The organism is Corynebacterium sp. HMSC05D03 (genome assembly GCF_001807205.1).
GTDB classification, from domain to species: domain Bacteria; phylum Actinomycetota; class Actinomycetes; order Mycobacteriales; family Mycobacteriaceae; genus Corynebacterium; species Corynebacterium aurimucosum.
This window is the reverse complement of sequence record NZ_KV788180.1, coordinates 1-57671: the sequence shown is the minus strand read 5'-3', so window position 1 is coordinate 57671 and position 57671 is coordinate 1. Positions and strand designations below refer to the sequence as shown.

Below are 57671 nucleotides of genomic sequence, written 5' to 3'. Positions count from 1 at the left end.
AAAGCGCCCAGCGGGATGTGGCGGCCTTCGTAGACCAGCGGGGCGTGGATCTCATCGGAGAGGATGCGGGCATCGTACTTATCTGCCAGCTCGACGAGGCCTCGCAGCCAGTCCTCATCAAAGACGATGCCCAGCGGGTTATAGGGGTGGGAGAGCAGGATGGAGCCGGCGCCGGCCTTAAAGGCGCGCTCGATATCGTCGAGCTCCAGCGAGGTCTCAATCTTCTCGCGCCCGGCGGTCTCCGGCAGCTCCAGCAGCGGCGGGTAAGAGGGGACCGGTACGGCAACGGCGCCCTCGGTGAAGTACTGCACGCCGAGCAGCAGGCCGCGTACGACATCCCCGATCCAGAAGACGTGCTCCGGGCGCCAGCCATAGCGCGATTCATAGAAATCCGCCAGCGCTGCGTTGAGCTCAGAGGCCTTCGGAGCTGGGGTATAGCCGAAGGACTCGGCGTCGACCGCCTCCTGGATGGCCTCCTTCACCGCCGGCGCGGTGAGGAAGTCTGATTCAGCGATCCACAGCGGAATAATGTCCTCATCAAAGACGGTCCACTTGCGGGTGCCGCGGGCAGTGAGTTCTTTCAGGCTAGGGAAATGCATGCGCCCCACCCTACTCGTCGGTGCTTTGGACGAATCCGTATTTTTTCAGACGCTGGCGGTCGGCGGCGGAGGCAGATTGGGTCAGGCGCAGCAGTTCGGCGTAGATACCACCGGACTGCGCCAACTCCGCCGGGGAACCGATTTCGGAGATACGGCCGCGGTCAAGGGTGATGATGGTGTCCACGTCCGCGATGGTGGACAGGCGGTGCGCGATGATGAGCGTGGTGCGGTTCTTCATGAGCTCGTCCAGACCGGCCTGCACGGCACGCTCCGCCTTGGTGTCCAGCGCTGAAGTGGCCTCGTCGAGCACGAGGATGGGGGCGTCCTTCAGCATGGCGCGCGCCACGGCCACGCGCTGCTTCTGCCCGCCGGAGAGCTTGAGGCCGCGCTCGCCGATGACGGTGTCGTAGCCATCGGGGAATTCTTCGATGAAGTCGTGTGCATTGGCGCGCTTGGCGACGTCCACGATCTCCTCCATCGTCGCCCCCGGCTTGCCATAGGCGATATTTTCCTTGATGGTGCCGGAGAAGAGGTAGGACTCCTGGAAGACCACGCCGACCGAGGCGCGCAGGCGCTCCGCGGTGAGCTCTGCGGCGTCGTGGCCCAGCACCGTTAGCTTGCCCTCCGTGGGCTGGTAAAGGCCCAATAGCAGGTTGACCAGGGTGGACTTGCCCCCGCCGGACTCGCCGACGAGCGCTACCTTGTGGCCCTCCTGGGCGGCGAAGGTGATGTCGGCGACGACCGGCTTATCCGATTCATAGGAGAAAGACACGTCCTCAAAGGCAAAGACCGGGCCTTCGGTGGGGTGCAGCGGTTTAGCCGGGGTGAGGTCGAGCTCCGGCACGTCGGAGGTTTCAGCGGCGGCGACCAGCTGCGGGTTGACGGTGGGCTCTGGGATTTCCTCCATGACCTTGAAGTAGTCCTTGGAGCCGGCGATGGCGCGCTGGCTAACATCCACGATCCAGCTCATCATGAACACCGGCTGCTTGGCCATGTTCACCAGCTGCAGGAGCATGACCATGTCACCGATGGAGAAGTGGCCCTCCAAGGTGCGCCAGAAGATTAGGCCATAGATGCCCAAGAAGATCAGCGCCATGGCCGCGCCGCGCGCGGTGTCCATGGAATGCCACCAGCGCGACTGCGGCTTCGTGGTATCCACCACCGTGCGGTAATGCGAACCGAAGGAAGCCAGCTCACGGGCCTCGGCGACAAAGGACTTGGTTACCTTCACCTGTCCGATGACCTCCGCGAAGCGCCCATTGGCCACGTCGATGTTCTCGTTCTTAATGGCCTCAAACTTTTGCCAGCGCTCCGAGGTCAGCGCGGTGAGCCACATATAGATGGGGAAGAGCGCAGCCAGCAGGATGGCCAGCGGCCAGTAGTACACCGCGGTGATGACTAGCACCGCCGCGGCCTGGATGAGCATGACGAAGAAGTTATTGGAGAAGGACTGCAGGAATTGCGTGGTATTCGCAATCGAGCGGTCCAAGCGCGCAATGATGGTGCCGGTGACCTGGTTGTCGTAATAGCCCTGTGGTACGGAGAGCAGCTTGGCAAAGTAGCGCGTCGAAAGAATCTGGCGCAGGCGCGCGACCATGACATCGCCGATATAGCCGCCGATATTCTTCACCACGTTGCCCAGCGCGTCCGCCACAAAGAGTGCCACGACCCACCACAGGATCGTGCGCAGCGGGCCGCCTGCGACGACCGTATCGGTGGCCTCGCGGAGGATGAAGGGAGTCAGCAGCGACAGAATCGCGGTGACTGACGCGGTGATTAAGACGCCGAGATAGAACGGCCACAGGGCCGAGGCGCTGCGGACGATACGGAGAATAGAGTTCATCGCCGGCCGATGTTACGCCCTTAATAGGAATATCCAACCCGTCGACTAAGGTAGGGGAGAAACCGAAGTCGTGATGGAAAAGGATCCGCGGTGAAGAAGTACCTCCCCCTAGCGTGTGCCCCGCTGTGCCTGGCTGCTCTCTCAGGCTGCAGCATCCTCCAGCCGCCGGACGTGGGCCCGCAGGACAACATCGTGGTCTCCAGTTCGGAGCCGCCGACCTTTGAGGCCAAGGACGTGGACGCTCACGAAGTCACCTCCAACTTGGCAGCCCCCGTTAAGGACGAGGGCCTCAACGTGGAATTTGAGCTGCAGGGCCTGTACTCCGGCGGTGGCGGAACGGTGCTGACGGTGAAGATTCACAACCTCAACGAGGTGCCGATGCCTGTCGACGCCCTCCCGGAGCCCACCCTCGAGCGTGCCGACGGCAACGGCGGCTGGGCCACCGTGGATTCGATTGATATTGACCCCGCTGTCCACCCAGACGTGGCCGCGCCGGGCCTGGATCACCCGCTGGGCGCCGGTGCGTCCACCAACCTTCAATATGTCTATAACGTTGCCCCAGGCAACCTCTGGAATGCGCGCTTTAGCATTGGGAACGTGCGCTATGTAGGAGATCTCAATCTATGACGGAACTCGTCGTTCTAGCCTCGCCGGAGGGCAAACCCGCAGGCGTAGCCGACAAGGCCGCCGTACACACTGCGGATACCCCGCTGCATTTCGCCTTCTCCGCATGGGTTGTGCGCGACGGCCAACTGCTGCTGACCCGCCGCGCACTGTCCAAGCTGACCTGGCCGGGGGTTTGGACCAATTCCTTCTGCGGACACCCGGGGCCGGATGAGGAGACTGCCGACGCCGTCGTCCGTCGCGGCCGCTTCGAGCTTGGGCTAAGCGGCACGCCGCGCTTGGTGCTGCCGGACTTTGCCTACCGCGCCGTGGATTCTTCCGGCGTGGTGGAGAATGAAATCTGCCCGGTCTATCTCTTCGAAACTGAAGATGATCCGGCGCCCAACCCCGACGAAGTCGATTCCTTCGCGTGGGCGCCAGTGCGCGACGTGCTCGCCGCCGTCGACGCCACGCCTTTCGCCTTTAGCCCGTGGATGGTGGAGGAGCTGACCCACGAACCGCTGCGCGCGGCCCTTTTGGCTTAACGCCCCCCGGATCAGAGCAGACTGCCATCCTGGGCGAAGGCCGCCGAAATATAATCCAAGCTGGCGTAGGCCACCCGATGCTCGTCGTTGTCTAAGTTGTATTCCCAGATAGCGTGCTCGGGGCGGTAGGCCTCGAAGCCGGGCTCGCCGGTGCGGATGAAATCGCGCAACCACTGCGCGAGCGGTGTTTCTCCGAAGAGCGGGCGCAGCTCCTCGCAGTGCAGGGCCGGGCTCGAGGAACGGATGAACTCCACCATCCAGGTCTTACCCGGTGCCTTCTCCGCTACCTCTGCAGCCCAGCGGCGGATGATGGCATCACCCACCATCCGGCCCATTGGGCGCTCCTTGTCCATGTGCTGCACCACCTGATACCAGGGTTGGAAACCATTGCGGGGAAAGCCAAAGCGCGGCGCCGCATAGCGCAGGATGAGGCCGCGGAACGGGGAGCGGTCAATCTTCCGTGTGGCCGGGATGTTGTAGAACTCGTCGCGGGTACTGCCGAGGATGAGGGGGACGTCGGCAAGCTGCCCACACTCCAGGGGCGTGGGGCCCAGCGCCATATCGAGGCTGTACTTCTTGCGGAACTTGGCGTAGCCGGCGGCAAGCTCCTCTTGGCTCATCGCCGCAAGCGAGGAACGCGTGATGGGCTTCTTCATCACCTGACGCAGGGTGGCACTGCGCTCCTCGAAGGTCTCCCTCGGGAAGCCCGGGGAGAGCGCTAGTGCTCGGCGAAAGGCCCCGCGGTAGTGGTCCCGCCGACACAGCCACAGCACGGCGTTGGCGCCGGCGGACTGGCCCAAGATGGTGACGTTGGTGGGATCCCCGCCGAAGGCCTCGATATTGCGCTGGATCCATTCCAAGCCCAGCTGCAGGTCCTCGATGGCGCGGTAGCGGTCGGGCTCATCATCACGGAAACGGGCAAGCCCCGGCAGGCCCACGCGGTAGCCCAGCTGAACGTGGACGATGCCTGCCTGTGCGGTGGGCGTGCCCGCTGCCCGGGGATCCTCGTGGGAGCCGTGCTCGTAGCGGCCGCCGTGGATATAGACCAACGTGGGCGCCAGTGACGTGGTGCGGCTGCCGGGTGCGGGGGCGGTGATGGTGAGCGCGACCTTCTCCGGGTGCGGGGTGCGTGCATCCTGGTCACGGGGTGGGGCAGGTTCGGGGTTCTCGAAATCCCCCGGGATATGGGAGTACTCGATGGAGTGAAAGTGGGCCACGTCCTCATCGAGGTAGCCGGTGATGGTGCCCGCGGGGCAGGTGACGTCGAAAGGTGCACTGCTCATGGTGAACAGGCTACCCTGAGGGCATGGAATGGCTCGTGCAGGCGCCAGTGTGGGCGCAAATGGCGGTGCTTGCCGTCACCGCAGTGCCGGCCGCAACCGTGATGGGGTGGGGGTTGATGTGGGCCATCGACCGCGTGTACACACTCGTGGAGGGGCGGACTAGGATAAATGACCATGACTCCCGATGATCACCGCGAAGGCCTGTGGGACCCCGAGCGCTCACAGCCTTCTCACCGCAAGCGCGCACTACCCAAATCCCGAGTGAGCGTGACCCTCTGGTTGATGATCACGCTCATCGTTGTGGTGGCCATCGTCGGTGTCGTCCTTTAACGGGACGACGCTTTAGCGTTCGGTCCCTGGTCTTTTGGCAGCCTGGGCGAGGCGCTGGTAGAGCTCCTGCTTCGGTAGATCCTCCAGGAGGACTGGCTCGCCGGCGGTGTTGCACAGCGGGATGCACCAGTTCGGGTACTGATCTTTCGTCGTGCCCGGCTGGTTCTGTGCGCGCACGTCACCGACCATGTCCACCACGTTGGTGACCGTCAGCGCCGAGGGAGTTCCCGCAACATAACGATGCAGGGCGACGAGCACGTCCTCTTCGCTCTCGCGGTTCTCCAACATGCCGTAGGCCTGCAGATTATCCTTGACCTTTTCTTGCCAGGCGCGGTCCTCGGCTACTTCTTCCGCCACGGGGCGGGTGAGCAGGCCCAGGCGGGCACGCAGCTCGATGTGGTCGCCGCGCAGGAAGGCGAGCGTTGGTGGCAGATCGTGCGTGCCCACCGAGGACATCGCCATGTGGCGGTACTGATCCTGCGGGCGTGGGGTAGGGCCTTCGTTGGCGTGCTCAAACCAGATGATCGTGGTGCCCAGCACGCCCATATCGCGCAAGGCGTTTTGGACCCACGGTTCCAGGGTGCCCAGGTCCTCGCCCACGAGGACCGCACCGGCGCGCTCAGCCTCGAGTGCGAGGATGCCGAGCATGGCCTCCCAGTCATAGGTCACGTAGGTACCGTTGAGCGGGGTGGACTGGCGCGGGATCCAATACAGGCGGAACAGGCCCAGCACGTGGTCGACGCGCAGGCCACCAGCATTGCCCAGCATTGTGCGCAGCAAATCACGCCATGGCTCGTAGCCGGCTTCCGCCAGGCGGACCGGGTGCCACGGTGGCTGGGACCAGTCCTGGCCCTGCTGGTTATAGTCATCCGGCGGGGCGCCCACCGAGCATTGCGGGGCGAGGTATTCCGCCAGATTCACGGCATCGGCACCAGCGGGGTGGATACCTACGGCCATATCGGTGATGAGGCCGATGCTCATGCCGGCCTCGAGCGCGCGGCGCTGGGCGGCATCCAGCTGCTCATCGCAGAGGAATTGCAGCCACGAGTAGAACTCGGCTAAGTCGTTGACGTCGAGGCTCAGCGCGTGGCGGCGTCCACTGTGGCGCGAAAGCTCAGTCTCTGCACACCACAGCGCGAAGTTGCGCAGGCCGCGGCCCTCGCGGCGCTGGTACTCACTAAAAGCGGTGCGGCGCTCCGGGGTCATCCCCTTGCTGAAGAGCTCCTGCAGGACCTGCAGCTTGGCTTCGAAGATGGAATCACGGTCGATCTCTTCGGCAGACCGGTTGCGTTCGCGGAACTCGGCGGCGAGCTCGGCCACATCATCCTGAAGTTCTGGGCTGAGCAGCTTCAGCTCTGGGACATCTTCGATGCGAATATAGATCGGGTTGATGAAGCGCCGGGTGGTGGGCAGGTAGGGCGAATCCTCCACTGGCGGAATCGGCTCGCCCGCGTGCAGCGGGTTAATAAGGAGGAAGTCATAATCCGGTGCCAAGGTCTCCGCCAATTCGGCGAGGTCACCGAAGTCACCCATGCCCCAGGACTTCTCGGAGCGCACCGAATACAGCTGCGCCATCGCGCCCGCCGCGGGGCGGTCAAGGTAGCGATCCGCAGTGCTGAGGTGCTTGGGCACCACGATGAGCGGGCACTCGTGCTCGCCGATGCCGGGCGAGGACAAGCGCAGCTTGTGGAAACCTAAGGGCAGGTCCCCGGGGACGTGGAAACTGGCTTCGCCCCACATGGTTCCGGCGACGTCGGCAGCCGGGGCGTCGTTCGGATCCTGGTAGGTCGGCCGAGTCTCGCCGTTCTCCAGCTCGATGGTCACGGTGACGGGGTCGCCGTCGTGGACGTGGACGGCAAAGGACTTTTCGGCGCCTTCGCGGGCCACCACGCAGGGCGGCAGCGGGCGGGAGGCGCGTTCGAGGTAGTCCTCGAACAAGGCCTGGGTTAGCTCTTCATCGTCCGGACGGTCGGAGATAGAGACGCCGAGTGCGCGCAGCGTATAGGTAATTGTCTCCTCGCTGACGTACACGGGCTGTCCGTTCTGGGCGGTGTACTCGCAGGCCACGCCGTGGCGTTGGGCAAGTTCTTGAAGCAGATCACGGGTAGTCACGTCCCCCAATTGTGCCACGCCCTTGCTGCGCGCGGGAGAAATCCGGTTGGTAGAGTGGGCTGGAATTTAATTTTTGTGGGAAAGGACACAACTGTGACTTTGAATGAAGCGCATACGAAGGCGGAGTTCGAGATCAAGGACGGCGAAACCTGCCTTACCGCGATGATGGCTACGGCGCACGCCCGCCCACATGGCGTGCTGTTTACCCGCCCTGCGAACTATGAGTGGGTCAACGTGACCGCCAAAGAGTTCGTGGAAGAGGTCTACGCGGTGGCCAAGGGGCTCATTGCTTTCGGCGTGGAGCAGGGCGACCGCGTAGCCCTTATCTCTACCACCCGCTATGAGTGGTCCCTGCTGGACTACGCCATCTGGGCGGCCGGTGCTATCTCCGTTCCGGTGTACCCCTCTTCGTCGATGTCCCAAGTCCAGTGGATTATCGAGGATTCCGGTGCCATCCTCGCCATCACGGAAACCCGCGAGCACTCCGAGCTGGTCAAGCACCTGAAGCTGCAAGAGGATGGCACCCCACAGTTGCACGGCTCTCCTTCCCAGCTGCGCCGCATCCTAGAGATCAACTCTTCCGCCATCGATACTCTGAAGTTTGAGGGCCGCGATGTCAGTGACGATACCGTCGACCAGCGCATCGAGGCCACGGGCACCGATGACGTCGCCTCGTTGGTCTACACCTCCGGCACTACCGGGCGCCCCAAGGGCTGCATGCTGACCCACCGCAACTGGCTCGCGGAGGCCCGCGGCCTGCTGACCAACCCCATTGGCGCCATCGCCGTGCCGGGTTCCCACGTTCTGACCTTCCTGCCCTTGGCACACGTCTTTAGCCGCGCGGTGTCGCTGGCGGTCACCATCGGCGGTGCCTCCCAGAACCACTGGTCCGACTTCAGCACCATCACCATCGAATTCGCGCGCTCCCGCCCGAACCTGATCCTGGGCGTGCCGCGCGTCTTTGAGAAGGTACGCAACGGCGCTTCCGCCAAGGCTCACGGTTCTTCTGCAGTCAAGGGCGCCATTTTCGATCGCGCGGAGAAGGTCGCTATCGAGTACTCGAAGGCGCTGGATACTCCGGAGGGGCCTAACCGTGTCCTTAAGGCCAAGCACAAGGCTTTTGACAAGCTGGTCTACTCCGCTATTAGGCAGGCCATGGGCGGCGAAGTCAAGTACTGTATCTCCGGTGGTTCGGCCATCTCGCAGGATTTGCTGCACTGGTACCGCGGCATCGGCGTGACCATCTATGAGGGCTATGGCTTGACGGAGACCGCCGCGGCCGCCGCCGTCGACTTTGTCGATCAATCCATCGGTACCGTTGGTCCGCCACTGGGCGGAACGACGATGCGCATTAACGACGACGGCGAGATCATGATCAAGGGCGATATCGTCTTTAAGGGCTACTGGCAGAACGAGGAAGCCACCGAGAACGCCCTGCAGGACGGTTGGTACAACACCGGCGACCTGGGTGAGATTGATGAGGATGGCAAGCTCGTCATCACTGGCCGCAAGAAGGATCTCATCGTCACCGCTGGCGGCAAGAACGTCTCTCCTGGCCCGATGGAAGATATCCTGCGCTCCCACCCGCTGATTTCCCAAGCCATGGTGGTCGGTGACGGCAAGCCGTTCGTCGGCGTGTTGCTCACCCTGGATGAGGATGCGCTCAAGCGCTGGAAGGCTGATCACAACATCTCCGCGGCCAAGGGTATGCGTGAGGTTGCTGCCGATCCAGCACTGCGCGCGGATATTCAGGACGCCATTAACCAGGTCAACGCCACCGTTTCCCACGCGGAGGGTATTAAGAAGTTCGTCATCCTCGACCAGGACCTCACCGAGGAAAGTAACGAGCTCACCCCCACGATGAAGGTCAAGCGCTATGTCGTGGCGCAGCGCTACGCAGCGGATATTGAGCGCCTCTACGCCGGCAAGAAATAAGGCTGGATGGAGTCTGTGAATTCCTTCGGAGTGTCGCGCAGCCGAATGGGTGGATCTCTAATAGAGTCAGCGGGGTCAGAAAAACTCTAAACCTCAACTAGAGGTTCTCACGGAAAGGGCAGCCTATGCACAAGATCGCAGCCGAGCTGCGCCACCGTGAGCTGACCCAAGAAATCTATAACATCGGCGATGAAGTCGTTGACTACATCGAGCACCTCATCGAGGCCATTGAGGACTGGGACGATGAACTCGCCCTCGACTGTCTGGCCGAGCTGGGGGATATCGTCGAAGACGCCCGCGTGGATTCTGGGCGTTGTGTCGGCGAGCTCATCGGCTTGCGCCACGCGCTGGTCTCCGGCCTGAAGTCCGGCACCATCTCCGCTGCCTCCTCCGGTGACAATGATGTGGAGGAGCCGAAGCAGCTTACCGCCCGCGCGTTGGCTGAGGGCTTGCCCATCTCCGGCCCGCCCGTTGTGGTCTCGGAGCTGGCGGAAACCCTGCGTGGCCGCACCGCCGCGGTGGCCGCCTACCTGCGCGAGTTGGTCGAGTACGTGCTGGCGCAAACCGACGCGGTGGCTCGCAACCTCGATGTTGTCTCCCTGCCGAACCTGTACAAGCGCGCGGGTGAATCTTCACTCATCGCCGTGCAGGCTTGGCGTCACACTGTCGTGGAGGCGCACCCCGCTTATGTGCGCACCATGCGCGGGCATAACCCGCCGCCTTTCTTGGAGGAGCGCGCGCGTATTGACGCCGTCGTCGCCCGTGTGCGCGCCAAGCGCCAGAAGAAGGCCGCCACGACCGCATAGTCGCCGCATCACAGACTTCCTTGTTGCCAACACACAAGGATTACCTAAGAAGAGCGCCGCCGAGATTCCCTCTCTCGGCGGCGCTCTTCGCTGCTAGTGTGGCACGAATAACTTTGCGTGCCACCGTCTAGCTTCGTGTGCCAGGGGCTTAGCGCGTACGCGCTAAGCCCCTGGGTTCTTGGTGGCCGGCGCGGCCTGGTCCAGCTGCTCCGTAATCTGCGGCCACAGCTGGCCCATGATGTCATCCCAGGTGAGGATCCACACGGTCTTGTCTTTGGTGGGTTTGCCCACCATGACGAGCTGCTCGTTGCGGGCGCGCATCTGGTCCAGAGTCTTCTGCACGGTGGAGGAGGAGCCCACCGCCAGTGCTGGGCGGGAGAAATCCAGCACCGGGGTTTCCGGGTCCGCGAGCAAGGTATCGCGCACGTGGACGATGCGCGGGATGCGCGAAGTACGCGGGTAGACCAGCACGCGCATGATGGACTTGCGCACCACGAGGTCATGGAGCTCGGCAACGGTGGCATCGGAGGATAGCGGCAGGATTTCCGAGCCGTGCTCGCGGGCCAACTGGGCCGCAGTGGCGGCTTCCAGTTCGATGACGCCGGTGATCTGGTTGGCGGAGTCGTCGTCAAGCGTGCCCGTCAGGCGCGAGTGCTCGACCAAGTGGCGAAGGGTCTCCGCGTCATAGCCAGCCGCACCAGCGCGGTCGACAGGTTCCTCGCCGGTCATCGTCACCAGCTTGTTGGCCATCTTGTTGATCCAGAGCAGCAGCGGACGGAAGAGCCAAATGAAGCCGCGGGCAGGCACCGCGATGAGCTGAAGGGCGGTCTCCGGGTGGGCAATGGCCCAGGACTTCGGCGCCATCTCACCAATGACCAGGTGCAGGAAGGTCACCACGAAAAGGGCCAGCAGGAAGGAGATGACGTCAGCAACGCCCAGCGGCAGGCCAAGGGCCTCCAGTGGGGTCATCAGCAGGTGATGGACCCAAGGTTTGGTCACCGCACCGAGGACGAAGGTCGCGGCGGTAATGCCCAGCTGGGCGCCGGCCAGCATGACGGTCAGCTCATTCAGCGAGCGTAGGCCCGCACGCGAAGCCGCCGAGGATTCCGCAGTCTCCTCCAAGCGGTTGCGGCGCGCACCCATGAGGGAAAACTCGATGACCACGAAGAACGCGGAAGCAGCGATGATGAGAATAGTGATAAGGAGGTTAAACCACCAGGTATCAGTCATTAGTCATCCTCTCCTTCCGGGAATTCCTCTACCAGCTCGAGTGCCAGGACGGAGGGCACGTGGCGGTCGATTTCCTCGACGCGCACGTTGAGCGTGCGGATGGGGGCTTCGTCACCATCGACCCAATCTTCCGGTTCGGCCTCGAGCTCGATGGAGAGCTTTTCACCCTCGTCCGGCAACGTGCCGGAATGCGCGATGAGCAGACCGGCGACGGTTTCGAAATCGCCCTCCGGCAGGTCGTGGCCAATGGCGCGCTCGACCTCGTCGATGGGGGTGTCACCGTCGACGATCCAGTGCGTCTCGTCCTGCTCGGTGATTTCCTCGGTCTCTTCGAGGTCGTGCTCGTCGGTGACATCGCCGAGGATTTCCTCGGCCAAGTCCTCCATGGTCACGATCCCGACGAAGCCGCCGTATTCGTCGATGACGCAGGCGAGTTTCTCGTCGGCGTCACGAAGCTCCGTGACGACGTCGGGAAGCGGCATGAGCTCCGGCACCACCACGGGTTCCTTCATGATTTCCCGGGCCGGGGTGGCCAGGGGCAGCTGACTGCCCAGCACGTCGTAGAGGTGCACCACGCCGATGGGATTGTGCTCATCGTCGATGATGGGGTAGCGGGTGTGGTTCTCCGACATCATCTCGCGCACCTCACCAATGGTGGTCTCCGGCTCGATGACATCCACGCGCGAGCGCGGAATCATGGCGTGTTCCACGTCGTGCTCGGGGAAGTCGAGGAGACGGTCGAGGACCAGGTAGGTGTCCTCATCCAAGTCGCCGGCCTCGTGGGAGGCATCCACGATGGACTCCAGGTCATCGGTCGTGGCAGATGAATCGACATCCTCCACCGGCTCGATACCGAAGACCTTGAGAAGGGCATTGGAGGAATACTCGAAGAAGTGGACGAGCCAGCCGAAGATCTTGAGGTACCACATCGTGGATGCGGACAACCACAGCGCTGACTTCATGGGTGCGGCGATGGTGTAGTTCTTCGGGAAGAGCTCGGCGAAGAGCATCGTGAGAACCGTCGACACCGCCAGCGCGGTCACCGTGCCGATGGCGACAGACACACCCGTGGACACGCCCACGCCGCCGAGCAGCTGGCCCAGGCCTTGGCCCACGAGGGGCTCTGCCACATAACCAATGAGCAGGCCCGTAATCGTGATACCCAGCTGCGCGCCGGAGAGCATGAAGGAAGTCTTTTGGGTGATCTTTAAGGCGCGCTCCGCGGACTTATCCCCCGTCGCGGCGCGCTGGCGCAGCTGCGTGCGGTCCACCGACATGAAGGCGAATTCCTGCGCCACGAAGTAGGCGTTGGCCACGATAATGAGAGCGATGACGGCGAAACCCGCCATAATCATCAGGATGGCAGATAACACGGCTTACCCCACCGCCTTACGTAGGCGGCGGGGACATCGACTCGGAGGTTCCACTTAAAAGAGGCCTTTCTTCATTAATCGGGGTGGCAAATCTGCACTATAGACTACCGCTTTAACGGCGCTGTCGGATACTTTGTTCCCCATGGATCCCTTTGGTCTCTATATTCACGTCCCCTTCTGTGCCTCCCGCTGCGGCTACTGTGACTTCAACACCTACACCCCCGGCGAGCTGGGAGGGGATCTGACCAGCGATTATCTAAGTGCTTTGGAGAAAGAACTAGAGATGGCGGCGGCGCAGGTGGGCTGCGAAGCCGAGACCGTTTTTATCGGTGGCGGCACGCCGAGCCTGCTGGGTGCTGAGGGTCTGGGCCGTGTCTTGTCGAAGGTCCGCGATACCTTTGGCCTCGCCCCGGGCGCGGAGGTCACCACGGAATCCAACCCGGAATCCACTTCGCCGGAGTACTTCGCCGGGCTTCTCGACGCCGGCTTCACCCGCCTCTCCCTGGGCATGCAATCCGCCTCGCCGGGGGTGCTCGCCGTGTTGGAGCGAGCCCACACGCCGGGCCGCGCCTTCGATGCCGCGCGCGAAGCCATCGCTGCGGGCTTTGAGCACGTCAATCTGGACATGATTTATGGCACGCCGACTGAAGAAGATGCCGACGTTGCCCTGACCTTGGAGCGCGCCCTGGAGACCGGGGTGGACCACATAAGTGCGTATTCGCTCATCGTGGAGGATGGCACGCGTATGGCCCGCAAGGTGTCCAAGGGCCTCCTGCCCGCACCGGATGAGGACGTGCTGGCCCGGCGCTATGAGATGATCTCCTCCACGCTCGAGGCCGAAGGTTTTGAGTGGTATGAGGTATCCAACTGGGCCAAGCCGGGCGGGGAGTGCCAGCACAACCGCATTTACTGGGTGGACGGCAACTGGTGGGGTGCGGGCCCGGGCGCGCATTCGCACTTAGGCAACGAGCGCTTCTGTAACGTGAAGAACCCGCGGACCTACATCAAGGCGGTAGGCGAGGGCGAGTTGCCCATCAAGGAGCGCGAGCAGCTCACGGAGGCTGACCGTCATACCGAGCGCATCATGCTGGGACTGCGCCTGCGCGAGGGCATTCCTGCGTCCTGGCTCGCGCCGGCGGCGGAGCCCGTGGCCGCGCGGTTCATCGAGCGCGGCCTGCTCGAGCGCGCCGGTGACCGCCTTCGCGTGACCAAGGCAGGCCGCCTGCTCGCGGATGGCATCATCACCGACCTCCTGGTCGCCGAAGACCCCGCCCGCTAGGGGCTTGCCCCGCCTGCGGGCCGGCCTCCGAGTCTGCATCAGCTGGCTCATTAGCGGCCGTACCCTGCTCGTGGCCTGTCCTCAGCCTTCCACACATGGTTCCAGTGGAAAGGCTCCAGTCATAAGGTTTGTTTGGGGGCAAACAAACCTTCCTTAGGCTGCTAGAAGGTTCGTTTGGGGGCAAGTAAACCGTATGACCTGAACCATCTGAGTAGAACCAGCTGTGTGATGCAACCGTGAAGCTGCGCAAAGGCGGCTAGGCCTTGGCCTTTCGATACCGAGGAGACATAGTGACTTAAAGTTAGCCCCGCTGGGAATTTGTTAGTTTTGCTCCTGTCGTCGGGAAGTTTGATAGCGGTGTTAGTCGGTGTTAGTTTCTCTCTCCACGTCGAGAAACCTGTTAGTCGCTTTCGATACGGTTAGTCTTTTAAGTGGTCCTTTTAGTTTGGTCCCGTTAATTTGGTCCGTTTACGGCGAAAAGGGACCATCTATCGCAGGAAATGGGCCCGCAGATGGTCTCTTTGTCCTCAAAAGAGACCAGACTAAAGGGACCATCAGTTTTCGAGCCACCTGGAAGCGCATGATGGACGCTTCTAAGAACGCACTTTGGAACCTGCGGGAAGTGGTGGCGGGCTACCAGCGCACCGAGGCAGATTGGCACCAGCTTCCACACTTGCCCGCCAGAACGGATAGCCTTAAAGACATGTCTAGCTCCACCGATGCCCGCCGCCAAGAGGTCCTGCGCGCCATCGTCGCGGATTACATCGCTTCGCAATCGCCCGTCGGCTCCAAGGCCCTGCTCGAGCGCTACCAGCTGGGCGTGTCCTCGGCGACGATTCGCAATGACATGGCCGTGCTCGAAGCCGAAGGCCTCATCGCCCAAGAGCACGCCAGCTCTGGGCGCGTGCCCACGCAGAAGGGCTACCGCCAGTTCGTCGACACGCTGCACGATGTCAAGCCGCTTTCCAAGGCCGAGCGCCGCGCCATGCTCACCTTCCTCGAGGGCGGCGTGGATTTGGAAGACGTGCTGCGCCGCTCTGTCCAGCTGTTGGCCCAGGTAACTAAGCAAGCGGCCGTCGTACAGATGCCTAACCTCAAGGTCTCCCGCGTGAAGCACTGCGAGGTCGTGGCACTCTCACCGGTGCGTCTGCTCTTGGTGTTGATTACGGATAATGGGCGCGTCGATCAGCGCAATGTGGAGCTCGATGATGTCATCGACCCCGAGCAGACCCACCGCCTGCGCGATATCCTCAACACCGCCCTGGAGGGAAAAACGCTCACGGAAGCCTCGGTGGAGCTGGCCGCGCTTGTCGACGACTCCCCGGCCGATATCCGCCCCCACCTCCTCAAGGCGGCGACGACGCTGATTGAGACCCTCGTGGAGCAGCCCTCCGATCGCCTGATCATGGCGGGCACCTCCAACCTCACCCGCGTGGCCCTGACCGAGGGTTTGCCCTCTATCATCGAGGCTCTTGAAGAGCAGGTCGTGGTGCTGAAATTGCTGGCCCGCGTGCCGGACCTGGGCAATGTTTCAGTCTCCATTGGCGAGGAAAACGAAGCCGATGAGCTGCGCCAAACCTCTGTCGTAGCTACGCGCTATGGTTTCGGCACCGGCTCGGAGGCAGCTGCACTCGGCGGGCTCGGTGTGGGGGGGCCGACGTATATGGATTACTCGGGAACAATCTCCAAGGTCTCTGCCGTTGCACGCTATGTGAGTGAAATTCTGGCGGGCGAGTAAGCTGGCCCGTCGGATTAGATTTAGTATCAACGAGAAATAGAAGGATGACAGTACGTGGCTCGTGACTACTACGGCATTCTTGGTGTAGAAAAGTCGGCGTCCGACGCCGAGATTAAGAAGGCCTACCGCAAGCTGGCGCGCAAGTACCACCCGGACGTGAACCCGGGCGATGAGGAGGCCGCGGAGAAGTTCCGCGAGGCTTCCCTTGCACAGGAGGTTCTGCTGGATCCGCAGAAGCGCCGGGTTGTGGACATGGGTGGTGACCCCATGGAGGAGCGCGCGGCCCAGGGTGGCGGCTTTGGTGGTTTCGGTGGCGGCGGCCTCGGGGATATCTTCGCCGAGTTCTTCGGTGGGGGAGCGGCCTCCCGCGGCCCGCGTTCCCGCGTGCAGCCGGGCGATGATGCGCTCCTGCGCACCACCATTACTCTCGAGGAGGCCTATAGCGGCGTTAAGCAGCAGGTCAAGGTCGATACTGCTGTGGTCTGTGACCGCTGTGAGGGCTCCGGTTCTGAATCCAAGTCCAAGCCGGTGACCTGTGATCACTGCGGCGGCATGGGCCAGGTTCAGGAGGTCCAGCGCAGCATGCTGGGCAACATGATGACCACCCGCGATTGCCCGAAGTGCTATGGCTTCGGCGAAGTGGTCACCGATCCGTGTGGCCACTGTGGCGGCGATGGCCGCGTGCGCAAGCGCCGCGATATTACCGTGAACATCCCCGCCGGCATTGGTGATGGCATGCGCATCCGCATGGCTTCCCAAGGCGAGGTCGGCCACGGCGGCGGGCCCGCTGGCGACCTCTACGTTGAGGTACACACCGAACCTCACCCGGTTTTCGAGCGCAACGCCGACGACCTGCACCTGACCGTGCGCGTGCCCATGGTGGATGCCGCGCTGGGTGCTTCGTGCAGCGTCGAGCAACTCGACGGCGAGGAGCTCACGATCGATATCGCGCCGGGCACCCAGCCGGGCGAGTCCATCACCCTCCAGGGCAAGGGCATGCCGCGCCTGCGCACCGACGGCTTTGGCAACCTGCACGCCCACGTGGATGTTGTCGTCCCGACTGACCTGGATAAGAAGACCCGCGAGGCACTGGAGAAGGTCCGCGCCGCCGGCCACGGCGGCACCGAGGTCCACCATGCCGGGGACGGCCAGGGTGAATCCCTTTTTAGCCGCTTCCGCGATAAGTTCCGCCGCTAATGTCTTTACCCGTCTTCCTCCACCCGGATCTTTCCCTCGCGAAGGTCAGCCAGCCGGTGGGCCTCGATGGTGCGGAGGGCCGCCACGCGGTCACCGTCAAGCGCATGGGCCCAGGGGAGCACCTGGTCCTGATCGATGGGTCCGGGCGTCGCGCCACCGCCACCATCACTGATACGCAGGGCAAGGACACGCTGGTCGCGCTTGTCGACGACCTCGCGATCCTCCCCGAACCCTCCCCGAGGGTGGTCGTGGTCCAGGCTATCCCCAAGTCTGAGCGCGCCGAACTCGCCGTCGACCTGGCTACCCAGGCCGGGGCGGATGAGATCATCGCCTGGCAGGCGGATCGCTGCGTGTCCAAATGGGATGCCAAGAAGGCCCCGAAGGCGCTAGCGAAGTGGGAATCTGCAGCCGTGGCGGCGGCGAAGCAATCGCGCCGAGTGCGCGTACCCGCGGTGCGCGGCCCGCTTACTACCCGCCAGCTGTGCCAGGAGATGTCCGGCACCCGCGCCTTGGTCCTCCACGAGGAAGCTCAAGCGCGGCTCAAGGATCTGGAGGACCTCGACTCCACCGGAACCATCTACCTGCTGGTGGGGCCGGAGGGCGGTATCGGCGCGGAGGAACTAGCTCGCTTGCAAGAGGCCGGTGCGACGGCGATCAAGTTGGGGCCGGAGGTGTTGCGGACGGCGTCGGCAAGCATGGTGGCCTTGGCCAGCATCGGCACCCTGACCGCGCGCTGGTAGCCTTTTGGGCGTGCCTATTATCACCACCAAGTTTGATCTCGATTCCGCCTACCTCGCCACCGTGCTGGGGCCGGCGGACGATAACCTGCGCGTTTTGGGCAACCTCGTGGGCGTGGACCTCTTTGCCCGCGGGACCACAGTTACGGCTGCCGGCCCGGATTATGAGGTGGCCCGCGCACGCAAGGTTTTAGAGGAGCTCGAGGCGATTGCACGCCGCGGCCATCCGGTGAGCACGGATACCGTGAAGCACACCCTGGACCTTGTCACAGTGGATGCTCCAGCCTCCGTGTCTGAGACGCTCGCGGCCGATATCGTCTCGCGTCGCGGCAAGGCCGTGCGCCCGAAGACGGTGGGGCAGTCGCGCTATGTGCAGGCCATTGACGAGAACACGATTGTCTTTGGCATTGGTCCGGCCGGTACCGGTAAGACCTACCTGGCGGTGGCCAAGGCCGTCCAGGCCCTGCGCGCCAAGCAGGTCAGCCGCGTCATCTTGACCCGCCCGGCCGTGGAAGCAGGGGAGAAGCTGGGATTCTTGCCTGGCACCCTCAATGACAAGATCGACCCCTACCTGCGCCCGCTCTACGACGCTTTGCGGGACATGATCGACCCGGAGATGATTCCGAAGCTCATGGAAGCCGGCATCATTGAGGTCGCCCCCTTGGCCTATATGCGTGGCCGCACGCTCAACGATGCCTTCGTCATCCTCGACGAGGCCCAAAACACCACGCCGGCGCAGATGAAAATGTTCCTGACGCGTTTGGGCTTTGGCTCCACCATCGTGGTGACCGGTGATATCTCCCAGGTGGACTTGCCGGGTGGCCAGGTCTCCGGTCTGCGCCTGGTGCGCCGCATCCTGAAGGGCGTGCCGGATATCCACTTCGCGGAGCTGGGCTCTGCTGATGTGGTGCGCCACCAGCTGGTCGGGCGCATCGTGGAGGCCTACGACAATTTTGCTGAGCAGGAGGAGAAGAAATGAGCATCGAGTTTATCAACGAGTCCGGCTATGACGGCGTCAACGAGGAGATGCTGATCGACGTCTGCTCCTACGCCCTCGGCCGCCTCGACGTGAATCCGGATGCCGAGTGCACCATTACCGCGGTGGACCTGGACACCATCGCGGAGCTGCACGTGCGCTGGATGGACCTGGAAGGCCCGACCGACGTGATGAGCTTCCCCATGGATGAGCTCACCCCGGGTGCTACAGGCGGGCGCCCCGACGCAGCGGAGGCCGGACCGGCCATGCTGGGTGATATCGTACTCTGCCCGGAGTTTGCGCAGCGCCAAGCCACCGCGGCCGGCCACTCCCTGGGGCACGAGCTGGCTCTGCTCACCGTGCATGGTTGCCTGCACCTGCTGGGCTATGACCACACGACTGCGGCGGAAGAGAAGGAAATGTTCGGCCTGCAGAATGAGCTGCTGGCGGACTGGTACGAGGACTTGGCAGCACGCGGCGTGAGCTACCAACCTAAGCCTTCTGGCCCGAAGGCCTTCCCGGATGCCGCCGAGCGCGCCGAGCTGGACAAGGAAGTACCCGGCGGCGGCATCTAAAGTGGCCCGGCGCGGGCTTGGTGCCGCGCCTGACACGGCCGCGCTAAGACAGCGTGTTTGCTAAATAAGGCCAATCGTTGAGGTGTGTGGTGGGACGTAGCACAATAGAGGATTATGAACATCCTCTCCATCCAGTCCCACGTCACCTTCGGCCACGTGGGCAACTCCGCAGCAGTCTTTCCCCTTCAGCGCGCTGGCCATGAGGTGTGGCCGATTCACACGGTGAACTTCTCCAACCACACCGGTTATGGCGATTGGGGCGGGCCGATGATCCCGGCGGAAGAGGTCACGGCGATTGTGGACGGCATCGAGAAGCGCGGTGCTTTCCCGCGCATTGATGCGATCTTGTCCGGCTACCAGGGTGGGCCGGATATTGCCGGTGCCATCGTGGACGCGGTAAACCGCATCAAGGCTGTGAACCCGAAGGCCCTCTACGCCTGCGACCCGGTGATGGGCAACGCTAAGTCCGGTTGCTTTGTCTCCGATGAAATCCCGCCGCTGCTGCGCGATAAGGTCGTTCCGGTCGCGGACATCATCACCCCGAATCAGTTCGAGTTGGGCTACCTGACTGACTCCGAGGTGGGCACCTTGGAGCAAACGCTTGCCGCGGTGAAGCGCGCGCAGGAGATTGGTCCGAAGACTGTGCTGGTGACCTCGGTGCAGCGCCCAGAGACCAGCGAGGACGAGATTGAGATGCTCGCCGTTGATGGCGAGCGCGCCTTCCTGGTGAGCACCCCCAAGCTGCCGTTCAAGCGCAACGGTTCGGGTGACGTCACGGCCTCGCTCTTTACTGGTCACTACGTGGAAACCCACGATGCGAAGGAAGCGCTCAAGCGCACGGCTTCCTCGGTCTTCGACTTGCTGCAGAACACCTACGAGGCGGATTCGCAGGAGCTTTTGCTCATCGAGTCCCAGGACGCCTTTGCTCACCCGCAGCTGCAATTCCGGGTGGAGGAGCTCTAGCCGCCAATCCGTGACCGCTGCCCGCGCGCCTTTGCAGCTTGAGGCTTGGCGGTCTCGCGCACCAGTCTGAGTCTCGGCCTTACGTGGCCCTGCCGTCAGCCTTCGCTGTGGTCCCGCAAAAGGTGCCCGGCAAACGGCATCTCCCAAAAGGCGTCTCTGGTAGTAAAAACGCCATCTGGACGCCGCAAAAGGCGTTTTTAGGCGTGAAAACGCCTTTTAACAGATGCCTCCTGGAAGATGCCATGTGGCGCAAGCTTTTTCGCAGTCGCCATGCGGCGGATACGCTCGCGCCATCAACTCTCACCCTCGCGCACCGCTGCTTTCGTGGCCCACCTTCAACGATGTGGTTTCCAGCCATAAGGTTCTACTCACATGGTTCGGGTCAGAAGGTTCTCTTGGGGGCAAACAAACCTTCTGCAGGTCGCTAGATGGTTCGTTTGGGGGCAAGGAAACCTTATGACTAGAACCGTCTGACTGGAACCATCTGCGCAGCGCGAAGGAACCACCGGTGCGTGCGTTATGATATGAGGCAATATGAGCACTGATTTCGATGCCGCCTTCGCCGACCTACCAGCCGAGGGCGAAGCCAACCCCGCCGACTACTCGCAGTACACCGACACGCCCGAGGGCTTCCGCTCCGGCTTCGTGTCTTTCGTCGGCCGCCCCAATACCGGCAAGTCCACCCTGACCAACGCGCTGGTGGGGCAGAAGATCGCCATCACGGCGGACCAGCCCGAGACCACCCGCCACCCCATCCGCGGCCTGGTGCACCGCGAGGATGCGCAGATCGTCCTCGTCGACACACCTGGCCTGCACCGCCCGCGCACTCTGCTCGGCGAGCGCCTCAACGAGGTAGTCAAAGACACGTATGCAGACGTTGACGTCATCGGCCTGACCATCCCCGCGGACGAAAAGATTGGCCCCGGTGATCGTTGGATCTTGGAGAACGTCCGCAAGGTCGCGCCGAAGACCCCCATCATCGGCATCGTCACCAAGCTAGATAAAGCGTCCAAGGACCAAGTCGGCGCCCAGCTGCTCGCCCTGCACGAGCTGCTCGCGGAAGAGAACCCCGATGCCGTGGTCATCCCCGTTTCCGCCACCGAGCGCGTGCAGCTGGATGAGCTGACCCAGGTCATCGTGGACCACCTGCCCGAAGGCCCCAAGTTTTACCCCGATGACCACGTCACCGACGAAGACCAGTCCAAGCGCATCGCCGAGCTGATCCGCGAGTCTGCGCTCTCCGGCCTGAAATACGAGCTGCCGCACTCGGTTGCCGTCGAGGTCGATGAGATTCTGCCTAGCCAGGAGCGCCCGGACGTCCTCAACGTCCACGCCATCCTCTACCTGGAGCGCCCCGGCCAGAAGCGCATCATCGAAGGCAAGGACGGCCGCCGCTTCCGCCGCATCGTGGGTACCGCCCGCAAGGAAATCATTCAGCTCCTTGGCCAAAACGTCTACCTTGACCTGCGTATTAAGGTGCTCAAGAATTGGCAGTCGGACCCGAAGGCGCTGGGCCGCCTGGGCTTCTAAAGCCGGAGAACTTCCACATGCGCGAAAACTTCCGCGACCGCGCCCTTGTCATCCGCTCCTATGATTTCGGCGAGGCGGACCGCATCATCGTGCTCTTGACCCGCCACCACGGCCTCGTGCGCGGGGTGGCCAAGGGAGTGCGCCGCGCCAAGTCGCGCTTCGGCTCGCGCCTGCAGCTCTTCGTTAACCTCGACGTTCAGCTCTACCCAGGGCGTAACCTCTACACCATTTCCCAGGCCGATACCGTGGATTACTTCGGCGCGCGCATCATCGAGGACTACGAGCGCTATACCGCTGCGTGTGCTGCCCTCGAATCCGCCGAGCTCCTCGCCGCCGCTGATGCCCCCGGCGATCCCTACCTCTATGAGGCCTGCGTCGATGTCCTCGACAAGCTTCAGCACGGCGATCCGCTCATGCTTCTCGATGCCTTCCTTCTCAAAGCCATGTCCCACGCCGGCTGGGCTCCCAGCCTTTTCGATTGCGCCCAGTGCCAAAGACCCGGCCCGCACCACGCCTTCCACCCAGCCGTGGGCGGGGCCGCCTGCCACCAATGCCGCCCACCAGGCGCCGCCGAGGTAGACCCAGAAACCCTGCACCACATGTGGCTCATCGCCCATGACCACCCCAGTCAACCAACGAACGCCCAAGCCCAAGAGGCCCATCGCCTCACCCGCGCGCACCTGCAATGGCATCTTGAGCGAAGCGTTGGCGCGTTGGGGATCATGGAACAGTAGACTGTAACCCGTGATTACGCCTGACCCGAACCGAGTTCTTCATCCGCCCGCTATCCCGCAGGAGTTCCTGCCGCGCCACATCGCGCTGGTCATGGACGGCAACGGCCGCTGGGCAGAGGAGCGCGGCATGAAGCGCACCGAAGGTCACCGTCGCGGGGAAGCAGTGCTTCTCGACGTCGTCGATGCCTGCCTCTCCCTCGGTGTTCCTTACCTTTCCGCCTATGCCTTCTCCACCGAGAATTGGCGCCGCAGCGCGGAGGAAGTCCGCTTCCTCATGGGCTTTAACCGCGACGTGCTGCGCCGCCAGCGACACTGGCTCAACGAGAGGGGAGTGCGCGTGGTGTGGGCCGGCCGCCGCCCGCGCCTATGGCGCTCTGTTATCAAGGAGCTCGAGGCCGCCGAGGAGCTGACTAAGGACAACACCAAGATGACCTTGGTGATGTGCGTGAATTACGGTGGGCGGGCTGAGCTTGTCGACGGCATCCGGAAACTCGCCGAGCAAGTCTCCCGCGGCGAGCTGGACCCGCGCTCCATCAATGAGAAGACGGTCAGCTCGGTGATGTATGACCCCGATATGCCAGACGTGGATTTGTTCTTGCGCCCCTCCGGTGAGAAGCGCACCTCCAACTTCCTGCTGTGGCAGTCGGCTTACGCAGAGATGATTTACCAGGACAAGCTCTTCCCGGATTTCACTCCGGAAGACTTGTTCGCCGCGGTGGAGGAGTACGCGCGGCGCGACCGCCGCTTCGGCGGCGTCAAGTAGCGCGCGAGCTGTGTAGTGCTGTCAGGGGGATGAAGATATCCTCGATGTGGCAGGAAAAGTGGCGTGTCTAAGACGCCGCGCGGCACTCGGCGCAGATGCCGAAGATTTCGGCATCGTGCCCGGTGAGCTCGAAGTCGTGCTCCTTGGCTACCGAGGAGGCCCACTCTTCAATCGGGCCGCCATCGATTTCTTCGGTGCGGCCGCATTTGGTGCACACCAAGTGGTGGTGGTGCGCATCGCTCTCGCAATGGCGGTAGAGGGTCTCGCCGGAGGGCATGTGGAGCGCATCAACAGCGTCAATCTCCGAGAGTGACTGGAGCGTGCGATAGACGGTGGTGAGGCCGACTTTCTGGTTACCGTCGAGAAGCGCCTGGTGAATGTCCTTGGCAGAGACGAACTTATCGAGACTGCGCAGGACCTCAACGACGGCGGTGCGCTGGCGGGTATTGCGAGCGCCGAGTTTGGGAATACTGTCGTGGATGGCCATGTGGCTTAGTTTATCAACACACTTCCATTAAGAGGTGGCCAGTGAGGCGTCGCGAAGCAAAGGCAGCACCTTAGGGGCCACCAAAGAGTAACGGACTTCGCGGCCGGTGCGCTCGCTGTCGACGATGTTCGCGCGTTTCAAAACCCGCAGGTGCTGACTAATAAGTGGCTGCGATTTGCCGGTCGCGGAGACCAGTTCGTGGACGTAGTGATCGCGCTCGGCCAGGCGCTGGATGATGTCGATGCGCAACGGTGAATCCAAAGCGCTAATGACGGAGGCAGCCGCCGCCAGATCGAGGGGAGGGGTGTCAGTCTGGGTGTTGGTCACGCCGTTCACCTTCAGTCATTTCTATCGGTGGAGAGTTAAAAAGAGAACTATCGGCACTATAGCTGAAGAATGCGGAAATGTGTATAAAATGCACCACACTTCTGGGGTGAAGGCACGCGGTGCTAAGGGGCACGCTAGACTAGGCCGCACTGTATAAAGACTGTCCCCTACCAGAGGAGTCCCATTAGCTATGGCATCCGTCATTGATACCGTCGTCAGCCTGTGTAAGCGCCGCGGCTTGGTCTACCAGGCAGGTGAAATTTATGGCGGTTCCCGCTCTGCGTGGGACTATGGCCCGCTTGGCGTCGAGCTCAAAGAGAACATCAAGCGCCAGTGGTGGCGCCACATGGTGCAGTCCCGCGATGATGTCGTGGGTGTCGATACATCTGTGATCCAGCCGCGCCAGGTGTGGGTGTCCTCCGGCCACGTTGAGGTCTTCACCGACCCGCTGGTGGAGTCCAAGCACACCGGTAAGCGCTACCGCGCCGACCACCTGATTGAGGCTTATGAGGAAAAGCACGGCCATGAGCCGGCAAATGGCCTTGCGGATATTAATGATCCGGAGACCGGCCAGCCGGGTGACTGGACCGAGCCGAAGGCTTTCTCCGGTCTGCTCAAGACCTTCCTAGGTCCGGTCGATGATGAGCAGGGTCTGCACTACCTGCGCCCGGAGACCGCGCAGGGCATCTTCGTGAACTTTAAGAACGTGATGACCTCGGCGCGCATGAAGCCGCCGTTCGGTATCGCCAACATCGGTAAGTCCTTCCGTAACGAGATCACCCCGGGTAATTTCATTTTCCGCACCCGCGAGTTCGAGCAGATGGAGATGGAGTTCTTCGTCAAACCGGGCGAGGACGAAGAGTGGCACCAGTACTGGATCGATGACCGCTTCAACTGGTACATCGACCTCGGTATCAAGAAGGAGAACCTGCGCCTCTACGAGCACCCGCAGGAGAAGCTTTCCCACTACTCCAAGCGCACCGTGGACGTGGAATACGCCTACAACTTCAAGGGCTCCAAGTGGGGCGAGCTGGAAGGCGTGGCCAACCGTACGGACTACGACCTCTCCGTGCACACTAAGGGCTCGGGCGAGGACCTGTCCTACTTCGACCAGGAGGCTGGCGAGCGCTGGACCCCGTACGTCATCGAGCCGGCTGCCGGCCTGGGCCGCGCCATGATGGCCTTCCTCATCGATGCCTACGACGAAGAGGAGGCCCCGAACGCCAAGGGCGGTACCGATAAGCGCGTGGTGCTGCGCCTGGACCGCCGTCTGGCTCCGGTCAAGGTGGCCGTGCTGCCGCTGTCCAAGAAGGAAGAGCTGTCCACCCCGGCCCGCGAGCTGGCCAACAAGCTGCGCGCCAACTGGAACGTGGAGTTCGATGTCTCTGGTGCCATCGGCCGCCGCTACCGCCGCCAGGATGAGATCGGCACGCCTTTCTGCGTGACCTATGACTTCGACACCCTCGAGGACAACGCGGTCACCGTGCGTGAGCGTGACTCCATGGAGCAGGAGCGCGTCAAGCTCGACGAGCTTGAGGCTTACCTGGCCGCCCGCCTGGTTGGCTGCTAATGCACTACACCAGCTGGGACCGCAGTGACCGCCAGAACCCGGTCCTCCTCGTGGGGGAGGGGCCGGCGTCGTTGGGCATGTTCCAGGAACGCTCGGCGGATGTGGAAGGCGAGCACTGGCGCTTAGGCCTCGATGACTTGGGCGCGTCAGTGACCTTGGAGGATGACCGCGTCTACCGCCTGGCGGGCAACCCCAAGCGCGATAAGCGTTTGGAGGCCTCGCTGGACGGGCGCACCTTTGCCTTCATCAACGAGGCTGGTGGCGACTGGATTGTTGAAGACCACGACGGCCTTAAAATCGCGCAATTTTCCTCCAAGAACTCTGGCGTGCGCAAGGCCATCCTCGAGTTCGAAGGCGAGGACAGCGATGATTCCGATGACCTCAGTCATTCGGAGATTGCTGCCCTGAGCTGGTTTACGCGCGTCATCTTGGAGGCCCGGACGCAGAAAACCGCGATTCCGATCATCGCGACGCTGCTGCTCATGACCATCGTCGCCATTGTTGCGGTGCTTCTCTGATGCAGCGCTGGGTGTGGCGCGATGAGGCGCTGGTGGATGGCGCGGGCGAAGTCATCGCCCGCGTGACTCCGACGGGCCTGCTGCTGCCTCAAACGGGCACCACCATCGCCTTCAAGCACACCCCGGGCGCGCGGCGCTTTACCGTGCGCGGGGCCGACTTTTCCGCGGAGCAGGCCAGCTTCACGGTGAACAAGCTGCGCGCGCTCTGTCAGGGCCGCGAGTACTTGCTTGAGCGCACGAACCCCTTCCGCCGGCAGCGCCGTATCCTTGCGCTTTCGGACGCTGCCTCTTCGGGCGCCACCACCGAGGTCGCCCGCACCACCCCGCGGGGCCGCGGCCTCGAAGTCGCGGTGGGCGAGCTCCCCCTCACCGACGTCGTCTTCACCAGCTACTGTTGCCTGCTTCTCGACGGCCCCACCCGACCCCTTCGCGCCTAACCCACCTTCCGCGGTATAACCAGAACCGCTATGCGGGCAGTGGACTTTGTCCTCAGCGAAGAGCTCTTCGAGCATCCTCGCTCGGCTTGGTATGCCGGTAGAGGGCTCGCGTCAGATGGTTGCAGTCATAAGGTTTGTTTGCCCCCAAACGAACCATCTAGCTCGGTGTAAAAGGTTTACTTGCCCCCAGGTAAACCGTTTGACTGCAACCTTTTGAGAGAAGCCTTTTGACGAGAACCATGTGCATGACCGGTCTACGCCTACCGTGTATGTGCACCACCCCGTGTCCGAGGAACTGATTGGCCGGCTACCGAGACGCGGTCCAATCGCCGGATGCGTGCACAGGAAAACCGGCCGAAGGCATCTCGCGGACGGCATCCGACAGAAGGCATCTGACAAATGGCGTCTGTCAAAAGGCGTCTTTGGGGCTGAAAACGCCTTATGGAGGGCGCAAAAGGCGTTTCTAGCTGTGAAAACGCCTTCTAGAAGATGCCTTTTGCAAGGCGCCTTTTGCGAGATGCCTTATGGGGCCGCCCCGGTTATGAGATGCCGGGTGTGGGCCGCGGGCTTCGAGGCCTAGGCGCGGAAAGGGGAAGTAGGGGCGGCTAGAAGGAGCCGCCGCGGAAGCCGCCTCCACCGCCGCCGCCCGAGAAGCCACCGCCGCCGAAACCACCGCCACCGGAGAAGCCTCCGCCGAAACCGCCATCGAAGCCACCACCGCGGTGGCCGCTGGAGCCTCCGCCGAGAATCTGGCCGATAACCATGCCAGTCAGAATGTTGCCCGCGGCATCAGTGGCCTGGCGGCGCTGCTCCTGGCGGCGATAAGCCTCCAGGTCTTGCTTCGCGCGGTTGAGCGACGTCTGCGCGGCAGAAGCCGCATCGCGGGAATAGTTGAGCGCCGCGCGTAGGTCCTTTGACGCGGAGTTCTGGGCTTGGGCGAAGAGACGGGTGGCATCGGCGAGCGCCACGCGCGCATCGGGGCCCACCACGCGACCACGCGAGGAAAGCAAGTCCTCAGCCGCCTGAATGGCGGACTCGGCCGCAGCAATCTGCTGGCGGTAGAGCGCAATTTGGCGCTCGCGGGTGGCATTGGTCTCGCGGACAGTATCGAGCTGCTCATCTAGCTTGCTATCGATAGCCGTCAGCGCTGTGTACTGTCCCAGCGGGTCTGCCTGGCCATGCTGGCGAGCCGTACTCAGCGCCTCCCGGGCCTCCGCAAGCAGTGATTCCAGCGCGGACCAATCAGCAGGGGAGCCCTGGGCCTTGCCGCGCTGCTCGAGGTGCTGTGCTTCAGCGATTTCTTCCTCAACCTCATCGATGAGCGCAGGCAGGTTATCGCGCGCCGCCGTAATCGAGTTCTCTGCATTCTCCACTGCATTAAGCAGCCGGTCCGAGACCTCCAAGGCGTGCTCGGCATCGCGGATATAGCCCACCAAAGGACCCTGCTGCCCGGCCGGCTGGGACTGCAATTCCCGGCCGCGCGAAAGCAGTTTCTCGGCCTCATTGAGCGAGACCTCCGCCATCTCCGGGTTATCCGCAATGGAGGACAGTACTTCCTCGGAATAAGAGCCGCTGAGAGTGGACAGCGTCGTGCGGGCCTGCGGCAGGCGCCCGCGCAAGTCCACCGTGCGCTGAGTCAATTCATCGAGCTTGGAGCCGGCGTTGATGAGCAAATCACGCATCGTGGCAAAGTCGGCAGCCTGCTCATCCAGCGCATCATCGGCCTGCCCGCAGGAGGAGATAATCTCCACCAGCATCTGGCGGCGCTCCGCCGTCGATTCCGGAAGGTTGTCCTGCAGCTTCTGCTGCAACTGGAAAGCCTTCTGCAACGTCAGCGTGGAGTGGTTCATTGCGCGCGTGAACGGGCGGGTGCGCTCGGGGCCGAACTCGGCCACCGCAATATCCAGCTCCTCCTTGCCGCGGCGGATCGATTCATCCGTGGAGACCAGCTCTTCCTGTGCCAGCTTCTCCAAGGTGTCCACATCCAAGCGGTCCAGCTGTGCGGTATTACTCGGCTCAATCTGGCGCGCCGACTCCAGCGTGGCCGCCGAGTCCTTCTTGGTCTTGCGCCGGCTCGCCACCACGGCGCCACCACCGGCAAGAGCCAGCGCACCCGCGCCGCCCGCCAACCACAGGCCACCAGAGCCATCAGAATCGGAGGAACCAGCCGAGCCGGAAGAAGAGGACCCCGAAGAACCGGTCGCGGCAGCGTCGACAAGCGCGAGCGCGGAGGGGCCGTACTGGTGACCGTCGGCAAGCTTGGCATAAGCCGCCTCATACATCACGTCTAGACGCCCGCGCGGCCACTCATTACCCGTTTGCACGCCTATGGTGGAATCATCCACGCCCACCACATAGGCTGCGGAGTTCGGCCCCTTAGACTTCACAATGCTGTCCGCATAGCTCTCCGCGCCCTCCGGCAGCGAGGAGGCAAAGACCACGAAAATGACCACGTGGTGCTCCTGCTGCAGTGTGCTAATCTTGTCTTCCAACTCGGCCTTTTCCGAATCCGAGAGCACCCCCGCCTCATCCGTTACCTTATCCGTGAGCGAGGCCGCCTCCGGCGCGGCAAGAACGAAATCCGCAGCCATAGCGGGGCTAGCAGTGGCCAACCCCAACACAAGAGCAGCAAGGGCGGCGCGACCAAAACGAGCAGCAGTAGTCATGCGCACCACGATACCTTCCCATTCATCGCTAGAGTGGTCAGACAGTGAAGTACGTTATTGTCCTCGGCGCTGCGCAATACGACGGGCGCCCCTCCCGCATCCTGTCCGGCCGTGTGCGCTTCGCCGCCGAGTACGCCGCCGCGCACGACCTGCCCATCATCACAGTCGGTGGGAAGCTGCCCGGCGATAGGTTCACCGAAGCCGGGGTAGCCAAGCGCTTGCTTGACGACGAACCCCTCACCGTCACCGCCCTGGAAGAAGGCCTGGACACCCGCAGCGAGCTGGTTGCTGCCCGCGACAAGCTGGGTGTGAGAGAGGCCGTCATCATCACCGATCCGCTCCACCGCCTGCGCACCTTCCTCATCGCCCGCCAAGAGGGGATTGCGGCCACGGTGCTGGGCACGCCCTATTATCCTTCCCCGCGCTTTTCCATCCCCTGGTGGCGCTACCTGGCCCACGAGAGCGGTGGCTTGGCCTACCTGGGCTTGCGCACCTTGCTGGGGGAGGAGCGCACCGAAGGCGTGCGCGCGGCCTTCTACCGCATCGAGCGCCTCATCCGCCCCAACCAGGCCCTGCGCCACCGCGTCATTGGCGCGAGGCAGCCCCAGGATGGCCAGGACTCCGCCTAAGCTGGAACACTGTGAGCTATTCCTATCGTGCAGAAGACGTCGCCCGCCTTGCCTCCGAGTCACCCAAAGGCTCGGCCCTGCTCAAAAGCGAGGAGCACCGCGGCGCCTTCTCCCGGGACCGCGCCCGCGTCCTGCATTCCGCGGCCCTGCGCCGCCTGGCGGATAAGACCCAAGTGGTGGGCCCGCGCGATGGCGATACCCCGCGCACTCGGCTGACACACTCCCTGGAGGTCAGCCAGATTGCCCGCAGCATCGGTGCGGGCTTAGGGCTGGACCCGGACCTGTGCGACATGGCGGGTCTGACGCATGACATTGGCCACCCGCCCTACGGCCACAACGGCGAGAATGCCCTCAACGAGGTGGCCCTCGGCGGCTTCGAGGGCAACGCCCAGACCCTGCGCATCCTGACCAAGCTGGAGCCCAAGGTAGTGCTGGATACCCCGGCGGGCCCGCGCAGCTATGGCCTCAACCTCACCCGCGCCTCACTCGACGCCGCCTGCAAATACCCCTGGACCAAGACCAACCCGGATGGCACCACCAACCGCAAATACGGAGCCTATGACGAAGACATCGACGTCTTGGAATGGCTGCGCCAGGGCCACGCCGATCAGCGCAAGTCCATGGAGGCGCAGGTCATGGACTGGTCGGATGACATCGCCTATTCCGTCCACGACGTCGAAGACGGCATCATCTCCCGCCGCATCTCTTTGAGCGTGCTCTGGGACCTGGTGGAGCTGGCCAACCTCGCGGACAAGGGCGCCAAGGCCTTCGGCGGTACCGCCGACGAGCTCCTTGAGGCCGCCGACCGCCTGCGCCAGCTGGATGTCATCAATGCCATCGGCAACTTTGATTACTCCCTGCGCTCTTATGCCAACTTGAAGAAGATGACCTCCGAGCTCGTCGGCCGCTACGTGGGTGCTACCGTCTCCGCCACGCTCGCAGCTAACGCCGGCCCGCTTGGCCGCATGCACGGCGACCTCGCCGTCCCACCGGGTGCGGTGGCGGAGGTAACCCTGCTCAAGACCATCGCCGTGCTCTACGTCATGGATGAGCCCGCCCACCTGGCCCGCCAGGACCGCCAGCGCGAGCGCATCTACCGCGTCTACGACTACCTGGTGGCCGGCGCGCCGGGCTCGCTAGACGCCACCTTCGCCCTGTGGTGGAAGCAGGCCGACACCGACCTGGAGCGGGACCGCGCCATCATCGACCAGATCGCCTCCATGACCGAATCACGCCTGGAGCGCCTAGCGCAGCGCAGCGCCGATCTCTTCGGCTTCCTCAGCTAGCCGGCAACCAGTCAGCAGCAGACCAGCACCAAGCCCAGCAGCGCCGTGCCCCACACAACGGCACAGCATCCCAAGAGACGCCTGTCACCCGATAGTTGAACACCGTTCACTTGGGTGTTACATAGCTGACAACTCTTCTTAAAACCGGCCACCTAACCTCAGGCAGGTCCGCCTGCCGCCAGGCCCCCTTTGAAGCCTGCCCGCAGCGGAAGTCTCTTCATTTGCGTTAACTGTCAAGGAATTTTTATGTCTCAGAAAAAGCTGCATAAAGCCGCGCTCATTGCCTCTATCAGCCTCGTTGGCTCCAGCCTCGTCTCTCCCGCACTCGCCTCCGCCCAGGACCTGCCCCAGGCAGACATCCTGGATCTCTCCTTTGAGAACGGTGTCATCAGCAACTCCGCCTCCGATGCCGAGCCGCTGAAGATCGGCGAGCCCACTGTAGAGCAAGACAGCGTGCTTGAGCGCCCCGTGGCTCACTTCGATGGCCGCAAGGATGCCGTCGGCTTCGACATCGGGGATAAGTTTGACCAGATCAAGGACGGCTTCACCGTCGAGTGCGTCTTCCGCTACGACGGGGACTTCGACGGCAACGAAAAGAGCCTCTGTGCCAACAAGGAAGCCGGCGGCTGGGCCATGGTCATCTACGGCGACCAGCTCACCTTCACCGTCAACGGCAGCGATGGCTACAAGAAGGCCCAGCAGCAGGTGGAGCCGGGCCAGTGGTACCACGCGGTCGGCGTCTATGACGGAAACAAGAGCGAGCTCTACGTCAACGGCGCCAAGGTGGCTGAGAACACCGAGATCAACGGCGAGGTGACCAAGCCCAAGTCCAATTCCACCGCCGTGATGATCGGCGCGGATTCCGGCCGGGATAACGCCGCTCAGTTCTACTCCGATGCCGTGGTCAGCGAGGCCCGCATCTTCTCCGATCCGCTGGGCGAATATGAGATTTCCGCCCTCTACGAGGATTCCAACCTGAGCACCGATAAGAAGGCGGAGATCACCGGCTCCACCCCGAGCGCGGGTCAGCACCTGACGGGCCCGGTGACTTTCGACGTCCAGTTCAACGACGCCGCCCTCATCTCCCGCGAGCTCACCTACACCCTGGACGGCGAGGACATCGAGCTGGGGCAAGAAATCGGAGCTGGCCTCAAGGAAGGAAACCACTCCATCCAGGCCGAGGGCCGCGATGTCTTTGGCAACCCCATCTCCCAAATCATCGATTTCACCTCCGGCAACCTCCCGGGTGCCGCCGGCACCGACTCCACGCAGAGCGGCGAGGGCATCACGATCTCCGCTCGCGCCGATAACCCGAGCGGTGGGGACGTGGAGACCACCTTCACTGAAGCCGATGTGGCTGTAGCAGAGAAGGGCTTCCAAGGCACCTTCACGGATATCCCGGAGAGCCTGGACTTTAAGTACGAAGACGGCGAGGACTTCGACAAGGCCCTCAACCCGGACAACGAGGATGCTCAGGAGACCAGCTCCACGGAGCACATGCCCTTCCAGCGCTTTAACCTGAAGCTCAAGGACGCTGAGAAGAAGACCCACGACATCGCCTGGTCCGGCACCGTGGACCCCAAGCGCTCGGTGCGCCTCATGGCCTGGAACACCACAACCAATAGCTGGGAGAAGTTGGCAGAAACCCGCGGCGCAGCCGACGCTCAAGTAAGCCTCAGCGCGGAAGTCAACCAAGATTTCGTCGACGGTGACACAATCCACACCATGCTGGTGGGCTACGACGTCTTTGCCGATGACCTCAACGAGCCCGTCAACGAGCAGTTCGCCGATACCAGCGACTATGACTTTTCCATCGCCCACCACACCGATACCCAGTACCTCTCCGAAGGCGCGGTAGAAAAGGCCACCGCCGAGGAGCGCAAGAAGTGGGAAGAAAGCTACACCGCTGCAACCCAGTGGATTGCCGATAACGCCGACGAGCGCAAGATCGCCTACTCCGCCCACACCGGTGACATCATTGAGAACTGGATTGGCAAGGACAATGACCGCCCCAATGCCAAGAAGGAATTCGAGGTAGCCTCCAACGCCCAGAAGATTCTGGAGGACGCCGGCGTAGTCAACGGCGTGCTGCCCGGCAACCACGACAACCAAAGCGGAGCGGACGTCGGCGCCGGCAACCTCTACAACGAGTACTTCGGCCCGGAGCGCTACGAGGCTCAGCAGGGCAAGGGCAAGTGGGCTGAGCAGGACGCCTCCTACCACCCCTATGCTGAGGGCGATAACGACAACCACTATGACCTGTTCTCCACCAACGGCATGGACTTCATCGCCCTGCACCTGGGCTATGACGTCACTGAGGAGGAAGCGGCCTGGGCGGATAAGGTGCTCAAGCAGTACTCCGACCGCAACGCCATCCTGCTGACGCACGCCTACCTCAAGCCTTCGGCGAGCCCGGATGGCCGCGGCTCGGACTTCTCCCACGATGGCGTGATGGTCTACGAGAACGTCATCCAGAAGAACCCCAACGTGGCCCTGGTCCTGGCCGGTCACGAGCATGGCGTGTCCATCGTCAGCCGCAAGGACGTCGGCCACACCAACAACCACGTGGTGGAGCTTCTCGCGGACTACCAGTTCTACGAGGTCGGCTCCGATGAGCTGGGTCTGACGGAGATCGGCGACTATGACGGTGACACTGGCTTGCGCTTTGGCTCCAGCTACCTGCGCCTCTTGCAATTCGATCTGCAGAATTCAGAGATGATCGTGGATACGTATTCGCCGCTTCTCGACGACCACAACGCCACCGAGTACGACGACCGCCAGCGCTACAACGGCCACGAGGACGAGTTCCGTGTGCCGATTCAGTTCCAGACCCGCAAGACCAGCTTTGCGACGAACTCCATGCTCGCCCTGACCGATACCGGCAAGGAGATTGGCAAAGACACCGCCAAGTCCGGCTGGCCCGCCAGCGTGACCTACAAGGACGTCAAGGCCGGCCAGGCCTACGGTTGGTACGCCACCTCCGCCGACGCCTCCTCCAAGGAGGACACCAAGCCCGGCATCGTGCGCCAGTTCGGCGTCTTCACCGCGCCGAAGCAGCAGGAGAAGGATAACAAAGCACCTGAGCTCACCGTCCCCAGCGACAAGCTCACCATCACCAAGGGTGAAAAGGCCAACCTTCTCGAAGGTGTCAGCGCCAAGGACGATAAGGACGGTGACCTCACCGACAAGGTGAAGGTCGTTGGAAACATCGACACCGCCAAACCGGGCGTGTACTCCGTCACCTACACCGTCACCGACTCCGCCGGCAACCAGGCCCTGGCCTCCCGCGTCGTGGAAGTCACCGCCGGCAGCCAAGGCGACAACACCGACAACGGCTCGAGCGACAGCGACAGCGACAGCTCCAGCAGCTCGAGCCGGGGTAACGGCAGCGTCCTCCCCGCCATCCTCGGCGCCCTCTTCGGCGCGGCAGGCGCCACCGCCATCATCGCCGGCCTGCTGAACTACCTCGCACCTGAGGTCCGCGACACCATCAAGCGCGCCCTCGGCCTCTAAGGCCTAAGGTCCCGGCTGGGCCACCGCCCGCCGGGGCACCACGCGCCGGGCCAGCACCCGCCGGCCCACAACCTCACTAGCGCACGAGCGCGACACCCTGGTCCTCCAGCACCATGCTGATGGGGGCCAGGTCTTCTTCAACCATGTCGAAGTCCGCGGCGATAATCGCCACGATGTGTTGCTCGCGCAGGAAGTCCGCCAGTGCGTCGAGGTTGCGCGGGGCGCCGGAGGTGCAGCCGCGCAGGCGGCCGAGCGCGCCATAGAGGTCCTCGCGCGTGCGGATGGGTTCAGTGATGAGAATGCGTTGCATGCCTTAGTCCTCCGCGTCCGGGATGCTGCAGAAGCTTTCGTAGTGGTCATCGGTGTAGTACCAGACATCCGGGTCGGTCTCACTGCCACCGCCGGTAACAATACGCTTGGCCCCGCGGTGCCCAATCCCCGGCGTTTCCACGGTGTATTCGCGGTAGTAGTTCTTCGTCTGCTGCGGCAGCACGCCCTCATAGTTTCCGAAACGAACGTTGTCATTATCCGGGTAGTCATAGGGCCCGCCGGCCAGGATGTCCTCGGCGGTCTCGTGTGCCTCCTGCGGCAGGGAGTCCATGGCGCAGGTGGGCAGGTCTGACCCGCCCTGCTTTGCGACGTCCCCCTTAGCCCCACCAGCTGCAGAGGATGCACCCGCCGCAGCGGAAGACGGCGCTGCCTTCTGGTCCGCACCATCGCTTGAGCTACCAAGGTCAATGCCGAAGTAGCCCGCGACGAGGACCAGAACCGCGCCACCGATGAGGGCCGGCAGCGATTTTTTGGAGGGGGAGGATTGGGACATGGCCCCATCATTGCAGCTATAAGGCCTGAAACAGAAATCCGGAGCAGGCCTTTTCCCAATCCCCACCGCGGGGTCATTACGGATGTGGGAACAAGCAATAAGGATCCACCCAGCAGTGGGTACCTGTGTGTCCTCTGGGCGGGGTAGTCTGTACGCATGGCACGAGGCAGAATTCCGGACAGCGACATCCAAGCTATCCGTGAACGCGCGCCTATTGATGAAATCGTGGGCGAGTACGTTCAGCTCAAACCCGCTGGTTATGACTCATTGAAGGGCTTGAGCCCTTTCAAGGATGAGAAGACCCCGTCTTTCCACGTGCGCCCGCAGCGCGGCTATTATCACTGCTTCTCCACTGGTAAGGGCGGGGATGTCTTCAGCTTCCTCATGGAGATGGAGCAGGTTTCCTTCCCGGAGGCCGTTGAGGCCGTGGCCCAGAAAATTGGCTACCACATCAATTACCAAGGCGGCTCCACCGGTGCCCGCGATGAAAAGCCCGGCACCCGCCGCCGCCTTATCGCCGCGAACAAGGCTGCGCACGAGTTCTACCGCCAGCAGCTAGAAACCCCGCAGGCCGCCGCCGGACGCGAGTTCCTCTTGGACCGCGGCTTCTCCAAGGAAATCATCTACGAGTTTGAATGCGGCTATGCCCCGGAGGGCTGGGATACCGCCACCAAGCACCTGCTGCGCATGGGCTTTTCCTTTGAGGAGCTCGAAGCCGCCGGCATTTCCAAGATGGGCAAGCGCGGCCCCATTGACCGCTTCCACCGGCGTCTGCTGTGGCCCATCAAGGACCTCTCCGGCAACGTCATCGGCTTCGGCGCGCGCAAGCTTTTCGACGATGACAAGCTGGGCAAGTACATGAACACGCCCGAAACCATGCTTTATCACAAGTCCAAGGTGCTCTTCGGCCTGGATTTGGCCAAGCGCAACATCGCGGAGCAACACCAGGCCGTGGTGGTGGAGGGCTATACGGACGTTATGGCCATGTATGCCGCGGGCGTGAAAACTGCCGTGGCTTCCTGTGGCACCGCCTTTGGTGCGGACCACCTGCAAGTCCTGCGCCGCCTCATGTTGGATGATTCCTACTTCCACGGCGAGCTCATCTACACCTTTGACGGTGACGAGGCCGGCCAGAAAGCCGCCATGCGCGCCTTTGAAGGCGAGCAGAAGTTCACAGGGCAGTCCTTCGTTTCCGTGGCTCCGGATGGCATGGATCCCTGTGATCTGCGCTTAGAGCGCGGCGACACCGCCGTGCGCGACCTCGTGGCGGACCGCATCCCCATGTTTGAGTTCGTCATTCGCTCTGTCATCTCGGACTTCAGCATTGACTCGGCCGAAGGTCGCCTCCAGGCCCTGCGCCGCGCGGTGCCTGTGGTGGCGCAGATTCGCGACGCCCCTTTGCAGCGCGAGTACGCCCGCCGCCTGGCCGGCTGGGTGGGCTGGCCGGACCCGGAAGAAGTACTCCACCAAGTACGCCAAGAGGCCCGCAAGCCGAAGAAGGAACAGCGCCCGCGCTTTGCCTCCCTGGAGGAGACCTCCTCTGCGCCCGCGCAAACCAACGCCCCCGTCATGCACATCCCCGGCCCACGTGAGCCACACCTGTGGCCGCAACGTGAGGCCCTCAAGCTGGCCCTGCAGTACCCGCAGATCGCCGGCAGCTACTTCGACGGAATCACCGACGACGCCTACTCCAACGAGGCCTATCGCACTATCCGCCGCGCTATCTCTACCCTCGGTGGCGTGACCGCCGGTGCTGAGCAACCCGGCGTGGAGTGGCTGGCCGCCGTAGCTGGCGAAATGCCGGACCTCATGGCCCGCAACTTCGTCTCTGAGCTCGCCGTGGAGCCCATCAAGCTGGGGGAGACCGGCAACCCCGATACCGATCTTGAGGCCTACGCCGATTCCGTACTCTCCCGACTCCAAGAGGCACGCGTGGGCGATCAAGTAGCACAGCTCAAAGCCCAGCTAGGCCGCATGCGCCCCTCCGACGACGAAGAGTCCTATAACTCACTCTTCGCCGACCTCGTCGCCCTCGAGCAGGCCCGCCGCGAGCTCAATGACCGCGCCTTCCGCGGCGTGCGCTAATCTTCGTCCGGCTCGTAAATCCGATCCGGCTGCACTCCATCCGCGGCGCCGCGCTTGCCGCGGCGCCCCTTGTTGTAATCCTTAAGCTCTCGCATTCGCGGTTCTGGGTCCAAGCGGTTGGCCACAGCCTTGCGCGCGGAGCGCACTGCGGCCTTGGTGGCGGGGGAGTTCACAGCCTTTTCATAAGCGCCCTTAATTTGGTGGTAGCGCTTGCGCCCAGCCTTGGTTCCAAAGACGTATCCGGCGGCAGCACCCACAACAAATTGGATCATTGGAAACTAGTCATCCCCTTCTTCAGCCGGCTTGACAGCCAGCGTTTGCGTACGACGTACGGGAAACGTGCAATTCTCATGAACAGCCTACCTGCCTCAGCAGTCTTGGGCAGGCGGCGGCCGGGCAGTGGAGCTAGCGGTGACGGGGAATAGTGATAAGGAATAGATATGACGTGAACTCTTCCCATAATGCATTCGCTTCAGTTAACTTAATACCTGTGAAGACTTCTAAGCATACGTATGCGGCATCGGCAGCCGTAGCGATGTCAGCGCTGCTCACCGCCAGTGTGGCGGCAGCTGAGCCCCGTACTGCCGGGCTTGAAGAGCCGCGCGAAGTCACCGTGAGCGAGGACTAGAGATCATCTTTTCGAAACCACCGAGCCATGTGCGCGAAGCATAAGCGCTGTAGACTCTTATGGGAATTCTCTCCCGGTAAAAACGAAGGATGTCTATGTCTAAGCCAAAGATTATGACCGTGTACGGAACTCGCCCTGAGGCCATCAAGGTGGCACCGGTCATCAAGGCGCTGGAGAAGGACGAGCGTTTTGAATCCGTAGCCGTCTCCACTGGCCAGCACAAGGAAATGCTGGAACAGGTCAACACCATGTTTGGAATTGAACCCAAACTGGACCTCCACCTCATGAAGCCCGGCCAAGGACTCAATGAGATTGTCTCTCGTGCACTCATGGGGCTCGACGAGATCATCGATGCGGAGCAGCCGGATGTCATTATTTCCCAGGGTGATACTTCGACTGCAATGACTGCAGCTCTTGCTGGTTTCCACCGCGGTGTGAAGATCGTTCACCTTGAAGCAGGTCTGCGCACCGGTGACATTCACTCTCCGTTCCCGGAGGAAGCCAACCGTAAGCTCATTGGTCAAGTAGCCGAGCTACACCTTGCTCCGACGGCAGGCTCGATGGAAAACCTGCGCCGCGAGAACGTGCGCTCCAAGGACATCGCAGTCACTGGTAATACCGTCATCGATGCTCTGCTGGAAGCCGCTAGCTGGGATACTGCGTTTGAGGATCCTGCCCTACAGGCGGTGGCTGAATCCGACAAGCGTCTGGTTGTGGTCACCACCCACCGCCGCGAGAACCTTGAAGCGATGAAGGAAATCGGCGGCGCGGTCAAGGACCTTGCAGAGAGTTATTCGGACATCAACTTTGTTCTGCCGCTGCACCTAAACCCGAAGGTCCGTGAAGCTGTGCTGCCGGAAGTCGAGTCTTTGCCCAATGTTCTCATCACGGATCCGCTTCCGTATGACCAGTTCACCAAGCTGCTTGACCGTGCAACCATCATCCTCACTGATTCCGGTGGAGTCCAGGAAGAAGCGCCGGCTCTGGGTAAGCCGGTCTTAGTCATGCGCCAGAACACTGAGCGCCCTGAAGCTGTTGTTGCCGGCACTGTGAAGCTTGTGGGCACCAACCGTAGTCTCATTGTGGCGGAAGCCAAGCTTCTGCTCGATGATGACGCCGCGTACACCTCAATGGCCAATGCTGTTAACCCATATGGCGACGGCAAGGCCGCAGAGCGTGCCGTTGCCGCTATTGCCGAGCTCCTCGGCGTAGGGGAGCGTCTGCCGGATTTCGACCCCGGCATTGAGCTATAGCGAAACGAAATGAATGGGCAGGCGTGCGGTTGTAGTCGACTGCCCATTTATGCGGTTCCACGTAAAGTAAAACCATGGAACCACGCGACATTAAATGCACTAACTCTCAGCGCACCACAACTTCTCAAGTCTTAGCTGACGCGATGTCCGTCGGCCAACTCAGCGTCGCCGAATTTGAGGAACGCTCTTCTGCATGCGCCGACGCCACGACGCGCGGCGAGTTGCTCGACCTTGTTTCAGATCTCCTTGAGGACCCCGGAAGCGTACTCTTCGGTAGCCACGAGGTCGCTTCGAAGAGCTCTCATGAGCTGAAGTCTGTTGATGGTGAACTCGTCACTACTGTTAACTGCGCATTAGCTCAAATCGAACCGTCCGTGAACGGTGCTCAGAGTCTTTCTCTGGGCATCTTTGGTGGCACTACGGTTCGAAGCACCCCCATTGCCTCTCGTCACACTTCGATGGGTATTTTTGGCGGGACAGACGTAGACCTGCGCGGTGCTGCTCTACAAGAGAAAACCACTACCATCCAAGCGGTTGGGCTCTTTGGTGGAGTCGATATCTGGATCCCCGAAGGTTTCCGCGTCCGGGTGAACGGCATCGGCCTTTTCGGCGGTCACGACATCAAGGTAGACCGTGGAGCTATCGATCCTGCTGAGCTACCTGCTAGCGCTCCAGAAATTGTCGTCAACTGCTTTAGCCTCTTTGGCGGTGCAGGCGTGCATGTTGTGAAGCGCTAACACGGCGACGTGGACTATGACGGCAAGGCATTTCCACGACAATAGTCACCGCAACATGCGGATAAGGGATGAGAAGAAGGGCCTTAAATCTCAAAGACGAGATTGACCATATGCTGGACCTCAAGCCTAGAGATGCCCTTTAACTAGCTGAAATGCTTGAAACGTAGACAGACAAGCAAAGGCCGCTTGAAACTCAAGCGGCCTTTTCGCTCCTCCAACTGGGCTCGAACCAGTGACCCTTCGATTAACAGTCGAATGCTCTGCCAACTGAGCTATGGAGGAATATGCGTATGCTGCTGAGCAAATCGCTTTGCTCTGTGCAACGAGAAGTAACTATATATGGAGGACGCTTAGAATGGCAAATCGGCAGGTAGTGCAGGATATATCGGGAGAAAACTATATGCTTGAAACTTGCCTTTCGGACTTGCCGTGAAGGGGATAGGTTCATCCCCTGATAGCGCGGTGTGTATTATTTCAAGACAGGCATTGCTCAACCTAGAGGGGCGGACGGATGAAGGTTCTAGTTCTTTCACAGTTCTGGCATCCCGAAAATGGGGTTCCCCAGCGAAGGTGGACCTGGTTAAGTGGATTATTTGTTCAAAAAGGCGTTGAAGTTGTTGTCATCGCACCGCCACCCCACTATCGCCGGAATGTTTCCTTTAAAGAAGCATTGAAATCGTTCCGTATTGCCTCTGTTCCGGAATCAGGGGTTGCAGGAGAAAAGATTTACAGAAGTCCATTTATTCCTTCATGTGAATCGTTGATTGCGAGAGCTCTATCTCAGGCTTTTATTGCTAAGGGGGCTTTACTTGCAGCTGCCATCCGATGGGCTGGAATACGCAAGGTTGACGTGGTGGTAGGGACTGTCCCGGCGCTGCCAACTGCGGTGGTTTCTTTTCTAATTGCTCGTGTCGCAGGGGTTCCCTATGTCATAGATTTACGCGATGCATGGCCAGATTTGATGCGGGAATACAGCAGCTGGAACCGTGCATTGGAGACGCAGCCAACACATCATAAGAGGCTAAAGCCAAAACTTGTGCAGGCATTGAGCTATGTAGTGCAGCAAGGTTTGAATGCCTTACTGGCTCGTGCGGATGCGATAATAGTAACTTCGGATGAGCTGGGTAAGCAGCTATCCACCGGAGTTGAGCGGAGTCATTGTCAAAAGATCGTTACACTTCGAAACGTGTTTCCTTCGAATCTGTCAATGACGGCTGCCCGAAATCCCTTAGTGGATCGTCCCCTTCGTGTCCTCTATGCCGGAACTCTCGGACGGGCCCAGAACCTAAAAAATGTTATTGACGCTGTAAGAACTGCTCAACAACGAGGAGTTCCGATTGAGCTTGCCTTTGTGGGGGGAGGCGCGGCCGTCGATGCTTTGAGGGAATACGCTGAAATGAAGGATGTCGATGCAAGCTTCTATCATGTTCGCTCTGCTTCTGAGGTTGTTAGCTTCTATGATTGGGCTGATACTGCGCTAGTGCATTTAACCGACTGGGAACCCTTAAATAGAGCAGTCCCCTCCAAAACTTACGAATTGATGTCCGCGGGCGTCCACATAACCGGGGTGGTGGCGGGTGAGACTGCCAAAATTATCCGTGAGTTGAATGCGGGCGATGTTGTTCCTCCGGAACGACCTCAAGAGCTCGCTGAATTGTTTGCCGAGTTGTATGCGTGTCCAGATCGTTTGCTGGTATCGGATGAAGGGCGGCTGTGGGTCAATCGAGAGCGAGAGGTGGTAGTCCAAAAGAGGGTGGACGAGCTAATCGATTGGATTGGAAAAGTTAATTGATGAGGGGATTGCGTTGGATTAATTATCTGTTGGTAGTTGTATCTTTTTCGGTCAAGAAGGCGCTTATCGAACCGAAGAGGTTTATCCTTTTGGCGTCCCAACGATTCGTGGGGTATCAAATGATTGGTACTGTGAAAGCCTGCCTTGAAGCTGTCAAAGGTAGGAACCGTGAAGAATTTCTCCCGAGTCGACGTGAACACCTAGACTTCTTTCTTTATATTGGTGATTATGATCGTGCTTTAGCTGAATTTAAAAGATTGCCATTAATTAAACGCTGTATAAATTTTCCGAAAAAGAATCTTGCCAAGATTAAAGAAAATCAGTTTTACTGTGCGATTTATGAAGGGCGAGAAGCAACAGGCTTGGGAGGGAGAACCAACATTTTATATTACGTTAACAACTCCCTTCCGTATACACAATCGGGATATACTATCCGCACGGCGGCCTTGACGAAAACCGTTCGGGAAAAAGTTGATTCCATTAGTACGGTAACGCGGTTGGGCTACCCATTGGTTATAGGAAAGATTCCCCGGCCAGCTAAGGAGCCGAGCGAACTAAATACCTTAATTCCACGCGTAATGCCGTTTCGTGAAGATCGCAGATACCGATTGGCAAAGAAGCTACTAATGCGTGTCTGTGCTGAAAAGAGTATCGACCTAATCCAGACTACTTCAGATTTTAAAAATGCCTCGTTAGTTTCTGATGTAGCTCATGATATGGGGATTCCTTGGATATACGAGATTCGAGGTGAACCTCACAATACATGGCTTTCTAAGTTCCCCGTAAAAATAGCGACTGAAGCAGAGAAGTCTTTCCATTATCGGCACTCTGAGCAGAAAGAATTCGAAGCTGCGGGGAAGGCAAGCGCGGTCATAGTGTTAAGTGAGCTGACTAAAAACAGGCTAGTGCGAGCTGGTATCTGTGAAAATAAGATAGTCACAATTCCGAATGCAATTGATTCTGGAATGCGGATCGATCGAAAAAATGCGCTAAACATACGAACCCAGATGGGACTGCGGGGCAAAAAAGTCGTGGGGACGATCAGTTCTCTAGTGTCATATGAGGGGTTAGATACACTAATCCGCGCCTTACCAAGCTTGGATGAGCGAATAGAAGTGGTTTTAGTAGGAGACGGAGAAGACCGCGGGAGGCTCGCTGCATTAGCAGCTTCATTAGGCGTAGGGAGCCGAGTTCACTTCGTGGGTAGACAGCCAAGCTCTGAGATTCAAAGCTGGTACTCTATCTTTGATGTTTTTGTAGTCCCGAGAATTGATTCACGAGTTACCCGATACGTTACCCCGATAAAGCCTTTAAATGCTTTGGCGGTCGGTGTCCCACTAGTGTGTTCCGATTTGCCCGCTTTGAGGGCAGTTACCGGTGGATATGCTAAATTTGTCCCGCCGCAGTCTCCCACTGATCTGGCGCGAGCAATCACTGAAGTCATTGAGTCACCCGAGAAAAGATTGGCGGAAAAGGAATGGTTGAATTCTATGACTTGGGAGGCTAACGGCAGAAAACTAGCTAGACTATATCGAAGTTTGCTGAATTGAACGTAGGTCGGAATCATGTCGAAAGTTATTGATGCTTGGAATAGCGCTGATTTTGAGGGCGTAAGTGAGCAAAAACTTACCCGGTTCAAACGTAAGGATATTCGAGCGGCAATCAGAGAATCGCGTTACGCGGTAAAGCTGTTGCAGCGTGCTGGACAGGCGCCGCGCCCTGCGGAGCGAGGTGTGGTGGGAGAAAATGAAAGAGTGAGAGCGGTTACAATTCTCCACTCCAGCTTGCCTAATCACACTGGTGGCTACACAGGTCGCGCACAGGGACTGCTCAAAGGGTTGATGCTCAATGGCATGATCGTCCGCGCGTATACTCGCCCTGGATTCTATACTGAAAGGGTTGATTCCAAAGCTAGCTTTCCTTATCCACTCGATGAGGTCGACGGAGTTGAGTATCGGCATTTGCCTGCGGAATCTCCCCGCAAGAATGGCGAGTATGAATACATGTACAAGGCTATCGATTGGTATCGGGAAGTCTTCTTGATTGAGCGCCCGAATCTGGTGCATGTCCGGTCCACCTATCTGATCGCTTTACCGGCTTTGATTGCAGCTCATGAACTGGGAATACCTGTTTTGTATGAGGTATCAGGTCTTTGGGAATTGGTTTTTGAGGGGCGCGGGGAACTCGGGAGGGCACGGCGAATTGAGAGAATGGAAGACGCTACATGCCAATTTGCAGACCGAGTCGTTACAATGAATACCTCAATGGCGAGTCTCCTTGATCATCGAAGCGAACATGGTTTGGATGTTGGATTGGTTCCTAATGCAGTAGATGTCTCTCGTTTTTCTCATCTGACGCCGCTAGAGGAGAAGGAGTTCTTTACCTATGACGTGGGCTACGTGGGCTCCTTGGTCGACTATGAGGGGCTTGAGACTCTAATTCGTGCGATTGCTTTAGGCAAGCAAAAAGGGCGAGCGATCAGGGCGAAAATTGTTGGAAAAGGCGTCGAATTAGACAAGCTGAGGGATCTCGCTGAAACATTGAGCGTTGAGGACCTTGTAGAATTACCTGGGCCGGTAGCTGCTCACGAAGCTGTCGACGTGTTCGAGGATGTCAACGTGATTGTCTTACCTCGTGTATCAACGCCAGCAACTGAGCATGTAACTCCTCTTAAACCATTTGAAGCAATGGCCGCTGGGAGACCTCTACTTGTATCTTCGGTTTCCGCGTTGTCAGAAGTGTCGCGTGGCGGTGATGCGGCTCTCGTATTTAAGCAGGGGGATTCGGAAGACTTATTGGAAAAGCTCATTGATTTGTTGGAGGATCGCGAAAAACAGCTTTCGCTTAGTCGATACGCCAAGGAAGTAGTCGCGACAGAGCATAATTGGGAATACGTTGCAGCTGAAATGGCTGAGGAATTTAAAAAGCTTGCGCTCCCATTTGGGCACTTGCCCTTTCTGACCTCCGCAGGAAAAGTCGAGCGCCAAGGCTCTATAGTGTACCCATCCCATGTATAGGACAAATTCATGAAGAGAACTACTCGTCGTCAACAACTATTGGTATTGCTGCTTCTGCTTGCAATTGTTTGCGGAGTTTTTGGAGTCTGGCTGGATACGCTGGTTCCGATGTACCTAGAACTTGTGTTGGTATTGCTGGGGTTATTAATTGTACTGCGGTCCGGGGAAAGAGGGCAGCATAAAAGTTTTAGAAAAACAGAGAAGTTGCAAAACCAGCTATCGGTTCGGCTAGACAACCTCGATGCGAGATTGGGGGGCATAGGAGCCGAACTGTCGAAAACCGAGAATGTATCGATAGTAGATCCCAATGGCAACGTGAAAGTCGATGAAGTGTTTTCCCTATTCGAGGACTTCATCGATGAAATGAATGAACGGGCCGAAGGGGATTGCCAGATAAATTTGTCGCAACAAGTTTCTGTTAGGAAAGTTATTAATTGGCTTCGACCTACGTTGCTCCTAACGACAGATGCATGGCTAAGGCCATTGGAGGAGGAGACTAAGGTTAATACTGAACATTGGGTGAGGCCCGATCCTTCTTATAAGCTTGCCGATGAGGTTAAACTGGCGGTGGTGGACTCTGAATCTTTTCTAGCAGGCCGTGGTTCGTTAATGGTGTCAAATCATTTGGGAACTTGTGCGTTGGCGATAATCGAATCCCCGAACACCGAAAGAATTGAATCTATAGCAGGATTTGTTGAAATCGCGCCGGTAGGAATGATGCACGGAGTGCGTGTTTTCTATCCTTCTTTGGCACTGGAACCTGCAAAATTTTCGAAACTTGTTAAGTATATTTAAGGAAATCAATGAACATACTTGAGCTTGCCGAACTTGAAAAAGCATCGGAGTCGGAGTTGTATGATGCGGACCGCGAGGAATTCCGTTTTATAGTGGCCGTTGGCGAGTGTCAAGTTCCGGTCTTGGTGCAGCCGACTGCTAAGTATGAAGACACTCTTTTAGTGACATACAATGGGGCTATTCAGCGGACCAAAGCCCCGGATGGTATTGTCTTTCAGCGGTCGTCGTGGCTAGACGAGTTTGAATCGCCTGTCATCCAGATCGCCGATCCCACAATGGTTAAGCATAAACGGCTGCAAATTGGCTGGGCGCAGTATTCAAAGAATGATTGGTCCATTGCCGCTATGGTTAAAGTCATTGACGCAGTCCGGGCGCGTTTTGGGCTTGCAGGTCCTGCTAGGACTCTTCACTATGGGAGTTCTGCAGGCGGATTCCAGGCGATTTGTTGTGCTACTTTCGATCGTGGCAGCAAGGCCCTTGTAAATAACCCGCAACTTGACTGGTCCTATTACAACGAACGTTTTGTAAATGCATTGCTACGGGATGTATTTGAAGGAGGCAACATCGAAGATGTTAGGCTTTCTCAACCCTGGAGGGTTAGTGTAGTTGAGTTATTTGAGGTCGAAGGGTATATCCCAGAGACCGAAGTGATGCTGAACATCGCAAGTGCAGGCGATGTTCAAGAGCAGTTAAAGCCCACCTTGGAAAAAATGACCAAGCTTGTAGCTTTAGGTAGAGTCCCTCTATTTACCTTTGGCCTGTACCATGATGAGAACATGGGGCACAATCCACTTGCACGGCCGCACACCGTTAAGAAGATAAATTCGAAATTGTGTAGTATGCGTGCAGTCATTGGAGAGTAAGTTCTCCTTTGCTTCCTTACAATCTTACTTCGCGCATAGTGAGCTTGCCGTGGCGGATAGCCAATAAAGGAGCTCATCTAGCCTGTTCGGTTACTACTCGGCGCAGTTATGTCAAAGACGAGTATGAAGAGGCTATGCTTTATGACTGCGTGCGCTCGGGGGTTGCGAAAGGAAATCAGGTAGAATCACGGCTATATAGTAAAAAGATATTCAATAGCTTTCCTAGCGTCCGGTTTATTTTTGCTGGGCCGACTGTACGGGTGCCGAAATATAATTTACCGCTGGTCTCAGCTTTGAGAGGCTGCGGAGTGGCGTACGACAGGAACAGCCTCCTAACAAAGGGGGCAGACGGCGACCAGACTAGTGCTATATCTGTCGGTGCGTGGCAGATTGTTAAACAATGCTCTAGTGCTCTCTCTTATCGGGAGCGTATTCTCGATGTCATAGTTCCCGTCTACAACAACGGCATATTTCTAATAACTAAATGTCTACCTAGTCTTGCCGCGAACGCTATCTGGGAACAGATGAGAGTGATCGTAGTGGACGATGCCTCTGATGATCCTGTAACTCAGGAGATTCTGGATGAACTTAAAAGGAGTGTCGAAAACGTTGATGTGGTTCGACTGGAGGGCCCGCCGAGCGGCTCTGCGTCGGGCCCAAGGAATGTCGGAATTGAACTTGCCAAATCAGACCTCGTCACGTTTCTTGACCCCGATAATGAAATATCAGTTGGGGGATACGACGAACTAGTTAAACAGTTTTATGGTGCGAGCGTTCCTGTGCAAATGGCTTCTGGGTATCAGTTGAAGGTTGGTGCGTCCATTGGCCTCAATGCTCGGAATGCATTGTTTCACGGGAGACTTGTTGATCGACCGAGTGCGCTTTTTACTGCAACCCAGCGCTTTCCAGTTGTATCAACACAAGCTGCAGTCATCTCTCGGTTTTTTCTTGAAGATAAGAATATTCGCTATGTTGAAGGCGCAGTCGGGCAGGACACTCTATTTGGCTGGGAGATATTGTTAAATGCAAACGCCATCCTATTCTGTCACCGACCGTTTATCGTGTATTATTCGCAGCGAAGTGGTTCTATCACTAATGAAGCTGGAGTTGACTATTTTAGGCGTGCATTGATACGGGAGAGAGCTCAACTTGAGGTTCTGAAACAAGCTGGCATTTTGTCTACCTACAGAAAGAATCAGCTTCCTCGTATGATGGATGAAATCTATAAACCAAAGTTAGACAATTTGGATGGGCCTGGCCGTGATGTCGCTGAAGGGTATGTTCAGGAAATATGTTCTTTGTATGCCCTCTAAATATGGGTACCGACCTGCTCCTTTCTGAGTGTCTTTCGGATCTGTCTGAATGATAGAATCGAACCAATTTGTCACTTGACCCTTTGAGGTGACGAATTTGTACAGTAAAGAAGGAGACCCATGGCTGATCAGCAAGAGGCTGACGCGATTCGCTCCCTCCAGCAAGCAATGCCAAAGAATCGCCGAACTGTCCTGGTCGCAGACGATGAACTCTTTTCAACGAACGAACGAGCGTCTTTAGCGAAGTATTTGGCAAATACATGGCGTTACAGGCACTTTATTTTCGAGCATGCAAGATTCAAAGCAGCTGGAGACAATGATGACATGTTTCTGGGGAAGCTTTGGAATATTCTCGAACCTTTGCTTCGTATTGCTATGTATGGGGTGATGTTCGGTGTAGTTCTTCAGACGTCGCGGGGGATTGAAAATTTTGTAGGCTTCTTGGTTATTGGCTTAATGTACTTTTCGATGATGTCACGTGGACTTGGCAGTGGATCTGGGCTCGTGCAGCGATCGAAGGCAATGATGCGAACCTTTCGGTTCCCGAGGGTCTCCCTAGTAGTTGGAGAAGCCATTAAGGGGTTTATTAGCAATATAATACCAGGGGCATTGGCTGTTCTCGCCGCCTTGGCTTTTCAGTGGGGCAACCCTCTCTCGTGGTCGGTCGTCTTGATTGTTCCAATCTATTTTTTGATTCATCTGTTTTCATTCGGGCTATTGCTGATATCTGCTCGAGTGACTGCATTCGTTCCAGATGCTAAGAAGATTGTCTTCTTCGTAAATCGAGCTTGGTTCTACGTCTCAGGTGTGTTCTTCTCAGTTGAGCGCTACGCCCGTGTGCCTGAAATGCAGGAAGTTATGCAGGCTAATCCTGCCTACCGGTTTTTGGAAGCCGCTCGAAGCGTTGTTATGTATAACCAGATCCCAAGTTTGTCAGAATGGCTAGTTTTGGTGCTTTGGGCGACTGGTGCTTCTGCCGTTGGTTTTATCTTCTTTTGGAGGGCTGAGGACCGCTATGTACACGTTAGATAATCCCAGTGTGCTGGTTCGTGAGGTATCCAGATACTATCGAGCGGACAATAAACGCAGCGTATTTCGGAGGCCAAAGCTTTCCGATGAACGTGAGGGCGACTATGTTCGTGCACTAAGCAGCGTGTCAATGTACGCCGAGAAGGGCGAATGCATTGGCGTTTTGGGGAGAAACGGATCCGGAAAATCAACTCTGATGAGGCTGATCGCAGGAAATGAGGCGCCCGATGAGGGGCAGGTGCTTACTTCCGCAACTCCGACTTTGCTCAATGTTTCCGCTGCGCTACAACCAAGACTTCCAGGCAGGACTAACATTAGATTAGGATTATTGGCGCAAGGGGTCTCTCCAGAAAGAATCGATGAACTTACAGAGGAGATAATCGACTTCGCGGAAATAGGAAAAGCGGTTGAACGGCCGATGAAAACGTATTCGTCAGGAATGGGAGCCCGGTTGAAGTTTGCGATTTCCACTGCTGTTCAACGTGATTTACTGCTGATTGACGAGGCTTTGGGAACAGGTGATGCCTCATTCACAGAGCGTGCACAAGAACGTATGACAGGGTTTCTGAGTAATGCAGGAACGATCTTCTTGGTATCGCATGCGATGGCATCAATTAAAAACATGTGTTCTAGAGTGATTTGGCTACATGATGGACAGATAATCGCCGACGGTGACGTCGAGCCAATCACTCTATTATATAACAAGTGGACCGCTCGAGCAGCGAGGAAAAATTTTGAGTCTGCGGAAAGCTTGATTCTCGGAGTGAAATCAGCCTACAAAAAGCCTTCGATACTACTAGATTCTCAGGTTAGTAAATTATTAAATTAACGCCTTGGGGATTCTGGCGGATCCCCAAGGCGTTCCATCGGGCCTTTAAGTTAGCCTGTTGATTTGGCTCTATGGTGAGTTGGTGTAGGAGAGACCTGCCTGGCTATTCGGGCAATAGCAAAATTGTAGTAACGGGTCTTATTCTGCTAAGCGAAACTCTCGAGTCGATGAAATCTCCAGCGGTTGGGAGGAGTCCAAATCAATGGTCGTCTCAGTCCATTCTGTTAATTTCAACAAACTGACGTTACTCCAGGCTAGCCCGTTCTCGCGCATCGACCGAACCCCAAGATCAACACTATCTCCGTAGCGCAGACCGTTTATGGCTACGGTGCAGGGGTCATTACGCTTACCAATCGGCAGGCGGTAAACGTCATTATCGTTAATCCGGATGAAAATAACAACATTATTGGCATCCCGGCCAATGTTGTAGTGATTGTGGAAAGTTAACCTAAGTGAACCAGTCTGTGCTGAGAAATGTTTCCTAAAGAATCGTTCCCCGCCCTTGTGTAGATTCTCTGGTTTCAATTGGATAATGTCTGGAGGAGTTTGTTCACACCTTTCATAAGGCTCATCCCCCGCTGCTCGGCTAAAAACGGCTTCAACGTCAACAAAGTTGGTTTTGGCAATGGAGAAATCTTTGTCGTTGATTGGGAATTGCGTAAGAGTCGGGCATGCTTTCTGAATGAACGATTTCGCGAAAACCGCACTCTTGCGGTCGTAGAACGGTAAAGATTGCGCCAACTCGAATAACTTCCGGATCGCAATCGGGTTGATTGGCAGAAAGGCTGACGCCTGACAATTGATTGCCTCCGATTGGAAACGGCCAGCTCGGAGCTCTTGATATAAAATGTTGGCGATTGGGAATCCATGCTCCAGTACGGTTTTCATTTGGTAGCGTTCCCAAAGTTCATGGGCGAGTTCAGTTGTGAGCTTCTCATCGTCTGATTTGCTCGAATACCCTCCGAGAGCAGAAACGATCCGAGTGAATGTCTCGAATGAGGTTGTAGGTCTAGCTGAAGGCGAATAGTAGTCTCTAAAGGCCTCAAGCGCAGTGCCAACGAAGCAAATAGAGGGGTGTGTGCCGAGGGTACTCTCGTACAGGCCTTGGAAATTTAAAGCATGTTTTCCTACAGTATTGCGTTGTAGGGTCGCTTTATCTTCTGCAGAAAGAGGATAGGATTTAACATCTTCCATCGGCAGAATCACGTGTTTTTTCTTAAACGTTTCCGCTATTAATCTGGATACTCGGATATCGAGTTTGTACGAACGCTTAGTATTTCCATCCTCTTCTGAGGGAGGTTCAGCACTTCCATAAGTTACGAATGAGAAATCAATCCCTGAGGCTAATGCCGCAGAAGCACATACTCTGGTATCCATACCCGCAGTCAGAGCACAATACACCTTGTAGTCGAGGCTTCCCCAGTACTGGACAGAGCGCTTGGCTAAAGTGATAGCTTGCTCAACCGCCTTGTTTGTCGAGGAAAACTCGTCAATTGATGTATATGGGTGCGGATAAAATCGGTCGAGTTCTTTAGTCTCAAACTCAAAGCGAAAATTTGGCGGCAGTGCAGCAATTCGGGTGTCTTCAGTCTGATCCCACAGCTTGTGCTGTCCAAGTGAAACCAGCTCTTTGGTAATGCCCGACCGGGCGTTGATTTCCTCATTGATTAGAGGAAGGTGTGAGCCAAATAGTAGTGCTTCTTCCCGCGCAATGTAAACAGGTTGGCTCGCTAGGGTGTCATTGTAGAGTGTGGTCTTTTCATCCTTGACAATAAGTGCCGCCCAGCGGCCCACTACATAGTCGAGAAAAGAATGAAAAGCATGCCACCCTTTTGAAAGCTCTTGTCGAGCTCTTTCAATGAAAGGAAGCTCGATCGATGTGTCACCGACGAAGGCCGCATGACCAAACCAAAGCAACTTTAAGTCATCGTCTTGAACAAGCTGTGTTGGTTCATCGGGCTGGATGTACACTTCTATGCCGTCCCAAGCTTCAAACCGTCTGAAATTGCTTTGGATTAGCTCTTGGTTCTCAATCGGCTTGTTGCTTACTAGAAAGCCGAAAGGATAAGGCCTGATGGTCATGGGGTGTCTTCCTTTAGAGTTATGCTAAGGCTACCTGCTACCAGATGCCTTTGGTGTCGATTACCTTCTTAGCCTTTAATTTTTCGGCTTCAAATTCCTTGAACTGAATGTGGTCAACCAACATCAAAACTACATCAGCCGAATCTACAGCCTTGTCCAATTCCTTTAGCTCGACGTTCTGGAATCCAGATAGCCTGTCAGGAAGTTGGGTGATGTTGGGCTCTACTACGCTAATCTGTATATCCTTAAATCGGTTTGCGAGCTCGCATGCGATATTTAGCGCAGGCGATTCGCGGAGGTCGTCGATATCAGGTTTAAAAGCGAGGCCCAATACTGCTAGCTTCTTGCCCTCCGGTTCTCCCAGTGCTTCAACGACCTTGTTGATAACCCAGTTGGGTTTGTCATCGTTGATATTTCTCGCGGTCTTAATAAGTTTGGAGTTCTCCGGATCGCTGGACACGATGAACCAAGGGTCTACCGCGATGCAGTGACCACCCACACCAGGGCCTGGTTGGAGAATATTCACTCGCGGGTGGTGGTTAGCGAGTTCGATAAGTTCCCAAACATCGATGTCAAGCTTATCGGCGATCAGGGAGAGCTCATTGGCGAACGCGATGTTGACGTCGCGGAAAGAGTTCTCTGTCAATTTGGCCATTTCTGCTGTCACGTCATTGGTAGGCAGCAACTCGCCCTCACAAAAACTTGCATAGATCTCTGTGGCACGGCGGGTGGCTTCGCTCGTTTGACCACCAATAATACGGTCATTGGTTCGAAGCTCCGTCATTGCGTTGCCCGGAAGGATGCGCTCTGGACAATGAGCAAAGTAGATGGTTTTGTCATCGGCAGGAGCGTCGTCGCTATCAGCTTTTAGATCGGGCCTCAGCTCGAGGATTCGCTTTGCCATCTTTTGAGTAGTCAGCGGGGGAGATGTGGATTCGAGCACAACTAGTTCGTTGCCTTCAAGCTGGGGCGCGATTGCTTCAGCAGCTGAGTAGATGAACTTCATGTTAACATCATGCCCCTCGGTGAATGGGGTAGGGACAGCGATGATATAAGCGTCAGCTTTAGTTTGTTCAGTGCTGGCGATAAAACGACCGGACTCGACAGCCTTTTTAAGCTCGTCTTCCAAGCCGGGTTCAACGATCGTAACTTCGCCTCTGTTGATTTTGTCGACGTTAATTGCGTTTACATCGACTCCAGTAACTTGAAGGCCTGAATTTGCCATTACTACTGCGGTGGGCAGGCCAATATAGCCTAGCCCTACGAATGCTACGTGGGGTGTTGAGCTCATTTTATCCTCTACTCGTTGGCGATTATGGTCGTTCTCTAGCATACTTCCCTTTGGTTTCTCTGCGGATGTAAGCATCCCCTTTTTGAGAATGTCCTCACTTGGTACTGCCTGATAGGTGGAAGCCGCTCCTGCTCAGTGCTTAACCTGTCTTTGCGGATCAGATGCGATTCGTGCGCTCTACATCGGTGGTGAGGCAAGAAGTGGGCGGGGCTGGCGGAGCCGAAGAGAAAGATTAGGCGGAGGGGCGTCGGTAAGCATGGGCAGGGCTTGGGAAATCTAAGTGCTATCCGTGATAGGCATCCGAGTGGCGTCGCCAAGGAGGGGGTGGCGTCGTGGCTGATGCAATCCAGGAGCTGCCAAGTTTTGCACGGGAACCTCATGAGCACACCCAATTGGTGATCTCTAGACTTGTCAGGATCTCGCTGGGGACGGCGGCGTCGGCAAGCTCCTGCACTAGCGGTTAATCATCTGAGATAAAGTCAGTCGTCGGAGAATACGACACTGCGGAAAACCATGAGGCCCTCATGGGTCTTCGACATGGCGCTCGGCGGGCAATCGGATGGGGCGCCTATATCTTGCCCTTCGATTGGATGAGGTTACCCTCGTTTAGTGGACACCCTATTTGTACGGATCTTGTGTCCGTAAGAGAGGATGTTCATTGTGAGTCAACAGCGCAAGAAGTACACGCCGGAGTACCGGCGTGAGGCCGCGAACCTGGTAATCGAGTCAGAGCGCCCAATTGCCCATGTGGCTAAGGAAATCGGTGTTTCCGCCGGGCTTTTAGGCCGGTGGGTCAAACTCGAGCGTGAACGCCGAGGAGCCTCGGATGGGATGAGTGAGGCTGATCTTCGTGCTGAGAATGCTCGTCTGCGCCGTGAGTTGGCGGAAGCCAAGATGGATAACGAGTTTTTGTCAAAAGCGACAGCCTTCTTCGCTTTGAGGCAACGCGAGCAGAAAAGTTCGAACTAATGCAGCAGGAGAAGGCGAACTACAGCATCAAGCGCATGGCACGACTATTAAAAGTATCTCGGTCTGGATACTACAAATGGGCCCATGTGCAGCAGAAACGGCTATCCGGAAAGGATGATCGGGCAGCATTTTACGATGATGTTGACCGTAAGATTCATCAGATTTGGAAAGACTCCGATGAGGTTTATGGTGCTCCGCGGATCACCGCAGAACTTACCGAGCGCAACCACATTTCGCTTAACCGTAAGACTGTGGCTAAGCGGATGCGCATGATGGGCATTGAAGGGATTTCACCGCGTGCCTTTGTCCCGGTGACAACGATTCAAGCCAAGCGTAAGTCGAGTCTTCCTGACCTGGTCAAGCGCATGTTTGATACTGGTGAGCTCAACCGGGTGTGGATGTCAGATATTACCTACCTGCGCACCGGTGAAGGCTGGTTGTACTTGTGCGCAGTCCGCCATGGCCATTCCCGAAGGCTAATGGCTGGGCAATGGATAGCGTTCAAGACACACACCTGGTCGAACGGGCCCTAAGGATGGCGCATACACTGCGCGGTGATGTTCCTGATGGGCTGGTGTTTCACGCTGACCGCGGAACGCAATTTACCAGTGAGAAGCTCGGGAGGTGTGCCGCAGCCTGGGCATTGCTCAGTCTGTGGGGCGTACTGGTGTGTGCTTCGATAACGCGATGGCCGAGTCATTCTGGTCGACGCTTAAAACCGAATTCTACGACCGTAAGCACTGGGCAACCCGCGATGCCGAACGCAAGGTCGTTGCCTACTGGATTGAAGTCGTCTACAACCGTCGGCGCCGGCACTGAAGCACTCGGGATGGCCAGCCCCGTCGACTTCGAGAACCACACCGGCGCAATCAACAGCAGAAAAGAAATAGCTGCCTAACCACTAGGTAGCTCCACTACGTGTCCACAATTTGCAGGCAACCCTAGGGCTACCCCGTCGACCCAGAGTCGCTGAGGAAATAGAGAAGAAGGGGAACAATCCTTATGAGAACGGCGTCTAATCGCGGTAATCTCTATTTGTTGAAGCAAGTCCTAAAATAAACTAGGTAAAGACATGAAACTTACCGAGAAGCACCCGTTTTCAAATGGAGTCATTAACCGGGTTGGCGAAGGCATCAGGGGGAGAAAGGAGCTAAATTTAGAGGATTACCTCATGGTAATGGCTTGGTTCGACAACTTAAACGAAGTAGTCATGAAAATTGCTACCGAAGAAATCGAACAGTTCATCTATGGGCAAGAGGGGCAAAGCGAAGTCCTGCGGATCAAATTGCCGGTTGAGAAAAGTCATCGAGTTAAGACTGACGATACAATAGCCGAAAAGCTTGATCGGCTTAGTACGAAGCTAAGCCGTGTGCAGGATTTGGCTGGTTGCCGCTTGGATATTGACTGTTCTTTGGACTGTTTGTTACTGATCTCAAACCTCCTTGTCAAGCGATTCGAGACGGAAGGGGCAGAAGTCAAAGTTCGGAACTACCTTGTTGATACGCAGTTTGGGTATAGAGCCGTACATCTTCATCTGATTGCTCCAGCTGGCCGCGTTGAGGTTCAGCTTAGGACAAAAGCTCAGGCAGCTTGGGCGAATCTGAACGAGGTGATTGGGGACGAATTCGGCCGCTTCCACAGGTATGGTGATCTACCCGATGACGCCCCAGAAATCTATGATGAGCTAGTTCAAACCGCACAGATGATTTCCGTCTCAATACGTTCAATCGAAGAGCAGAAGCTTGCGATCCTTCGCAAAATGGACCGCGGAAGGAAGAAAAAATTAGTAAACTGGCTTTTGTGCCGATACGTCCGGTTTGAAATCGACCGGCTCGATAACAAACTAGTTGCGCTTCTAGAGCAAATGACAAAACAAGTGAAGGCAAAGGAGTGGTGATGACTTCGTACCTCATCGAGTATCATCGACCTTCAGGAGAATTGTCCGTGACTCCGTACAATGACGCTCGAATCGCTTTGAAAGAAAGGCTGAAGCGTTCGAGAAGTCGTCGTGACCCCGACACAGAAATCGTAACCGTTAGGGCGAATTCCATGAAGTCTCTGCGCAAGACGCACGCTCGCTACTTTGTGCGCAGTAACCATTAGCCTTTTCATGCTTGGTGACATAGCAGCCCCGACGGCAACTCACACCCCAGCAGCTATAGGGTATCCCGGATTTTAAAGCCTTGGATTCGCTAGGACGCACGTCGAGGCGCAAGACCCCAGCCCACGTCCTGCAGGAATAACCCGATTCTGGGGACATTGAAGTGCCCCTAGTTTTGTTCCTAGGCATTTGCCTTGATTTCTATTATTTCCTGTGGCGGGTAATGCTTCCAAAATTCGGTTTCGACCTCGATCGGGGTGCGGTATCCCAAGCTTTGGCGGAGCCTAGTCTCGTTCCACCATGACACCCATTTGAGCGTCGCGATTTCTACCTAGACAGCGTCATCCCACCTGCGAGTATGGACTAGCTCGTTCTTATAGGAGCCGTTAACGTTTTCGGCCAGAGCATTGTCATAGGAGTCGCCAACCGTTCCAGTGGAAGCGGCAATCCCGTGTTGGGCAAGTCGCTCGTTGTAGTCAACGCTGACATACCGTGGCCCGTGATCCGAATGGTGAATGAGACCTGTTGTTTCCTCAGCAGGCACGATCGATTGGTTGAGAGCTTGCAGCGGCAAAGCTTGAAGTCCGCATCGAGTCTGATAACGCCCACCCAACGATCCGTCGGGAGTAAACGTTGGTGACAAACGCGGTGTACACAAAGCCTTTCTTGGTGCGCACATACGTAATGTCGGCCACTCACAGTTTGTTATGAACCCTGGGTTTTGAATTCACGCTCGACCAAATCTGGGCGCAGATCAGGAACGTTAGGCTTTCGGGTTGTGATAGGTGATCTGCCTTTGCCATTGTAAGAAACACTGGCCAGGCGCATTAGCCGGGCGGTTTGTTCACGACCGATATCAATTCCTTCACGGCGGAGAGCATGCCACATTTTCTGCACACCTAAGACACCGTTATTATCCCGATGAACAGCACTAATGCGTTCAACCAGCACAGCATCGCGAAGGCGACAAGCGCTTAATCCACGGGCTTTGGATTGGCGATACCCATGCGAGGTGATAAACCCACCAGCCCGGCTATTCTTCAACGTCTTACAGATGAACTCTACAGAGAAACTACTCCGGTATTCATCGATGAGCCGGATCATTTCTTAACGTTTGGGCCTGGTTCCGACGCGAAAAAGCTGAAGCAGCCTTCAGAAGTTCATCAGCGCCGCGTAGCTGGTGATGTTCACGGCGTAGCCTCGCGTTTTGGGTGGCCAAAAATTTTCAGGCACGGGTCCTGGGATGTTTCCCGCACTGCGGGCCTGCTTAAGTCCATTGACAGGCCGTGTGCCATGAAACCCCCAGCTTTGGAGCTACTGCCTGGCACGCGGCTTGCATCGACAAATTTTCCGCCAAGATGCGGTCTTCCACGAGACACACCAGACGGTCTTGGCATCCTGGTCAAATTTCCTTGGCATGTTCCAGATTTTCCCATCTACTCAAACGGGCTCTTCCGGTTTCGGGGTGCGTAGCGGGGTG

The 57671-nt window shown here is 58.5% G+C and carries 51 protein-coding genes, 1 tRNA gene and 1 pseudogene (1 of these 53 running past the window's edge); 35 read left to right on the top strand and 18 right to left on the bottom strand.

Annotation, left to right across the window (positions count from 1 at the left end):
• Together HMPREF3147_RS08435 and HMPREF3147_RS08430 are read right to left on the bottom strand one after the other, a co-directional pair.
• On the bottom strand, nt 1–599 hold the 5' portion of the coding sequence (locus HMPREF3147_RS08435; RefSeq protein WP_070446696.1) for a MalY/PatB family protein. Its footprint begins 499 nt before the window's first position; 599 of the gene's 1098 nt are visible here — the first part of the coding sequence; its start codon is at nt 597–599; its stop codon lies off the left edge, out of view.
• 10 nt (nt 600–609) lie between these two features.
• Nucleotides 610–2442, bottom strand: a complete 1833-nt coding sequence (locus HMPREF3147_RS08430; RefSeq protein WP_070446695.1) for an ABC transporter ATP-binding protein — start codon at nt 2440–2442, stop codon at nt 610–612.
• Between the two features lie 90 nt (nt 2443–2532).
• Here HMPREF3147_RS08430 and HMPREF3147_RS08425 point away from each other — a divergent pair, with 90 nt between their 5' ends.
• Together HMPREF3147_RS08425 and idi are read left to right on the top strand one after the other, a co-directional pair.
• Entirely contained in the window at nt 2533–3069 is a 537-nt protein-coding gene (locus HMPREF3147_RS08425; protein WP_070446694.1) for a hypothetical protein, read from the top strand.
• Nucleotides 3066–3590, top strand: coding sequence for an isopentenyl-diphosphate Delta-isomerase (idi, locus tag HMPREF3147_RS08420; RefSeq protein WP_070446693.1), 525 nt, complete (start codon nt 3066–3068; stop codon nt 3588–3590). The genes HMPREF3147_RS08425 and idi overlap by 4 nt, the downstream gene beginning before the upstream one ends.
• Nucleotides 3591–3601: 11 nt before the next feature.
• Here idi and HMPREF3147_RS08415 read toward each other — a convergent pair whose 3' ends face one another.
• Complete coding sequence (locus tag HMPREF3147_RS08415; RefSeq protein ID WP_070446692.1) at nt 3602–4873, bottom strand: carboxylesterase family protein; 1272 nt, start codon at nt 4871–4873, stop codon at nt 3602–3604.
• Between the two features lie 168 nt (nt 4874–5041).
• On the opposite strand from HMPREF3147_RS08415, the gene HMPREF3147_RS12865 reads away from it, so the two are divergent.
• Nucleotides 5042–5203 carry a hypothetical protein gene (locus HMPREF3147_RS12865; protein WP_168160905.1) on the top strand — a complete coding sequence of 54 codons (162 nt, stop codon included), beginning with the start codon at nt 5042–5044 and terminating at the stop codon, nt 5201–5203.
• A 12-nt stretch (nt 5204–5215) separates the two neighbouring features.
• Here the strand turns inward: HMPREF3147_RS12865 and malQ are convergent, their stop codons facing one another.
• Nucleotides 5216–7315: a 4-alpha-glucanotransferase gene (malQ, locus tag HMPREF3147_RS08410; RefSeq protein ID WP_246815752.1), complete on the bottom strand. Its 2100-nt coding sequence runs from the start codon at nt 7313–7315 to the stop codon at nt 5216–5218.
• A 93-nt stretch (nt 7316–7408) separates the two neighbouring features.
• Between malQ and HMPREF3147_RS08405 the strand changes: the two genes are divergently transcribed.
• Together HMPREF3147_RS08405 and HMPREF3147_RS08400 are read left to right on the top strand one after the other, a co-directional pair.
• Nucleotides 7409–9250 (top strand): AMP-dependent synthetase/ligase, encoded by a 1842-nt coding sequence (locus HMPREF3147_RS08405; RefSeq protein WP_070446690.1) that lies wholly within the window; start codon nt 7409–7411, stop codon nt 9248–9250.
• A gap of 125 nt (nt 9251–9375) precedes the next feature.
• Nucleotides 9376–10056 carry a hypothetical protein gene (locus HMPREF3147_RS08400; RefSeq protein WP_070446689.1) on the top strand — a complete coding sequence of 227 codons (681 nt, stop codon included), beginning with the start codon at nt 9376–9378 and terminating at the stop codon, nt 10054–10056.
• A 162-nt stretch (nt 10057–10218) separates the two neighbouring features.
• On the opposite strand, the gene HMPREF3147_RS08395 is transcribed toward HMPREF3147_RS08400, so the two are convergent.
• Both HMPREF3147_RS08395 and HMPREF3147_RS08390 read right to left on the bottom strand, forming a co-directional pair.
• Nucleotides 10219–11286 carry a CNNM domain-containing protein gene (locus HMPREF3147_RS08395; protein ID WP_070446688.1) on the bottom strand — a complete coding sequence of 356 codons (1068 nt, stop codon included), beginning with the start codon at nt 11284–11286 and terminating at the stop codon, nt 10219–10221.
• The gene (locus tag HMPREF3147_RS08390) at nt 11286–12659 is read right to left on the bottom strand and encodes a hemolysin family protein (RefSeq protein WP_070446687.1); all 1374 of its coding nucleotides are present in this window, start codon (nt 12657–12659) and stop codon (nt 11286–11288) included. Before HMPREF3147_RS08390 ends, HMPREF3147_RS08395 begins: the two co-directional genes overlap by 1 nt.
• A gap of 142 nt (nt 12660–12801) precedes the next feature.
• Between HMPREF3147_RS08390 and hemW the strand changes: the two genes are divergently transcribed.
• From hemW to HMPREF3147_RS08340, 10 genes are all read left to right on the top strand, one after another.
• Nucleotides 12802–13938, top strand: a complete 1137-nt coding sequence (gene hemW / locus HMPREF3147_RS08385; protein ID WP_070446686.1) for a radical SAM family heme chaperone HemW — start codon at nt 12802–12804, stop codon at nt 13936–13938.
• A gap of 703 nt (nt 13939–14641) precedes the next feature.
• Nucleotides 14642–15676 (top strand): heat-inducible transcriptional repressor HrcA, encoded by a 1035-nt coding sequence (gene hrcA / locus HMPREF3147_RS08380; RefSeq protein ID WP_070446714.1) that lies wholly within the window; start codon nt 14642–14644, stop codon nt 15674–15676.
• 54 nt (nt 15677–15730) lie between these two features.
• Nucleotides 15731–16873, top strand: a complete 1143-nt coding sequence (gene dnaJ / locus HMPREF3147_RS08375) for a molecular chaperone DnaJ (RefSeq protein WP_070446685.1) — start codon at nt 15731–15733, stop codon at nt 16871–16873.
• Nucleotides 16873–17613 (top strand): 16S rRNA (uracil(1498)-N(3))-methyltransferase, encoded by a 741-nt coding sequence (locus HMPREF3147_RS08370; RefSeq protein ID WP_070446684.1) that lies wholly within the window; start codon nt 16873–16875, stop codon nt 17611–17613. The genes dnaJ and HMPREF3147_RS08370 overlap by 1 nt, the downstream gene beginning before the upstream one ends.
• Before the next feature lie 10 nt (nt 17614–17623).
• Nucleotides 17624–18589 carry a PhoH family protein gene (locus HMPREF3147_RS08365; RefSeq protein WP_070446683.1) on the top strand — a complete coding sequence of 322 codons (966 nt, stop codon included), beginning with the start codon at nt 17624–17626 and terminating at the stop codon, nt 18587–18589.
• Nucleotides 18586–19161 (top strand): rRNA maturation RNase YbeY, encoded by a 576-nt coding sequence (gene ybeY, locus HMPREF3147_RS08360; protein ID WP_070446682.1) that lies wholly within the window; start codon nt 18586–18588, stop codon nt 19159–19161. Before HMPREF3147_RS08365 ends, ybeY begins: the two co-directional genes overlap by 4 nt.
• A gap of 114 nt (nt 19162–19275) precedes the next feature.
• The gene (gene pdxY, locus HMPREF3147_RS08355) at nt 19276–20124 is read left to right on the top strand and encodes a pyridoxal kinase PdxY (protein ID WP_070446681.1); all 849 of its coding nucleotides are present in this window, start codon (nt 19276–19278) and stop codon (nt 20122–20124) included.
• Nucleotides 20125–20658: 534 nt separating this feature from the next.
• On the top strand, nt 20659–21654 hold the full coding sequence (gene era, locus HMPREF3147_RS08350) for a GTPase Era (protein WP_049157277.1): 996 nt from the start codon (nt 20659–20661) through the stop codon (nt 21652–21654).
• A gap of 17 nt (nt 21655–21671) precedes the next feature.
• The gene (gene recO, locus HMPREF3147_RS08345) at nt 21672–22388 is read left to right on the top strand and encodes a DNA repair protein RecO (protein WP_070446680.1); all 717 of its coding nucleotides are present in this window, start codon (nt 21672–21674) and stop codon (nt 22386–22388) included.
• Nucleotides 22389–22398: 10 nt separating this feature from the next.
• Nucleotides 22399–23151, top strand: a complete 753-nt coding sequence (locus HMPREF3147_RS08340; RefSeq protein WP_070446679.1) for an isoprenyl transferase — start codon at nt 22399–22401, stop codon at nt 23149–23151.
• Nucleotides 23152–23218: 67 nt separating this feature from the next.
• Here HMPREF3147_RS08340 and HMPREF3147_RS08335 read toward each other — a convergent pair whose 3' ends face one another.
• Together HMPREF3147_RS08335 and HMPREF3147_RS08330 are read right to left on the bottom strand one after the other, a co-directional pair.
• On the bottom strand, nt 23219–23638 hold the full coding sequence (locus HMPREF3147_RS08335; RefSeq protein ID WP_070446678.1) for a Fur family transcriptional regulator: 420 nt from the start codon (nt 23636–23638) through the stop codon (nt 23219–23221).
• 27 nt (nt 23639–23665) lie between these two features.
• On the bottom strand, nt 23666–23965 hold the full coding sequence (locus tag HMPREF3147_RS08330; protein ID WP_070446677.1) for an ArsR/SmtB family transcription factor: 300 nt from the start codon (nt 23963–23965) through the stop codon (nt 23666–23668).
• 190 nt (nt 23966–24155) lie between these two features.
• Between HMPREF3147_RS08330 and HMPREF3147_RS08325 the strand changes: the two genes are divergently transcribed.
• The 3 genes from HMPREF3147_RS08325 to HMPREF3147_RS08315 are packed head-to-tail and all read left to right on the top strand — an operon-like array spanning nt 24156 to nt 26490.
• Entirely contained in the window at nt 24156–25535 is a 1380-nt protein-coding gene (locus HMPREF3147_RS08325; protein ID WP_010190757.1) for a glycine--tRNA ligase, read from the top strand.
• Entirely contained in the window at nt 25535–26053 is a 519-nt protein-coding gene (locus HMPREF3147_RS08320; RefSeq protein ID WP_070446676.1) for a hypothetical protein, read from the top strand. Before HMPREF3147_RS08325 ends, HMPREF3147_RS08320 begins: the two co-directional genes overlap by 1 nt.
• Entirely contained in the window at nt 26053–26490 is a 438-nt protein-coding gene (locus HMPREF3147_RS08315) for a hypothetical protein (RefSeq protein WP_070446675.1), read from the top strand. The genes HMPREF3147_RS08320 and HMPREF3147_RS08315 overlap by 1 nt, the downstream gene beginning before the upstream one ends.
• Before the next feature lie 605 nt (nt 26491–27095).
• Here HMPREF3147_RS08315 and HMPREF3147_RS08310 read toward each other — a convergent pair.
• Nucleotides 27096–29156, bottom strand: coding sequence for a TPM domain-containing protein (locus HMPREF3147_RS08310; protein ID WP_070446674.1), 2061 nt, complete (start codon nt 29154–29156; stop codon nt 27096–27098).
• Nucleotides 29157–29200: 44 nt separating this feature from the next.
• On the opposite strand from HMPREF3147_RS08310, the gene HMPREF3147_RS08305 reads away from it, so the two are divergent.
• The 3 genes from HMPREF3147_RS08305 (at nt 29201) to HMPREF3147_RS08295 (ending at nt 34584) form a co-directional block, all read left to right on the top strand.
• Nucleotides 29201–29785, top strand: a complete 585-nt coding sequence (locus HMPREF3147_RS08305; protein ID WP_070446673.1) for a YdcF family protein — start codon at nt 29201–29203, stop codon at nt 29783–29785.
• An 11-nt stretch (nt 29786–29796) separates the two neighbouring features.
• Nucleotides 29797–31071, top strand: a complete 1275-nt coding sequence (locus HMPREF3147_RS08300; RefSeq protein ID WP_070446672.1) for a deoxyguanosinetriphosphate triphosphohydrolase — start codon at nt 29797–29799, stop codon at nt 31069–31071.
• A 246-nt stretch (nt 31072–31317) separates the two neighbouring features.
• Nucleotides 31318–34584: an immunoglobulin-like domain-containing protein gene (locus HMPREF3147_RS08295; RefSeq protein WP_070446671.1), complete on the top strand. Its 3267-nt coding sequence runs from the start codon at nt 31318–31320 to the stop codon at nt 34582–34584.
• Between the two features lie 76 nt (nt 34585–34660).
• Here the strand turns inward: HMPREF3147_RS08295 and HMPREF3147_RS08290 are convergent, their stop codons facing one another.
• Together HMPREF3147_RS08290 and HMPREF3147_RS08285 are read right to left on the bottom strand one after the other, a co-directional pair.
• Nucleotides 34661–34894: a barstar family protein gene (locus HMPREF3147_RS08290; protein ID WP_070446670.1), complete on the bottom strand. Its 234-nt coding sequence runs from the start codon at nt 34892–34894 to the stop codon at nt 34661–34663.
• Between the two features lie 3 nt (nt 34895–34897).
• Nucleotides 34898–35407 (bottom strand): guanyl-specific ribonuclease, encoded by a 510-nt coding sequence (locus HMPREF3147_RS08285; protein ID WP_070446669.1) that lies wholly within the window; start codon nt 35405–35407, stop codon nt 34898–34900.
• Between the two features lie 156 nt (nt 35408–35563).
• Here HMPREF3147_RS08285 and dnaG point away from each other — a divergent pair, with 156 nt between their 5' ends.
• A complete protein-coding gene (gene dnaG, locus HMPREF3147_RS08280; protein WP_070446668.1) occupies nt 35564–37492 on the top strand; it encodes a DNA primase in 1929 nt (642 codons plus the stop codon).
• On the opposite strand, the gene HMPREF3147_RS08275 is transcribed toward dnaG, so the two are convergent.
• Nucleotides 37489–37764: a hypothetical protein gene (locus HMPREF3147_RS08275; RefSeq protein ID WP_070446667.1), complete on the bottom strand. Its 276-nt coding sequence runs from the start codon at nt 37762–37764 to the stop codon at nt 37489–37491. The genes dnaG and HMPREF3147_RS08275 overlap by 4 nt on opposite strands.
• Nucleotides 37765–37982: 218 nt before the next feature.
• Here HMPREF3147_RS08275 and HMPREF3147_RS12860 point away from each other — a divergent pair, with 218 nt between their 5' ends.
• From HMPREF3147_RS12860 to HMPREF3147_RS08265, 3 genes are all read left to right on the top strand, one after another.
• Nucleotides 37983–38120, top strand: a complete 138-nt coding sequence (locus HMPREF3147_RS12860) for a hypothetical protein (RefSeq protein ID WP_168160907.1) — start codon at nt 37983–37985, stop codon at nt 38118–38120.
• Nucleotides 38121–38215: 95 nt separating this feature from the next.
• Nucleotides 38216–39373 (top strand): non-hydrolyzing UDP-N-acetylglucosamine 2-epimerase, encoded by a 1158-nt coding sequence (gene wecB, locus HMPREF3147_RS08270; RefSeq protein WP_070446666.1) that lies wholly within the window; start codon nt 38216–38218, stop codon nt 39371–39373.
• Nucleotides 39374–39447: 74 nt separating this feature from the next.
• Nucleotides 39448–40110 (top strand): DUF1707 SHOCT-like domain-containing protein, encoded by a 663-nt coding sequence (locus HMPREF3147_RS08265; RefSeq protein ID WP_070446665.1) that lies wholly within the window; start codon nt 39448–39450, stop codon nt 40108–40110.
• Nucleotides 40111–40319: 209 nt separating this feature from the next.
• On the opposite strand, the gene HMPREF3147_RS08260 is transcribed toward HMPREF3147_RS08265, so the two are convergent.
• Nucleotides 40320–40392, bottom strand: a tRNA-Asn gene (locus HMPREF3147_RS08260).
• 229 nt (nt 40393–40621) lie between these two features.
• Here HMPREF3147_RS08260 and HMPREF3147_RS08255 point away from each other — a divergent pair.
• The 8 genes from HMPREF3147_RS08255 (at nt 40622) to HMPREF3147_RS08225 (ending at nt 49748) form a co-directional block, all read left to right on the top strand.
• On the top strand, nt 40622–41902 hold the full coding sequence (locus tag HMPREF3147_RS08255) for a glycosyltransferase family 4 protein (RefSeq protein WP_070446664.1): 1281 nt from the start codon (nt 40622–40624) through the stop codon (nt 41900–41902).
• A complete protein-coding gene (locus tag HMPREF3147_RS12620; protein WP_083276475.1) occupies nt 41902–43452 on the top strand; it encodes a glycosyltransferase family 4 protein in 1551 nt (516 codons plus the stop codon). The genes HMPREF3147_RS08255 and HMPREF3147_RS12620 overlap by 1 nt, the downstream gene beginning before the upstream one ends.
• A gap of 15 nt (nt 43453–43467) precedes the next feature.
• A complete protein-coding gene (locus tag HMPREF3147_RS08250; RefSeq protein WP_070446663.1) occupies nt 43468–44919 on the top strand; it encodes a glycosyltransferase in 1452 nt (483 codons plus the stop codon).
• A gap of 9 nt (nt 44920–44928) precedes the next feature.
• Entirely contained in the window at nt 44929–45714 is a 786-nt protein-coding gene (locus tag HMPREF3147_RS08245; protein ID WP_070446662.1) for a hypothetical protein, read from the top strand.
• Nucleotides 45715–45722: 8 nt separating this feature from the next.
• Entirely contained in the window at nt 45723–46577 is an 855-nt protein-coding gene (locus HMPREF3147_RS08240; protein ID WP_070446661.1) for a hypothetical protein, read from the top strand.
• A gap of 134 nt (nt 46578–46711) precedes the next feature.
• The gene (locus HMPREF3147_RS08235; protein WP_246815754.1) at nt 46712–47890 is read left to right on the top strand and encodes a glycosyltransferase family 2 protein; all 1179 of its coding nucleotides are present in this window, start codon (nt 46712–46714) and stop codon (nt 47888–47890) included.
• Between the two features lie 120 nt (nt 47891–48010).
• Nucleotides 48011–48922 carry an ABC transporter permease gene (locus HMPREF3147_RS08230; protein WP_070446659.1) on the top strand — a complete coding sequence of 304 codons (912 nt, stop codon included), beginning with the start codon at nt 48011–48013 and terminating at the stop codon, nt 48920–48922.
• Complete coding sequence (locus tag HMPREF3147_RS08225) at nt 48906–49748, top strand: ABC transporter ATP-binding protein (protein ID WP_256364861.1); 843 nt, start codon at nt 48906–48908, stop codon at nt 49746–49748. The genes HMPREF3147_RS08230 and HMPREF3147_RS08225 overlap by 17 nt, the downstream gene beginning before the upstream one ends.
• Nucleotides 49749–49886: 138 nt before the next feature.
• On the opposite strand, the gene HMPREF3147_RS08220 is transcribed toward HMPREF3147_RS08225, so the two are convergent.
• Both HMPREF3147_RS08220 and wecC read right to left on the bottom strand, forming a co-directional pair.
• A complete protein-coding gene (locus HMPREF3147_RS08220) occupies nt 49887–51830 on the bottom strand; it encodes a hypothetical protein (protein WP_070446658.1) in 1944 nt (647 codons plus the stop codon).
• Nucleotides 51831–51867: 37 nt separating this feature from the next.
• Entirely contained in the window at nt 51868–53121 is a 1254-nt protein-coding gene (wecC, locus tag HMPREF3147_RS08215; protein ID WP_070446712.1) for a UDP-N-acetyl-D-mannosamine dehydrogenase, read from the bottom strand.
• 651 nt (nt 53122–53772) lie between these two features.
• Between wecC and HMPREF3147_RS12615 the strand changes: the two are divergent.
• A pseudogene (locus HMPREF3147_RS12615) lies at nt 53773–54988 on the top strand (IS3 family transposase).
• A 174-nt stretch (nt 54989–55162) separates the two neighbouring features.
• The gene (locus HMPREF3147_RS08195) at nt 55163–55987 is read left to right on the top strand and encodes a RelA/SpoT domain-containing protein (RefSeq protein WP_070446656.1); all 825 of its coding nucleotides are present in this window, start codon (nt 55163–55165) and stop codon (nt 55985–55987) included.
• Between the two features lie 535 nt (nt 55988–56522).
• Here HMPREF3147_RS08195 and HMPREF3147_RS12610 read toward each other — a convergent pair.
• The 3 genes from HMPREF3147_RS12610 to HMPREF3147_RS12605 are packed head-to-tail and all read right to left on the bottom strand — an operon-like array spanning nt 56523 to nt 57295.
• On the bottom strand, nt 56523–56765 hold the full coding sequence (locus tag HMPREF3147_RS12610; protein WP_210384584.1) for a DDE-type integrase/transposase/recombinase: 243 nt from the start codon (nt 56763–56765) through the stop codon (nt 56523–56525).
• Nucleotides 56725–56847, bottom strand: a complete 123-nt coding sequence (locus HMPREF3147_RS13145; RefSeq protein WP_371325744.1) for a hypothetical protein — start codon at nt 56845–56847, stop codon at nt 56725–56727. Before HMPREF3147_RS13145 ends, HMPREF3147_RS12610 begins: the two co-directional genes overlap by 41 nt.
• A gap of 49 nt (nt 56848–56896) precedes the next feature.
• Nucleotides 56897–57295: an IS3 family transposase gene (locus tag HMPREF3147_RS12605; protein WP_141740727.1), complete on the bottom strand. Its 399-nt coding sequence runs from the start codon at nt 57293–57295 to the stop codon at nt 56897–56899.
• Nucleotides 57296–57671 lie beyond the last annotated feature (376 nt).

Coding starts and splice junctions, on each gene's coding strand:
- HMPREF3147_RS08430 (WP_070446695.1), bottom strand. CDS start 2,442: ATGAACTCTATTCTCCGTATCGTCCGCAGCGCCTCGGCCCTGTGGCCG.
- idi (WP_070446693.1), top strand. CDS start 3,066: ATGACGGAACTCGTCGTTCTAGCCTCGCCGGAGGGCAAACCCGCAGGC.
- HMPREF3147_RS08415 (WP_070446692.1), bottom strand. CDS start 4,873: ATGAGCAGTGCACCTTTCGACGTCACCTGCCCCGCGGGCACCATCACC.
- HMPREF3147_RS12865 (WP_168160905.1), top strand. CDS start 5,042: ATGACCATGACTCCCGATGATCACCGCGAAGGCCTGTGGGACCCCGAG.
- HMPREF3147_RS08400 (WP_070446689.1), top strand. CDS start 9,376: ATGCACAAGATCGCAGCCGAGCTGCGCCACCGTGAGCTGACCCAAGAA.
- HMPREF3147_RS08395 (WP_070446688.1), bottom strand. CDS start 11,286: ATGACTGATACCTGGTGGTTTAACCTCCTTATCACTATTCTCATCATC.
- hemW (WP_070446686.1), top strand. CDS start 12,802: ATGGATCCCTTTGGTCTCTATATTCACGTCCCCTTCTGTGCCTCCCGC.
- hrcA (WP_070446714.1), top strand. CDS start 14,642: ATGTCTAGCTCCACCGATGCCCGCCGCCAAGAGGTCCTGCGCGCCATC.
- HMPREF3147_RS08370 (WP_070446684.1), top strand. CDS start 16,873: ATGTCTTTACCCGTCTTCCTCCACCCGGATCTTTCCCTCGCGAAGGTC.
- ybeY (WP_070446682.1), top strand. CDS start 18,586: ATGAGCATCGAGTTTATCAACGAGTCCGGCTATGACGGCGTCAACGAG.
- pdxY (WP_070446681.1), top strand. CDS start 19,276: ATGAACATCCTCTCCATCCAGTCCCACGTCACCTTCGGCCACGTGGGC.
- era (WP_049157277.1), top strand. CDS start 20,659: ATGAGCACTGATTTCGATGCCGCCTTCGCCGACCTACCAGCCGAGGGC.
- recO (WP_070446680.1), top strand. CDS start 21,672: ATGCGCGAAAACTTCCGCGACCGCGCCCTTGTCATCCGCTCCTATGAT.
- HMPREF3147_RS08335 (WP_070446678.1), bottom strand. CDS start 23,638: ATGGCCATCCACGACAGTATTCCCAAACTCGGCGCTCGCAATACCCGC.
- HMPREF3147_RS08325 (WP_010190757.1), top strand. CDS start 24,156: ATGGCATCCGTCATTGATACCGTCGTCAGCCTGTGTAAGCGCCGCGGC.
- HMPREF3147_RS08320 (WP_070446676.1), top strand. CDS start 25,535: ATGCACTACACCAGCTGGGACCGCAGTGACCGCCAGAACCCGGTCCTC.
- HMPREF3147_RS08315 (WP_070446675.1), top strand. CDS start 26,053: ATGCAGCGCTGGGTGTGGCGCGATGAGGCGCTGGTGGATGGCGCGGGC.
- HMPREF3147_RS08310 (WP_070446674.1), bottom strand. CDS start 29,156: ATGACTACTGCTGCTCGTTTTGGTCGCGCCGCCCTTGCTGCTCTTGTG.
- HMPREF3147_RS08295 (WP_070446671.1), top strand. CDS start 31,318: ATGTCTCAGAAAAAGCTGCATAAAGCCGCGCTCATTGCCTCTATCAGC.
- HMPREF3147_RS08290 (WP_070446670.1), bottom strand. CDS start 34,894: ATGCAACGCATTCTCATCACTGAACCCATCCGCACGCGCGAGGACCTC.
- HMPREF3147_RS08285 (WP_070446669.1), bottom strand. CDS start 35,407: ATGTCCCAATCCTCCCCCTCCAAAAAATCGCTGCCGGCCCTCATCGGT.
- dnaG (WP_070446668.1), top strand. CDS start 35,564: ATGGCACGAGGCAGAATTCCGGACAGCGACATCCAAGCTATCCGTGAA.
- HMPREF3147_RS08275 (WP_070446667.1), bottom strand. CDS start 37,764: ATGATCCAATTTGTTGTGGGTGCTGCCGCCGGATACGTCTTTGGAACC.
- wecB (WP_070446666.1), top strand. CDS start 38,216: ATGTCTAAGCCAAAGATTATGACCGTGTACGGAACTCGCCCTGAGGCC.
- HMPREF3147_RS08265 (WP_070446665.1), top strand. CDS start 39,448: ATGGAACCACGCGACATTAAATGCACTAACTCTCAGCGCACCACAACT.
- HMPREF3147_RS08255 (WP_070446664.1), top strand. CDS start 40,622: ATGAAGGTTCTAGTTCTTTCACAGTTCTGGCATCCCGAAAATGGGGTT.
- HMPREF3147_RS12620 (WP_083276475.1), top strand. CDS start 41,902: ATGAGGGGATTGCGTTGGATTAATTATCTGTTGGTAGTTGTATCTTTT.
- HMPREF3147_RS08250 (WP_070446663.1), top strand. CDS start 43,468: ATGTCGAAAGTTATTGATGCTTGGAATAGCGCTGATTTTGAGGGCGTA.
- HMPREF3147_RS08245 (WP_070446662.1), top strand. CDS start 44,929: ATGAAGAGAACTACTCGTCGTCAACAACTATTGGTATTGCTGCTTCTG.
- HMPREF3147_RS08240 (WP_070446661.1), top strand. CDS start 45,723: ATGAACATACTTGAGCTTGCCGAACTTGAAAAAGCATCGGAGTCGGAG.
- HMPREF3147_RS08235 (WP_246815754.1), top strand. CDS start 46,712: ATGCTTTATGACTGCGTGCGCTCGGGGGTTGCGAAAGGAAATCAGGTA.
- HMPREF3147_RS08230 (WP_070446659.1), top strand. CDS start 48,011: ATGGCTGATCAGCAAGAGGCTGACGCGATTCGCTCCCTCCAGCAAGCA.
- HMPREF3147_RS08225 (WP_256364861.1), top strand. CDS start 48,906: ATGTACACGTTAGATAATCCCAGTGTGCTGGTTCGTGAGGTATCCAGA.
- HMPREF3147_RS08220 (WP_070446658.1), bottom strand. CDS start 51,830: ATGACCATCAGGCCTTATCCTTTCGGCTTTCTAGTAAGCAACAAGCCG.
- wecC (WP_070446712.1), bottom strand. CDS start 53,121: ATGAGCTCAACACCCCACGTAGCATTCGTAGGGCTAGGCTATATTGGC.
- HMPREF3147_RS08195 (WP_070446656.1), top strand. CDS start 55,163: ATGAAACTTACCGAGAAGCACCCGTTTTCAAATGGAGTCATTAACCGG.
- HMPREF3147_RS12605 (WP_141740727.1), bottom strand. CDS start 57,295: ATGATCCGGCTCATCGATGAATACCGGAGTAGTTTCTCTGTAGAGTTC.